General features: G+C 70.7%; 45 protein-coding genes, 1 tRNA gene and 1 pseudogene (1 of these 47 running past the window's edge). 22 read left to right on the top strand and 25 right to left on the bottom strand.

Translation table 11 applies throughout. The annotated features are described in order from the left end of the window. The 3 genes from ACFTZC_RS14075 to ACFTZC_RS14065 form a co-directional block, all read right to left on the bottom strand. Window positions 1-2,040, bottom strand: the 5' portion of a protein-coding gene (locus ACFTZC_RS14075; RefSeq protein WP_382889261.1) for a DEAD/DEAH box helicase. Its footprint begins 903 nt before the window's first position; the window shows 2,040 of its 2,943 coding nt (coding positions 1-2,040); the start codon lies at window positions 2,038-2,040; its stop codon lies off the left edge, out of view. Window positions 2,041-2,139: 99 nt separating this feature from the next. Then, window positions 2,140-3,642: a carboxylesterase/lipase family protein gene (locus ACFTZC_RS14070; RefSeq protein ID WP_382889259.1), complete on the bottom strand. Its 1,503-nt coding sequence runs from the start codon at window positions 3,640-3,642 to the stop codon at window positions 2,140-2,142. A gap of 10 nt (window positions 3,643-3,652) precedes the next feature. Beyond that, window positions 3,653-4,690 (bottom strand): slipin family protein, encoded by a 1,038-nt coding sequence (locus tag ACFTZC_RS14065; protein ID WP_382889257.1) that lies wholly within the window; start codon window positions 4,688-4,690, stop codon window positions 3,653-3,655. 283 nt (window positions 4,691-4,973) lie between these two features. Here ACFTZC_RS14065 and ACFTZC_RS14060 point away from each other — a divergent pair, with 283 nt between their 5' ends. After that, the gene (locus tag ACFTZC_RS14060) at window positions 4,974-5,315 is read left to right on the top strand and encodes a hypothetical protein (protein WP_382889255.1); all 342 of its coding nucleotides are present in this window, start codon (window positions 4,974-4,976) and stop codon (window positions 5,313-5,315) included. Window positions 5,316-5,379: 64 nt separating this feature from the next. Next, window positions 5,380-5,733 (top strand): DUF6343 family protein, encoded by a 354-nt coding sequence (locus ACFTZC_RS14055; protein WP_382889254.1) that lies wholly within the window; start codon window positions 5,380-5,382, stop codon window positions 5,731-5,733. Window positions 5,734-5,863: 130 nt separating this feature from the next. Here the strand turns inward: ACFTZC_RS14055 and ACFTZC_RS14050 are convergent, their stop codons facing one another. The 4 genes from ACFTZC_RS14050 to rpsA form a co-directional block, all read right to left on the bottom strand. Then, on the bottom strand, window positions 5,864-6,238 hold the full coding sequence (locus ACFTZC_RS14050; RefSeq protein ID WP_382889253.1) for a tetratricopeptide repeat protein: 375 nt from the start codon (window positions 6,236-6,238) through the stop codon (window positions 5,864-5,866). A gap of 49 nt (window positions 6,239-6,287) precedes the next feature. Beyond that, window positions 6,288-6,893, bottom strand: coding sequence for a dephospho-CoA kinase (coaE, locus tag ACFTZC_RS14045; protein WP_382889251.1), 606 nt, complete (start codon window positions 6,891-6,893; stop codon window positions 6,288-6,290). 126 nt (window positions 6,894-7,019) lie between these two features. Further along, window positions 7,020-7,964: a PAC2 family protein gene (locus ACFTZC_RS14040; protein ID WP_365808549.1), complete on the bottom strand. Its 945-nt coding sequence runs from the start codon at window positions 7,962-7,964 to the stop codon at window positions 7,020-7,022. Window positions 7,965-8,223: 259 nt separating this feature from the next. Beyond that, the gene (rpsA, locus tag ACFTZC_RS14035) at window positions 8,224-9,735 is read right to left on the bottom strand and encodes a 30S ribosomal protein S1 (RefSeq protein WP_365808547.1); all 1,512 of its coding nucleotides are present in this window, start codon (window positions 9,733-9,735) and stop codon (window positions 8,224-8,226) included. 337 nt (window positions 9,736-10,072) lie between these two features. Here rpsA and ACFTZC_RS14030 point away from each other — a divergent pair, with 337 nt between their 5' ends. Both ACFTZC_RS14030 and hrpB read left to right on the top strand, forming a co-directional pair. Next, the gene (locus tag ACFTZC_RS14030; protein WP_382889248.1) at window positions 10,073-10,906 is read left to right on the top strand and encodes a class I SAM-dependent methyltransferase; all 834 of its coding nucleotides are present in this window, start codon (window positions 10,073-10,075) and stop codon (window positions 10,904-10,906) included. 59 nt (window positions 10,907-10,965) lie between these two features. After that, on the top strand, window positions 10,966-13,539 hold the full coding sequence (gene hrpB, locus ACFTZC_RS14025; RefSeq protein WP_382889244.1) for an ATP-dependent helicase HrpB: 2,574 nt from the start codon (window positions 10,966-10,968) through the stop codon (window positions 13,537-13,539). Between the two features lie 108 nt (window positions 13,540-13,647). On the opposite strand, the gene ACFTZC_RS14020 is transcribed toward hrpB, so the two are convergent. Both ACFTZC_RS14020 and polA read right to left on the bottom strand, forming a co-directional pair. Next, window positions 13,648-15,408 carry a lytic transglycosylase domain-containing protein gene (locus ACFTZC_RS14020; protein ID WP_382889242.1) on the bottom strand — a complete coding sequence of 587 codons (1,761 nt, stop codon included), beginning with the start codon at window positions 15,406-15,408 and terminating at the stop codon, window positions 13,648-13,650. Window positions 15,409-15,747: 339 nt separating this feature from the next. Next, the gene (polA, locus tag ACFTZC_RS14015) at window positions 15,748-18,459 is read right to left on the bottom strand and encodes a DNA polymerase I (RefSeq protein ID WP_382889240.1); all 2,712 of its coding nucleotides are present in this window, start codon (window positions 18,457-18,459) and stop codon (window positions 15,748-15,750) included. A 235-nt stretch (window positions 18,460-18,694) separates the two neighbouring features. Here polA and ACFTZC_RS14010 point away from each other — a divergent pair, with 235 nt between their 5' ends. Together ACFTZC_RS14010 and ACFTZC_RS14005 are read left to right on the top strand one after the other, a co-directional pair. Then, window positions 18,695-20,974 carry an FdhF/YdeP family oxidoreductase gene (locus ACFTZC_RS14010; RefSeq protein ID WP_382889238.1) on the top strand — a complete coding sequence of 760 codons (2,280 nt, stop codon included), beginning with the start codon at window positions 18,695-18,697 and terminating at the stop codon, window positions 20,972-20,974. A 560-nt stretch (window positions 20,975-21,534) separates the two neighbouring features. Further along, window positions 21,535-21,681, top strand: a pseudogene (locus ACFTZC_RS14005) (IS5/IS1182 family transposase); the annotation flags it as partial. Here ACFTZC_RS14005 and ACFTZC_RS14000 read toward each other — a convergent pair. Further along, complete coding sequence (locus tag ACFTZC_RS14000) at window positions 21,671-22,027, bottom strand: hypothetical protein (RefSeq protein ID WP_382889236.1); 357 nt, start codon at window positions 22,025-22,027, stop codon at window positions 21,671-21,673. The pseudogene ACFTZC_RS14005 and the gene ACFTZC_RS14000 overlap by 11 nt on opposite strands. A 112-nt stretch (window positions 22,028-22,139) precedes the next feature. Here ACFTZC_RS14000 and ACFTZC_RS13995 point away from each other — a divergent pair. After that, window positions 22,140-22,954 (top strand): IS5 family transposase gene (locus ACFTZC_RS13995; RefSeq protein ID WP_382889234.1). Its coding sequence is split into 2 segments (ribosomal slippage): window positions 22,140-22,490 and window positions 22,493-22,954, totalling 813 coding nucleotides; the frame shifts between segments, so codons are not numbered across the junction. A 186-nt stretch (window positions 22,955-23,140) separates the two neighbouring features. Then, window positions 23,141-23,560 (top strand): hypothetical protein, encoded by a 420-nt coding sequence (locus ACFTZC_RS13990; RefSeq protein ID WP_382889232.1) that lies wholly within the window; start codon window positions 23,141-23,143, stop codon window positions 23,558-23,560. A gap of 265 nt (window positions 23,561-23,825) precedes the next feature. Here the strand turns inward: ACFTZC_RS13990 and ACFTZC_RS13985 are convergent, their stop codons facing one another. The 3 genes from ACFTZC_RS13985 to ACFTZC_RS13975 are packed head-to-tail and all read right to left on the bottom strand — an operon-like array spanning window position 23,826 to window position 27,266. Continuing rightward, on the bottom strand, window positions 23,826-24,569 hold the full coding sequence (locus ACFTZC_RS13985) for a hypothetical protein (RefSeq protein ID WP_382889230.1): 744 nt from the start codon (window positions 24,567-24,569) through the stop codon (window positions 23,826-23,828). Next, window positions 24,566-25,033 carry a hypothetical protein gene (locus ACFTZC_RS13980; protein WP_382889228.1) on the bottom strand — a complete coding sequence of 156 codons (468 nt, stop codon included), beginning with the start codon at window positions 25,031-25,033 and terminating at the stop codon, window positions 24,566-24,568. Before ACFTZC_RS13980 ends, ACFTZC_RS13985 begins: the two co-directional genes overlap by 4 nt. Before the next feature lie 13 nt (window positions 25,034-25,046). Further along, entirely contained in the window at window positions 25,047-27,266 is a 2,220-nt protein-coding gene (locus ACFTZC_RS13975) for a glycoside hydrolase domain-containing protein (RefSeq protein WP_382889226.1), read from the bottom strand. Window positions 27,267-28,143: 877 nt separating this feature from the next. Here ACFTZC_RS13975 and ACFTZC_RS13970 point away from each other — a divergent pair. The 6 genes from ACFTZC_RS13970 to ACFTZC_RS13945 all read left to right on the top strand — a co-directional run bounded on the left by ACFTZC_RS13970 (window position 28,144) and on the right by ACFTZC_RS13945 (window position 34,870). Further along, window positions 28,144-28,626 carry a PaaI family thioesterase gene (locus ACFTZC_RS13970; protein WP_382889225.1) on the top strand — a complete coding sequence of 161 codons (483 nt, stop codon included), beginning with the start codon at window positions 28,144-28,146 and terminating at the stop codon, window positions 28,624-28,626. Between the two features lie 570 nt (window positions 28,627-29,196). Continuing rightward, window positions 29,197-30,429 (top strand): branched-chain amino acid ABC transporter substrate-binding protein, encoded by a 1,233-nt coding sequence (locus tag ACFTZC_RS13965; protein WP_382889223.1) that lies wholly within the window; start codon window positions 29,197-29,199, stop codon window positions 30,427-30,429. A gap of 96 nt (window positions 30,430-30,525) precedes the next feature. Beyond that, window positions 30,526-31,458: a branched-chain amino acid ABC transporter permease gene (locus ACFTZC_RS13960; RefSeq protein ID WP_382889221.1), complete on the top strand. Its 933-nt coding sequence runs from the start codon at window positions 30,526-30,528 to the stop codon at window positions 31,456-31,458. Between the two features lie 6 nt (window positions 31,459-31,464). Then, on the top strand, window positions 31,465-33,228 hold the full coding sequence (locus ACFTZC_RS13955) for a branched-chain amino acid ABC transporter permease (RefSeq protein WP_382889219.1): 1,764 nt from the start codon (window positions 31,465-31,467) through the stop codon (window positions 33,226-33,228). 5 nt (window positions 33,229-33,233) lie between these two features. Beyond that, window positions 33,234-34,157, top strand: coding sequence for an ABC transporter ATP-binding protein (locus ACFTZC_RS13950; protein WP_382889567.1), 924 nt, complete (start codon window positions 33,234-33,236; stop codon window positions 34,155-34,157). Further along, window positions 34,154-34,870, top strand: coding sequence for an ABC transporter ATP-binding protein (locus tag ACFTZC_RS13945; protein ID WP_365808515.1), 717 nt, complete (start codon window positions 34,154-34,156; stop codon window positions 34,868-34,870). Before ACFTZC_RS13950 ends, ACFTZC_RS13945 begins: the two co-directional genes overlap by 4 nt. A gap of 81 nt (window positions 34,871-34,951) precedes the next feature. On the opposite strand, the gene ACFTZC_RS13940 is transcribed toward ACFTZC_RS13945, so the two are convergent. Further along, window positions 34,952-35,602 carry an ANTAR domain-containing response regulator gene (locus ACFTZC_RS13940; protein WP_382889217.1) on the bottom strand — a complete coding sequence of 217 codons (651 nt, stop codon included), beginning with the start codon at window positions 35,600-35,602 and terminating at the stop codon, window positions 34,952-34,954. Window positions 35,603-35,703: 101 nt separating this feature from the next. Here ACFTZC_RS13940 and ACFTZC_RS13935 point away from each other — a divergent pair. From ACFTZC_RS13935 to ACFTZC_RS13920, 4 genes are all read left to right on the top strand, one after another. Then, window positions 35,704-35,777 (top strand) — tRNA-Leu (locus ACFTZC_RS13935). A 110-nt stretch (window positions 35,778-35,887) separates the two neighbouring features. Beyond that, entirely contained in the window at window positions 35,888-36,556 is a 669-nt protein-coding gene (locus ACFTZC_RS13930; protein ID WP_382889215.1) for a helix-turn-helix domain-containing protein, read from the top strand. Between the two features lie 131 nt (window positions 36,557-36,687). Beyond that, window positions 36,688-37,572 (top strand): LodA/GoxA family CTQ-dependent oxidase, encoded by an 885-nt coding sequence (locus ACFTZC_RS13925; protein WP_382889213.1) that lies wholly within the window; start codon window positions 36,688-36,690, stop codon window positions 37,570-37,572. Continuing rightward, complete coding sequence (locus ACFTZC_RS13920) at window positions 37,569-38,723, top strand: NAD(P)/FAD-dependent oxidoreductase (RefSeq protein WP_382889212.1); 1,155 nt, start codon at window positions 37,569-37,571, stop codon at window positions 38,721-38,723. The genes ACFTZC_RS13925 and ACFTZC_RS13920 overlap by 4 nt, the downstream gene beginning before the upstream one ends. A 68-nt stretch (window positions 38,724-38,791) precedes the next feature. On the opposite strand, the gene pyk is transcribed toward ACFTZC_RS13920, so the two are convergent. Beyond that, a complete protein-coding gene (pyk, locus tag ACFTZC_RS13915) occupies window positions 38,792-40,225 on the bottom strand; it encodes a pyruvate kinase (protein ID WP_382889210.1) in 1,434 nt (477 codons plus the stop codon). A gap of 132 nt (window positions 40,226-40,357) precedes the next feature. After that, window positions 40,358-41,077 carry an SIMPL domain-containing protein gene (locus tag ACFTZC_RS13910; RefSeq protein WP_382889208.1) on the bottom strand — a complete coding sequence of 240 codons (720 nt, stop codon included), beginning with the start codon at window positions 41,075-41,077 and terminating at the stop codon, window positions 40,358-40,360. A gap of 210 nt (window positions 41,078-41,287) precedes the next feature. Between ACFTZC_RS13910 and ACFTZC_RS13905 the strand changes: the two genes are divergently transcribed. Next, window positions 41,288-43,099: a bifunctional metallophosphatase/5'-nucleotidase gene (locus ACFTZC_RS13905; protein ID WP_382889207.1), complete on the top strand. Its 1,812-nt coding sequence runs from the start codon at window positions 41,288-41,290 to the stop codon at window positions 43,097-43,099. Window positions 43,100-43,133: 34 nt separating this feature from the next. Here the strand turns inward: ACFTZC_RS13905 and ACFTZC_RS13900 are convergent, their stop codons facing one another. The 4 genes from ACFTZC_RS13900 to ACFTZC_RS13885 all read right to left on the bottom strand — a co-directional run bounded on the left by ACFTZC_RS13900 (window position 43,134) and on the right by ACFTZC_RS13885 (window position 48,654). Then, entirely contained in the window at window positions 43,134-44,627 is a 1,494-nt protein-coding gene (locus ACFTZC_RS13900) for a lysine N(6)-hydroxylase/L-ornithine N(5)-oxygenase family protein (RefSeq protein ID WP_382889205.1), read from the bottom strand. 154 nt (window positions 44,628-44,781) lie between these two features. After that, complete coding sequence (pepN, locus tag ACFTZC_RS13895) at window positions 44,782-47,301, bottom strand: aminopeptidase N (RefSeq protein WP_382889203.1); 2,520 nt, start codon at window positions 47,299-47,301, stop codon at window positions 44,782-44,784. An 88-nt stretch (window positions 47,302-47,389) separates the two neighbouring features. Next, complete coding sequence (locus ACFTZC_RS13890; RefSeq protein ID WP_382889201.1) at window positions 47,390-47,755, bottom strand: chorismate mutase; 366 nt, start codon at window positions 47,753-47,755, stop codon at window positions 47,390-47,392. Between the two features lie 11 nt (window positions 47,756-47,766). Further along, a complete protein-coding gene (locus tag ACFTZC_RS13885; protein ID WP_382889199.1) occupies window positions 47,767-48,654 on the bottom strand; it encodes a helix-turn-helix domain-containing protein in 888 nt (295 codons plus the stop codon). Between the two features lie 151 nt (window positions 48,655-48,805). Between ACFTZC_RS13885 and ACFTZC_RS13880 the strand changes: the two genes are divergently transcribed. Further along, the gene (locus ACFTZC_RS13880; RefSeq protein ID WP_382889197.1) at window positions 48,806-50,566 is read left to right on the top strand and encodes a beta-galactosidase family protein; all 1,761 of its coding nucleotides are present in this window, start codon (window positions 48,806-48,808) and stop codon (window positions 50,564-50,566) included. Window positions 50,567-50,801: 235 nt separating this feature from the next. Here the strand turns inward: ACFTZC_RS13880 and ACFTZC_RS13875 are convergent, their stop codons facing one another. Further along, on the bottom strand, window positions 50,802-51,617 hold the full coding sequence (locus ACFTZC_RS13875; RefSeq protein ID WP_365808492.1) for a serine protease: 816 nt from the start codon (window positions 51,615-51,617) through the stop codon (window positions 50,802-50,804). 452 nt (window positions 51,618-52,069) lie between these two features. Between ACFTZC_RS13875 and ACFTZC_RS13870 the strand changes: the two genes are divergently transcribed. Then, window positions 52,070-52,963, top strand: a complete 894-nt coding sequence (locus ACFTZC_RS13870) for a hypothetical protein (protein WP_382889195.1) — start codon at window positions 52,070-52,072, stop codon at window positions 52,961-52,963. Window positions 52,964-53,033: 70 nt separating this feature from the next. After that, a complete protein-coding gene (locus ACFTZC_RS13865; protein ID WP_382889193.1) occupies window positions 53,034-54,674 on the top strand; it encodes an ankyrin repeat domain-containing protein in 1,641 nt (546 codons plus the stop codon). 33 nt (window positions 54,675-54,707) lie between these two features. Here ACFTZC_RS13865 and ACFTZC_RS13860 read toward each other — a convergent pair whose 3' ends face one another. The 4 genes from ACFTZC_RS13860 to ACFTZC_RS13845 form a co-directional block, all read right to left on the bottom strand. Beyond that, on the bottom strand, window positions 54,708-55,094 hold the full coding sequence (locus ACFTZC_RS13860) for a barstar family protein (RefSeq protein ID WP_382889191.1): 387 nt from the start codon (window positions 55,092-55,094) through the stop codon (window positions 54,708-54,710). Between the two features lie 29 nt (window positions 55,095-55,123). Continuing rightward, window positions 55,124-55,513 carry a ribonuclease domain-containing protein gene (locus ACFTZC_RS13855; protein ID WP_382889189.1) on the bottom strand — a complete coding sequence of 130 codons (390 nt, stop codon included), beginning with the start codon at window positions 55,511-55,513 and terminating at the stop codon, window positions 55,124-55,126. Between the two features lie 149 nt (window positions 55,514-55,662). Next, window positions 55,663-56,799 carry a glycosyltransferase gene (locus ACFTZC_RS13850; RefSeq protein ID WP_382889187.1) on the bottom strand — a complete coding sequence of 379 codons (1,137 nt, stop codon included), beginning with the start codon at window positions 56,797-56,799 and terminating at the stop codon, window positions 55,663-55,665. 103 nt (window positions 56,800-56,902) lie between these two features. Next, on the bottom strand, window positions 56,903-57,514 hold the full coding sequence (locus ACFTZC_RS13845) for a TetR/AcrR family transcriptional regulator (protein WP_382889185.1): 612 nt from the start codon (window positions 57,512-57,514) through the stop codon (window positions 56,903-56,905). Between the last annotated feature and the right edge of the window lie 157 nt (window positions 57,515-57,671).

Here is a 57,671-nt window from a genome sequence, read left to right as displayed (position 1 = left end):
CTTCAGGGAGCCGAGCAGCCCGGGGGTGGTCCAGTCGAGGAGGGCCCACAGCTCGGAGAGGTTGTTCTCCACGGGGGTGCCGGTCAGCGCGACCCTGGCGGGCGCCGGGATCGTACGGAGCGCCTTCGCGGTGGACGAGAAGGGGTTCTTGACGTGCTGCGCCTCGTCGGCGACGACCATCCCCCAGGGGTGCGCGGCCAGGGTCTCGGCGCTGCCGCGCATCGTGCCGTACGTGGTGAGGACGAAGCCGTCCGTCACCTCGTCCAGGGTGCGTCCCGCGCCGTGGAAGCGGTGCACGGGGACGCCGGGGGCGAAGCGGGTGATCTCGCGCTGCCAGTTGCCCAGGAGGGAGGCGGGGCAGACGACCAGTGTCGGGGCGGGGCGGGCGCGGTGCAGATGGAGGGCGATGACCGTGACGGTCTTGCCGAGGCCCATGTCGTCCGCGAGGCAGCCGCCGAGACCGAGCGAGGTCATCAGGTCGAGCCAGGCCAGGCCGCGCAGCTGGTAGTCGCGCAGGGTGGCGGCGAGCGCCGGGGGCTGCGGGACCGCCCCCGGGCCCGCGACCAGCCGGTCGCGCAGCGCCGCCAGCGCGCCCGTCGGCACGGCCTCCACCGTCTCGCCGTCCACCTCCGCCGTGCCGGTGAGGGCGACGGCCAGCGCGTCGACGGGCTCCAGCAGCCCCAGCTCCCGCTTGCGCGCCTTCCGTACGAGCGCGGGGTCGACGACCACCCACTGATCGCGCAGGCGGACGATCGGGCGGTGCGACTCGGCGAGGGCGTCCATCTCCTGCTCGGAGAGCGGCTCGCCGTCGAGCGCCAACTGCCAGTTGAACTTGAGCAGTTCAGCACTGTCGAAGAACGGGGTGCCGTCGGTGGCCGAGCCGGGCGCGGGACGGACGACAGCGGCGGCCGTGAGGCTGCGTGCCAGCTCCCGGGGCCAGTGCACGGCGACGCCCGCTTCCGCGAGTCGGGCCGCCCCGGGCCCGAGCAGCTCGTACAGCTCGTCCTCGGAGAGCGGCAGCGCGTCGGGGACGTCCCGCTCCAGGAGCCGGGCGAGCGGTGTCCAGACCCGGGCCGCGCGGCGCAGCGCGAGCATGGCGTCGATCCGGGCGCGCGGGCCGAAGCTCTCGCCGTCGCCGGCCCAGAGTCCGGCCGCGTCGATGACGAGGGTCGGGTCGGCCAGGCTGTGGATCTGGACGAGAGCCGCCCCGGCCCGGCGCACGTCGTCCGGGGACTCGCCGTCGGCCCGGCGCTCCCTCCCGAGGCCGTCGGGGGCCGTCTCCGCGTGGTCGAAGAGTTCGTACGCCGACAGGTCGAGGCGCAGCGAGACCCGTACGCCCGCGTCCATGCCGGCCGCCGCCTCGGCCGCCCAGGGCCTGGCGCCCGGGAGATGCTGCGGGGCCCGCGCGGCGAACGGCTTCCCCGCCGCGTACGCCGCCGCGGGGGTGCGGGGCAGGGAGTCGGCCACCGCGTCGAGAAACGCCCGGACCAGCGCTTCCGGTTCGGGGAGCAGGAGTGGGCCGTCGCCCGGCAGCGGCACGGGATGGGCCTCGGGCGGCATGGCCGCGGCGACGGCGCGCAACTGCGCGATGTCGTCGGCGTCGAGCGGGCCGGCCCGCCAGGCGTCGTGGTCGGAGGCGGTGAGCCCGGGGAGCAGCCGGCCCCGCGCGGCCAACTGGAGTGCGTGCAGCGCGGCGGCGCCCCAGCAGGCGGACGCCGGGTGGGCCGTCCTGTCGCGCCGGGCACGGACCAGCAGCGGGACCGCGTCGGCGACGGACATCAGCACGGCGGGGACCGTGACAGCGCGGACACCGCCGGCCGCGCCGGCACTGTCCCCGTCGCCGTTGCCGTCGCTATCGCCGTTGCTGTTGCTGTCGTCGGTGCCGAATCCGTCCCGCCGTACGACCGTCAGCTCGTCCCCCGGCGCCTCGGGCAGCTCCCCCTCCGGCGCCCAGAAGGCGACCCGGCCCTCGCGCGGCAGCCCCGCGGGCAGGAAAACGGCTGCGTGGCGCACCAGCCCCACGGTCCCGTGCGACGTCATGGTGCCACCCCCTCCTGCCTCGAACGGCCAAGATCCGATTACCTCTGCGAGTCTAGGCGGGGGGTCTGACACTGCCCCTCGGCCGAGCGTCTCCGCAGCTCAGCGCAGTCCGTCCCAGAGTTCACGCTCCCGTGGCCGAAGATCACGCACGGTGGCGGAGGCGGCGCCGGGGCCGCCGCCGAAGACCATCGTCGTCCGCGTGTCCCGGTCGTACGGCGCCCAGCCCGGATCGCCCGTCCGCGCGAACGCCACCCACGCCCGGTGCATCGCGCCGGCGAGCTCCGCCGGCGGCCGGTCGCCGAGCATCGGGGTGTACGCCGGGTGGTCCGGGCGGTCGAAGACGAACCCCAGCTCCGCGCCGTGGCAGGCGCCGAGGACCCGGCCGGGCCCGTCGCCGTGGCGGAAGAGGCGAGGGGAGCGCCAGGCGAACTCGTACAGGTACGCGCCGGGCACGGACTCCGCGAGGCGGACCGCCGGGATCCGGTAGAACCAGTCGGTGGCCAGGGCGTCGAACACCTCGCCGGGGCTCGCGCCGGGCCGCGCCTCGCGGTAGACGGCCGACGCCCTGTCGGGGTCCGGGCCGTACGCGGCGGCGGTCGCGCGCAGCTTGGACTCCGGCAGCGCGTCCAGCCGCCCGGTGGGCACGAGGAAGAGCCGGTACTCCTCCCGGTTGCTGCCGGCCAGCAGCCGGACGCCGTGGTCCGGGCCTGGCAGGGGCAGCTCCGGGAGGACCGGTTCGAACGGCATCATGTTGAGCGCCGCCTCACCCCACAGCTCCGGGTCGGGCCGGGCGCCGATCTCCACGCGCAACTCGCTCTGCGCCGCCAGCAGCCGGTCGCCGGGCACGGCGGCGAAGGCGTCCGCGGTGGGCGGTACCGACAGCTTCGCGGCCAGCCGGGCGGTGATCAGCCGCGCGGACGCGGGGCGCAGGAAGTGATGGGCCGCGCCGCTCTGGAGGATCGCCGCGCGGAACAGACCCCGGGCGCGCTCCGTCGCGAGGAGGACGCCGATGCTCATCGCCCCGGCCGACTCCCCGAAGAGGGTGACACGGTCCGGGTCACCTCCGAAGGAGGCTATGTTGTCGCGCACCCACTCCAATGCGGCGATCTGGTCGAGCAGCCCCCTGTTGTCCGGTACGCCGTCGAGATGGAGGAAGCCCTCGGCTCCGAGCCGGTAGTTGAACGTCACGCACACCACGCCGTCGCGGGCGAACGTACCGCCGTCGTACGCGGGCAGTGATCCCGAGCCGTTCGTGAACGCCCCGCCGTGCACGAACACCAGCACCGGCAGGCGGGCCTCCGGACCGGCCGCGGGGGTCCAGACGTTCAGGTTGAGGCAGCTCTCCCCGGGCGCGCCCCGGACGGTGTGCTGCGGCAGGAGGGCGTCGAGGGGCGGCGCGTACGGGGCCTGCGGCGCCGTCGGGCCGTAACTGACCGCGGGCCGGACGCCCTCCCACGGCTCGGCTTCGTACGGTCGGCCGAAGCGCGGGGCGGTCGCGTACGGGATCCCCAGGAACTCCGTCACCGACGGGAACGGGGCCGCCCGGCCCGCGACCCGGCCCTGCCGGGTCGCGCACCACGGCACCGCCCCTCGGCGCGCCACGCCCCACCGGTCAGATGTGCGGCTGGACGTGGGGGCGGGCCGGTGGCGACGCCTCGTGGGAGACGAGCCGCTCGCTCAGCATGTCCGGCCCTGCCTCCGGCGCCGATTCCGATTCCGGTTCCGCCTCCGGCTCCGGCGCCGCTACCGGCTCCGGTTTCTCGACGGACCGGTACGGCTCGGCCGAAGGGGTCTCCGGGGTCCCGGTGCCCGCCGCCGGGGTCTCCGGGGCCGGTGGTGCAGCGGCCTGGGCAACTCCCGAGACCGCCTCGACCGCCTGCGCGGCCTCGGCGGGCGTGGCCCGCTCCAGGAAGCGCAGCAGTTCCACGGGGAACGGCAGGACGAGGGTGGAGTTCTTCTCGGCGGCGACCGCCACGACCGTCTGGAGCAGCCTCAGCTGCAGGGCCGCGGGCTGTCCGGACATCTGCTTGGCGGCCTCGGCGAGCTTCTTCGACGCCTGGAGCTCCGCGTCCGCGTTGATCACGCGGGCCCGCCGTTCCCGGTCCGCCTCCGCCTGGCGGGCCATCGACCGCTTCATGGTCTCCGGCAGCGACACGTCCTTGATCTCGACCCGGTCGATCTGGACGCCCCAGCCGATCGACGGGCTGTCGATCATCAGCTCCAGGCCCTGGTTGAGCTTCTCCCGGTTCGACAGCAGGTCGTCCAGGTCGCTCTTGCCGATGATCGAGCGCAGCGAGGTCTGCGCCATCTGCGAGACCGCGAACCGGTAGTCCTCGACCCGGATCACCGCGTCGGCGGCGTCGACGACCTTGAAATAGATCACGGCGTCCACGCGCACCGTGACGTTGTCGCGCGTGATGCCGTCCTGTGCGGGCACCGGCATCGTCACGATCTGCATGTTGACCTTGTGCAGCCGGTCCACGAACGGGATGACCGTGGTGAATCCGGGACCCCTGATGCCTTCTCGCAGCCGTCCGAGGCGCAGGACCACGCCGCGCTCGTACTGCTTGACGACCCGGGCCGCCGCCATGGCGTACAGCCCGCACGCGCAGACGGCGGCTATGACCGCTATGACCAGTTCCTCGACCATGATGGGCCCCCTGACGCCTGACGCCGGACCGAGGTGCTATTAACCACGGTATGCCTTGTATGACCCGGTGGTCGAGACGCGCGGAGCGGGAAGATACCGGCGCGTAGCCCGACCGGCCGCGCTCGCGGTGCCGCGGTGGACCGGATCCGGCAGGGTGACCAGCACATGCCCGCTTTCCGCCTCCTCCTCGCCCGTTTCCCGCTCTCCTCCCGCCCGATTCCGCCGCTCCCGCCGCTCCCGCCGACTCCGCCGACTCCGCCGCTTCCGAGACGAGGGCCCGCACATGTCCGTGACCGATCACCGGCGCCTCGGCATCGCCGCCGGGACCGCGCTCCTGACCCTCGCCGTCGCGGGCTGCTCCGGTCTCGGCCGGGCCGCGGTGGGCACCATCACGTACGACACCGGGCAGAAGCTCCGGATCCAGGTGACCACTCCCTCGGTCACGGGCTGTCACCGGCTGAAACCCGTCGGCGCGGTCTCGATCGCCAATCGCACCGTGCTCGACCTCATCGCGTACCCGACGGCCGACTGCACCGGCAAGAACACGACATACATCGCCACGACGCTGTCCGACGTGATCGCCCCCGGCGCCGGGCCCTGGCGCAGCTACTCGATCGTGCACTGACGCGTTCACCGGCGCGCCGCGCGGGTACACCTGGGGTGAGGGTGGAACGGGAGGTGCGAGAGCCATGCGGCGCACCGGAAGTGAACCTGTCACCGCGCGCAGCGCACTGCGGATGCGGTTCTGGCTGAGTCTGTGGGGGCTGGTATGGACCGGCCTCGGCACCGCCGCGTTCGCCGTGGCCGGCCGGCCCGGGTGGGCGGCGGCCTGCGGCGTGCTGGTGCTGATCGTCGCGATCGATCTGACCGTGGTCCTGCGGCGGATCCGGCAGGGTCCGCGCTTCCAGCCGGGCCGGGATGTCCCGCCGTACCCACCGGGTCACGGCCCGAACCCGGTCCTGCCGGAGGACCGCGAGCGCATCCGTGACCTGGAGCGTCACCGGATGCGACGGCGCCACCGCACCGGGCACCACACCGTCTGAGGTAGTTGCCCGACGCGGGGGACGCGCGCCTCGTCGAGGCGCGCGTCCCCCGCGTGTCCTATGTGACCTACGTAGACCTACGTGGCCTACGTGGCCTGCGTTTCCCGACTCGCCCTGCGTCTTACGTGTCCTACGTGTCCGACGCCTTCGAGTCGAAGCGTGCCGCCTCCAGATACTCCGGCTTCGGGTCCAGCGCCGCCGCGAGTCTGAAGTGCCGCATCGCCTGCTCCGGCCGCCCCGACCGCTCGAACGTGCGGGCCAGCGCGAAGTGCGCGAACGCGTTGTCCGGCTCCCTCTCCAGGACGAGCTCGAACTCCAGCTCGGCGGGGCGCAGTTGCGCGGCGGCGAAGAACGCGCGGGCGCGCAGCAGCCGGGCCGCGGTGTTCTCCGGGTGGGACGCGATCACCGAGTCCAGCAGTTTGACCGCCCCGCGCGGGTCGCGCGCGGCGAGGAGCTGCTCCGCCGCGCGATAGTCGATGATGTGGGTCTCCGGGCTCTCTGGCACGTTCGCATCCTTCCCTTACTTCGCGCTCTCAACGCCGCACACAGCGGCGCTATTCCTCACGGCGGGCGTGTTCGGTCACTGTCCGCCACACCTCGCGTACCTGCGGTTCCAGCAGTTCCAGCGGACCGTCGTTGTCGATCACCACATCGGCGACGGCGCGCCGCTGCGCGCGCGTGGCCTGCGCCGCCATCCGCTCGCGTGCCTCGCGCTCCGTCATCCCGCGCAGCCGTACGAGCCGGTCCAGCTGGGTCTCGGGGGTGGCGTCGACGATCACGACGAGGTCGTACAGCCCCGTCATGCCGTTCTCGACGAGCAGCGGTACGTCGTGGACCACGACCGCGTCCGGGCCCGCCGCCGCCTCCAGCTCCGCGGATCGCGCCCGCACCAGGGGGTGCACGATCGCGTTGAGCGCCCGTAGCCGCTCCGGATCACCGAAGACGATCCGGCCGAGCCCCGGCCGGTCGAGGGCGCCGTCGGGGGTCAGGACGCCCGGGCCGAACTCGGCCACCACGGCCGCCAGCCCCGGCGTTCCCGGCTCCACCACATCCCGGGCGATCCGGTCGGAGTCGATCAGCACCGCTCCGTATCCGGTCAGCAGGCGAGAGACCTCGCTCTTTCCCGAACCGATTCCGCCGGTAAGTCCCAACCTCAGCATGGCGCAAGCGTAGGCCCTGGACGGACCGGGGCCCGTACGCGGCCACAGCACACGCACGGGCCACCGAGGCCGGCGACGGAGCCGGATGATGTGGCAGAGCGGCGAAGGCAGGCCCGCGCCCGGGCGTCACGCGCCGCCGTCGCCCTCCCGCTCCGCGAGGAACTTCTCGAACTCGCGGCCGATCTCGTCGGCCGACGGCAGCTCCGCCGGCTCGGCGACCAGGCTGCCCCGCGTCTCCGCGCCGGCCATCGCGTCGTACTGGTGCTCAAGCCCCTGCACCATCGTGACCAGCTCGTCGTCGCCCTCGCCGAGCTGCCGCTCGATCTCCGTCTGGGTGCGCTGCGCCTCCGTACGCAGGGAGTGCGCGACGCTCGGCAGCACCAGCCCCGTCGCGGCCGTGATCGCCTCCAGGGCGGTCAGCGCCGCGTCCGGGTACGAGGACCTGGCGACGTAGTGCGGGACATGCGCGGCGACGCCGAGCACGTCGTGCTCCGACTCCATCAGCCGGTACTCCACCAGCGATTCCGCGCTGCCGGGCACCTGTGCCTCGTCGAACGGGGAGCGATGACCCGGCATCAGGTCGGTGCGGTTTCCGTGCGGTGTGATGCCGACGGGGCGCGTGTGCGGCACGCCCATCGGGATCCCGTGGAAGTTGACGGACAGTCGTACGCCGAGGCGATCGACGATCTGCCGTACGGCCAGGGCGAAGCGCTCCCATTCCACGTCCGGCTCGGGGCCCGACAGCAGCAGGAACGGGGCGCCCGTGGCGTCCTGGACCAGCCGTACGTCGAGCGTGGGCGTCTCGTAAGCCGTCCAGCGGTCGCGCCGGAACGTCAGGAGCGGGCGTCGCGCGCGGTAGTCGACCAGCCTGTCGTGGTCGAAACGGGCCACCACCTGGTGGGGCAGCGACTCCAGCAGGTTCTCGACGATCTGGTCGCCGGTCTCCCCCGCGTCGATGTAGCCGTCGAAGTGGTACAGCATGACCAAGCCCGCCGACTCCTGCGCCAGCGCCATGTCGACGACGGCGAGGCCCTTGGGCTCCCACTCGTACAAACCCTGCGGATCAAGCACGGTTACCGCTCCTCCTCGTATTCATAACGAAGAACGCGTCATGGGGCGCAGGCATTCCCCACGTCCCACCCGCCTAACCTCCCGGCCCGCGCGCCTTCTTGAGCGGATCGGGACACGCGCACACGCGGGCACGCGGACACCCGCGCACGGAGACAGGCGGACACGGGGATACGTGGACACGCGTAAGGCCCGCTCCCCGAGGGGAACGGGCCTTACGTTCAAGCGGTACTGCTCCTACCTACGACACACTGCCGGAGCGTCAGCTCTGGCCGCCGGCCAGCTTCTCGCGCAGCGCGGCGAGCGCCTCGTCCGACGCCAGGGCGCCGGAGTTGTCCGCCGACTCCGAGGAGTACGAGCCACCGCCACCGGAGGCGGCCGGAGCGCTGCCCCCGCCGGCGGGCGCGGCAGCACCCTCGGCAGCGGCGGCCTCGTCGGCCTCGCGGGACTTGATGACCTGGGCCTGGTGCTGCTCGAAGCGCGACTGCGCCTCGGCGTACTGGCCCTCCCACGCCTCACGCTGGGTCTCGAAGCCTTCGAGCCAGTCGTTGGTCTCGGGGTCGAAGCCCTCGGGGTAGATGTAGTTGCCCTGGTCGTCGTAGGACGCGGCCATGCCGTAGAGCGTCGGGTCGAACTCGACCGAGGCCGGGTCGCTGCCGAAGGACTCGTTGGCCTGCTTCAGCGAGAGGCTGATGCGGCGGCGCTCCAGGTCGATGTCGATGACCTTGACGAAGATCTCGTCGTTGACCTGGACGACCTGCTCCGGGATCTCCACGTGGCGCTCGGCCAGCTCGGAGATGTGGACCAGACCCTCGATGCCCTCGTCGACGCGGACGAACGCGCCGAAGGGAACGAGCTTGGTGACCTTGCCGGGGACGACCTGGCCGATCTGGTGCGTCCGGGCGAACTGCTGCCACGGGTCTTCCTGCGTCGCCTTGAGCGACAGGGAGACACGCTCGCGGTCCATGTCCACGTCGAGAACCTCGACGGTGACCTCCTGGCCGACCTCAACCACCTCGGAGGGGTGGTCGATGTGCTTCCAGGACAGCTCGGAGACGTGCACGAGACCGTCGACGCCGCCGAGGTCCACGAACGCGCCGAAGTTGACGATCGAGGAGACGACGCCGGAGCGGACCTGGCCCTTCTGCAGGGTCGTGAGGAAGGTCTGGCGGACCTCGCTCTGGGTCTGCTCCAGCCAGGCACGGCGGGACAGGACCACGTTGTTGCGGTTCTTGTCCAGCTCGATGATCTTGGCTTCGAGCTCCTTGCCCACGTAGGGCTGGAGGTCGCGGACGCGGCGCATCTCGACGAGGGAGGCCGGCAGGAAGCCACGGAGGCCGATGTCGAGGATGAGACCACCCTTGACGACCTCGATGACGGTACCGGTGACGATGCCGTCCTCTTCCTTGATCTTCTCGATCGTGCCCCAGGCGCGCTCGTACTGCGCACGCTTCTTGGACAGGATGAGACGGCCTTCCTTGTCCTCCTTCTGGAGAACCAGGGCCTCGATCTCATCGCCCACGGCGACGACCTCGTTGGGGTCGACGTCGTGCTTGATCGAAAGCTCGCGGGAGGGGATGACGCCTTCGGTCTTGTAACCGATGTCGAGCAGGACCTCGTCCCGGTCGACCTTCACGATGACGCCGTCGACGATGTCGCCGTCGTTGAAGTACTTGATCGTCTCGTCGATCGCGGCGAGGAAGGCTTCCTCGTTACCGATGTCGTTGACCGCAACCTGCGGGGTGGTGGCGGTGGTCTCGGTGCTGCTCGTCATGTGGGAAAGGGCTCCGGTGCGGACAGTGAGTCGTAGGTACTGCTACGCCGGGAGCCCGTATCGCCACCTGCAAGAACCCGGACAGCCAAGGGAGCGCCGTCCCCGAAGAGCCAGGGAAAGCGCCTCGCCGACCGAGGAAAACGTACTTACAGAGTGCGAGCGCGGCTGCTACGTCTGAGGCGCGCAAGCCCGCAGCGCAACCTTTAGCATACGGGGGCAGCCGGGCACGGTCAATGCGCGAAGGCGCACACCCGGGGCGGAACGTCCCATACCCGGCACAAACTGCGTTTGATGAGGCCACAAGGGCCTCCGCCCGCACCCTACGACGACGGACATCATGATCCAAGAGCAGCAGGAACAGGCCGGAAGCGAGCCCGAGGCGACCCGCCGTGACTCCGGCGAGACGGAGAGCAGCCGCGCCAACCGGGGCTGGTGGGACAGGAACGCCGACGACTACCAGATCGAGCACGGCAGCTTCCTCGGCGACGACCGCTTCGTCTGGTGCCCCGAGGGGCTCGACGAGGTGGAGGCCGAGCTGCTGGGCCCGGCGGAGGAACTGCGCGGCAAGGACGTCCTGGAGATCGGGGCGGGCGCCGCGCAGTGCTCGCGCTGGCTGTCGGCGCAGGGCGCGCACCCCGTGGCGCTGGACCTCTCCCACCGCCAGCTCCAGCACGCGCTGCGCATCGCGGAGGGACGGAGCCGCGCCTTCCCGCTGGTGCAGGCGGACGCGGGGGCGCTGCCCTTCCGGGACGGCTCCTTCGACCTGGCCTGCTCGGCGTACGGCGCGATCCCGTTCGTCGCGGACCCGGTGAAGGTGTTCCGCGAGATACGGCGCGTCCTGCGGCCCGGCGGGCGCTGGGTCTTCTCGGTGACGCACCCGGTGCGCTGGGCGTTCCCCGACGAACCGGGGCCCGAGGGTCTGACGGCCGGGGCTTCGTACTTCGACCGCACCCCGTACGTGGAGCAGGACGAGGCGGGGCGCGCGGTCTACGTGGAGCACCACAGGACGGTCGGCGACCGGGTGCGGGACGTGGTGGCCGGCGGCTTCCGGCTGGTCGACCTGGTGGAGCCGGAGTGGCCGGCGTGGAACACGCAGGAGTGGGGCGGCTGGTCCCCGCTGCGCGGCGCGCTGATCCCGGGGACGGCGATCTTCGTCTGCGAGCGCGACTGAAGTACGCGGTCCTCGCAGCCGACGGCCCCGGCGGTAACGCGGCGGGCGACACTGGGCGGGTGATCCGCGACGACATCCTCGGCAGCCTGCCCGTACGCACCGCCGTCCCCGCGCTGGAACGCGCCCTCGACACGCACGGCTGCGCGGTGCTCTGCGCGCCGCCGGGCACCGGCAAGACGACGCTGGTGCCGCTGGTGCTGGCCGGGCTGCTCGGGGAGGGTGCGGAGGGCCCGGTACGGCGGGTGATCGTGGCGGAGCCCCGGCGGATCGCGGCGCGCGCGGCGGCCCGCCGGATGGCGTGGCTGCTGGGCGAGCGGGTCGGGGAGCGCGTGGGCTTCACGGTGCGCGGGGAGCGCGCGGTGGGGCGCTCCACGGTGGTGGAGGTGGTGACCACCGGGGTGCTGCTCCAGCGGCTCCAGCGGGACCAGGAGCTGGCCGGGGTCGATGTGGTGATCCTCGACGAGTGCCATGAGCGCCACCTCGACGCGGACACGGTGGCGGCGTTCCTGCTGGACGTACGGGCGGCGCTCCGGCCCGAGCTGCGGCTGGTGGCGGCGTCCGCGACCACCGACGCGGCGGGGTGGGCGCGGCTGCTCGGGGACGCGCCGGTGGTGACGGCGAGCGGCGTGTCGTATCCGGTGGAGGTGGTGTGGGCGCCGCCCTCGACGGCCGTACGCCCGCCGCACGGGATGCGGGTCGATCCGGCGCTGCTGACGCATGTGGCGTCGGTGGTGCGCCGGGCGCTCGCCGAGCGCGCCGGCGATGTGCTGTGCTTCCTGCCGGGGGTGGGCGAGATCGGCCGGGTGGCCGGGCTGCTCGGGGAGTGCGGCGCCGAGGTGCTCCAGGTGCACGGCCGGGCGCCCGCCGCCGTGCAGGACGCGGTGCTGGCGGGGGCGGCGTCGGGCCGCCGCGTGGTGCTGGCCACGGCGGTGGCCGAATCCAGCCTGACCGTGCCGGGCGTACGGGTCGTCGTGGACGCCGGGCTGGCGCGCGAGCCCCGTACGGATCATGCCCGGGGGCTCAGCGCGCTGACGACGGTACGGGTGTCCCGGGCGGGCGCCGGACAGCGCGCCGGGCGGGCCGGGCGCGAGGCCCCCGGGACGGTGTACCGCTGCTGGTCGGAGGCGGAGGACGGCCGGCTGGCACGTTTCCCCTCCCCCGAGATCAAGGTCGCGGATCTGGCGGCGTTCGCGCTCCAGGCCGCGTGCTGGGGTGACCCGTCGGCCGAGGGGCTCGCCCTGCTGGACGCGCCGCCCGCGGGCGCGCTGGCGGCGGCGCGCTCCGTGCTGGCCGCGATCGGCGCGGTGGACGGGGACGGCCGGGCGACGGCGCGGGGCGTCCGGATGGCCGGGCTCGGTCTGCACCCCCGGCTCGCGCGGGCGCTCTTGGACGGCGCGGCCGAGGTGGGCGCGGGCCGGGCTGCGGAGGTGGTGGCGCTGCTGAGCGAGGAACCGCCGAGGGCGTACGGGGACGATCTGGCGGCGGCGTGGCGTACGGCGCGCAGGGGCGCGAGCGGAAACGGGAGCGGGAGCGCGAGTGGCGGCAGGGCCGGAGGCGGGAGCGGGGACGCGTACGCGGCGCGCTGGCGCCAGGAGGTACGACGGCTCACTTCCTCGGTGACCGGCGCGCGCCCCGGTGGCGGTGCCGGGCCCGCGTCCGACGACGCCGCCGCGGGGCTGGTCACCGCGCTCGCCTTCCCCGAGCGGGTCGCCCGGGCCCGGGGCGAGGGGGCGTTCCTGATGGTCTCGGGGACGGGGGCCGAGCTGGGCCAGGGCTCCGCGCTGCGGGGCGCGGGCTGGCTGGCGGTGGCGGTCGCGGACCGGCCCGCCACCGCCGCGTCGGCGCGGGTACGGCTGGCCGCCGTCATCGACGAGGACACCGCGCGGGCGGTGGGCGGCTCCGCGTACTCCGAGGGCGAGGAGGTGCGCTGGGAGGGTGGCGAGGTGGTGGCCACCCGGGTGGCACGGCTGGGCGCGGTGGAACTGTCCGCACGCCCGCTGAAGCAGCCGGATCCGGGGCTGGTGCGCGGGGCGCTGCTGGCCGGTCTGGAACGGGAGGGGCTGGGGCTGCTGCGCTGGACGCGCGACGCGGAGGGGCTGCGCGAGCGGCTCGGGTTTCTCCACCGGGAGCTGGGCGGCGGCTGGCCGGACGTCTCGGACGGGGCGCTGCTGGCGCGGGCCGAAGCGTGGCTGGAGCCGGAGCTGTCCCGGGCGCGGCGGCGCGCGGATCTGGGCCGGCTGGACGCGGGGCAGGCGCTGCGGCGGCTGCTGCCCTGGTCGACCGGGGAGGCGGCGCGCCTGGACGAGCTGGCGCCGGAGCGGATCGAGGTGCCGAGCGGTTCGCGCGTACGGGTGGAGTACGGCGGGCCGCAGCCGGTGCTCGCGGTGAAGCTCCAGGAACTGTTCGGGCTGCGGGACACGCCGCGGGTGGCCGGGGAGGCGGGCGTTCCGGTACTGGTCCACCTGCTCTCGCCGGCGGGGCGGCCCGCGGCGGTGACGGCGGACCTGGCGTCGTTCTGGCGGGACGGCTACCGGGCCGTGCGGGCGGAGCTGCGGGGCCGCTATCCGCGCCACCCGTGGCCGGAGGACCCGTCGACGGCGGTGGCGACGCGCCGCCTGAACAGCCGGCGCTGACAGCACCGGCCGTACGGGGCCGAGGCCGGGGGCGGTGACCGGGGGCGGTAGCTGACGACGGAGGCCGGGGGCGGGTCTTCCCGCTCCCGGCCTCCGTCGTCGGCCGGGTCAGGCGACCGTCAGCTCGACGGTCAGGGTGGCGCCGCCCTCGGTGGTGATACGGAGCAGGAACGTGCCCGCGGTGTCGCCCGCGAAGATCTTCGGGAGCTGGAGGACACCGTCGGCGTCGGTCCTGAGCTCCGTCAGCGTCCGCAGCGGGTTGCCGTCGGCGTCCTTGAAGTGGGGGCTGTCGGCGGGCGCGGTGTCGTCGGTCGCGGAGGTGACGAAGGCGGTGCTCGCGGCCACCTTCGGAGCGGCGGCTCCCTGGTAGGTGGCCTTGACCTCGACCAGGTCGGCGAACTCGGCGCCGGGCGCGGCCGTCAGCGCCGTGTCGGAGGTCCTGGCGAGCCCGTCGGCCTGACGGGCCGTCACCTTCGCCGTGTGGTCGACCGCACCGATGTCCGGTTCGTCGACGACGGTGGCGCGGATCGTGAAGGTGCCGGTCCGCTCGCCCGCCTGGACGACCGGGGCGGTGGCCGCGCCGTCCTCGCCGGTGACGACGGTCAGCCCGGTCTTGCCGGGGACGAAGCGCGCGTCGGTGTCGCCGACGATCTCGAACCGTACGGGTACGTCGGCGACCGGCTTACCGGCCGCGTCCGTGGCGCGTACCGAGGCGCCTTCGGTGAAGCGGCTGCCCGCCACGGCGGTGGCCGTGCCGGAGCCGGTCTTCACCAGCCTCGCGACGACGGGCTCCGGGTCCGGGGTGCCGGGCGTCTCGCCACCGCCGGGAGCCGGCGGCTTGGGGGTGCCGGGCGTCGGCGGCTTGGGGGTGCCGGGCGTCGGCGGCTTCGGGGTGCCGGGCTCGGACGCCGGCGGCTTGGACGGGGATGTGTCGGGCGTGCTCGGAGTGCTCGGGGTGTTCGGCCGGGGAGACACGACCGGCTTGTTCGGCGTCGACGCGGACGGCGGGGTGGTGGGGCCGGGCGTCGTGGGCGGGGTGGTGGAGGGGCTGCCGGGGCCGGGGCCGACCGGCAGCACGCCCTGGCCGTCCGGGACCTCGTGCGTGCCGTTCTTGTAGTACCGGAACCAGGTCAGGACCGTGTTCAGGTACTCCGTGGAGCGGTTGTAGCCGAGGATCGCCTGGTGGAGGTCGGCCTCGACGGAGAGATCGCGGTCCCCGGCGCAGAGGTAGTAGGCCGCCGCGAGCGCCGCGTCGTAGATGTTGTTGGGGTCCTTGCTGCCGTCGCCGTTGCCGTCCTGGCCCCAGGTCGCCCACGTGGACGGGATGAACTGCATGGGGCCGACGGCGCGGTCGTGCGTGGTGTCCCCGTCGTAGCGGCCGTTGTCGGTGTCGGAGATGTTGGCGAAGCCGACGCCGTTGAGGACGGGGCCGAGGATCGGCGCGAGCGTGGTGCCGTCGGCGTCGACCTGGCCGCCGCGTGCCTGGCCGGACTCCACCTTCCCGATCGCGGCGAGGAGTTGCCACGGCAGGTTGCAGCCGGGCTTGTCCTCCGTGACGGTCTGTTCCGCCCTCTTGTACGCGGCCAGGACGGTGGCCGGTATACCCGCTTCCGCCGGACCCGTGGCCGGCAGGTCTATCGAGGCGCCGGGCTTGTCCGGGGTGGTGAGCGGCGGAAGCTCGGTGTAGTACGGGGAGTTGCCGGTCACCGCGGTGTCGGGGGACGGCGTCGCGTCGGCGGCCTGGGACCCGCCCGTGCCGGTGGGGATGGCGCCGGGTGCCTGGGAAGCGGAGAGTGCCGCGATCGCGGCGGCGGCCACGGCGGTGGTGGTCGCTCCTCTGCGCAGTCGGCTGCCGAATAGCGCTGGCATAGGTCGGGCCCCTCCCCGTGGACGGCTGTTCGCGCTCCCCGCGCGAGGACTCAGGCGACCCTATGTCAACTCCTGGCCCCAGCACACCGGTCGGTCGGCCGTTTTCACCAGTTCGCCACCTCCGCGTCGCCCAGTTGTCCGTACGGGCGCGTGACCGGTCGTGGCCGGCCCGTTCCCGCCTGCCCGGACCGCTCCGTACCGCCGCCCGTTTCGCGCCGCCGCCCGTCGCCGGGACGCCCGTCCGGGCATGCGGCGGCGGCACCCACCGGGAGACCGGCGAGTGCCGCCAGGACACGGTGCGCGGCGCCGGGGGCGCCGACGGGCGAGGCCCCGCCCGGGTCAGTGCGCCGCGGACTCCCAGTCGGTGCCCACGCCGATGGACACGTCCAGCGGCGCGCGCAGCTCGACCGCGCCCGACATCTCGCGGCGCAGCAGCTCCTCCACCCGCTCGCGCTCGCCCGGGGCGATCTCCAGGACGATTTCGTCGTGGACCTGGAGGAGCATCCGGGAGGTGAGCCCGGCCTGTTCCATCGCCCGGTCGACCCGGAGCATGGCGACCTTCACGATGTCCGCGGCGGTGCCCTGGATGGGCGCGTTGAGCGCCATCCGCTCGGCCATCTCGCGGCGCTGGCGGTTGTCGCTGTTCAGGTCGGGCAGATAGCGGCGGCGGCCCAGCATCGTCTCCGTGTAGCCCGTGGCCCTGGCCTCGACGACCGCGCGGTGCAGATAGTCCCGTACACCGCCGAAGCGCTCGAAGAACGTGTCCATCAGGCCACGTGCCTCGGCGGCCTCGATGTTGAGCTGCTGGGAGAGACCGAACGCCGAGAGGCCGTAGGCCAGTCCGTACGACATCGCCTTGATCTTGCGGCGCATCTCGGGGTCGACCGCGGACTTCTCCACGCCGAACACCTGGGAGGCGACGGTGGTGTGGAGGTCCTCACCGGAGGTGAAGGCCTCGATCAGGCCGGCGTCCTCGGAGAGGTGGGCCATCACCCGCAGCTCGATCTGGCTGTAGTCCGCCGTCATCAGCGACTCGTAGCCCTCGCCGACGACGAAGCCGCGGCGGATCGCCCGGCCCTCGTCGGTGCGGACCGGGATGTTCTGGAGGTTGGGATCGGTGGAGGAGAGCCGGCCGGTGGCCGCGACGGTCTGGTTGAACGTGGTGTGGATCCGGCCGTCGGCGGCGATCGTCTTGATCAGCCCCTCGACCGTGACCCGCAGCTTCGCCTGCTCCCGGTGGCGCAGCATGATCACCGGCAGCTCGTGCTCCGTCTGGGCGGCGAGCCAGGCCAGCGCGTCGGCGTCCGTGGTGTAACCGGTCTTGGTCTTCTTGGTCTTGGGCAGTCCCAGCTCGCCGAAGAGGACTTCCTGGAGCTGCTTGGGCGAGCCGAGGTTGAACTCGCGGCCGACGGCGGCGTACGCCTCCTTGACGGCCTGCTGGACCGCGCCCGCGAACTGCTGCTCCATGGACTCCAGATGGGCCCGGTCCGCGGCGATGCCGTGCCGCTCCAGGCGGGCCAGCAGGACGGAGGTGGGCAGCTCGACGTCGTCGAGCAGCTCGGTGGCGCCGACCTCGCCCAGCCGTTCGGTGAACGCGCCGCCCAGGTCGAGGACCGCGCGGGCCTGCGCCATCAGCGCGTCGGCCTCCGCCTGCTCGTCGCCGCCGAAGGCGAGCTGTCCGTCGGAGGCCGCCGCGGGGGCCAGCTCACGGCCCAGGTACTCGATGGCGAGGGCGTCCAGCGCGAAGGAGCGGCGGCCCGGCTTGACCAGATAGGCGGCGAGGGCGGTGTCCATCGTGACGCCGCCGACCCGCCAGCCGTGCTCGGGGGCGACGCGCATCACGCCCTTCGCGTTGTGCATCACCTTGGGGTGGTCGGCCGCGGCGAGCCAGGCGGCGAAGGCCCGCTCGTCGGCCTCGTCGAGCCGCGCCGGGTCGAACCAGGCCGCGGGTCCGTCCGCCGCGGCGAGCGCGATCTCGCTGACGCTGCCGGCGCCCAGCGCCCAGGTGTCGGTGGTGGCGACACCGAGCGGCTGTCCGCCGTGGGCCGCCAGCCAGGGCGCCAGCTCGCCGGAGCCCAGCACGGCGCCGTCCAGCTCGACGCCCGCGGCGGGCGCCGGGGCCTCGTCCTCGGCCGCCCCCGGGTCCACGGCGAGCAGCCGCTCGCGCAGGCTCGGGTTGCGGATCTCCAGCACGTCGAGGACGCCCTTGAGCGCCGCCCGGTCGTAGGGGGCGCGCTCCAGGTCCGCCGGGGTCTTGGACAGCTCGACGTCACGGACCATCTCCGTGAGCCGGCGGTTGAGCTTGACGGACTCCAGATGGTCGCGGAAGTTCTGGCCGGCCTTGCCCTTGACCTCGTCGGCGCGCTCCACCAGCGCGTCGAACGAACCGAACTGGTTGATCCACTTCGCGGCGGTCTTCTCACCGACCCCCGGGATGCCGGGCAGATTGTCGGAGGGGTCGCCGCGCAGGGCCGCGAAGTCCGGGTACTGGGCGGGGGTCAGCCCGTACTTCTCCTGGACCTTCTCCGGGGTGAACCGCGTCAGCTCCGAGACGCCCTTCGTCGGATACAGCACCGTCGTGTGCTCGCTGATGAGCTGGAAGGAGTCCCGGTCGCCGGTGACGATCAGCACCTCGAAGCCCGCCGCCTCCGCCTGCGTGGCCAGCGTCGCGATGACGTCATCCGCCTCGAAGCCGTCGATCGCGAACCGGTCCGCGTGCATCGCGTCCAGCAGCTCGCCGATCAGCTCGACCTGCCCCTTGAACTCGTCGGGCGTCTTCGAGCGGTTCGCCTTGTACTCCGGGAACTCCTCGGAGCGCCAGGTCTTGCGGGACACGTCGAACGCCACCGCGAAGTGCGTGGGCGCCTCGTCACGCAACGTGTTCGCCAGCATCGACGCGAAGCCGTAGATGGCGTTGGTCGGCTGGCCCGTCGCGGTCGTGAAATTCTCCGCGGGCAGCGCGAAGAACGCCCGGTACGCCAGGGAGTGCCCGTCCATGAGGAGCAGGCGGGGACGGATGTCTTCGGTCTTCTTCGATGCTGTCTCAGCCACGCACCCGATCCTGCCACGCCCCACTGACAATCCCGACCGGCCGCACCCGCCACCCCCGTCCCGGGGCCGCCGCCGAGCCGCCGCCGGGGCCCCGCGGAGAACGCCGCCGGACCACCGGGCAGCAGCCCACCGGACCGCGTGGAAGCCGTACGCCGGGACCTCGTCCGATGGTTGTCGGTGGCCCGTGACAGGATCGGACCCGTACACGAAAGCCCCACGCCCGAGGGAGAGCGCGATGGCCAGCAAGCCGCCCACAGGTGATCCGGTGCAGGACGCCCCCCAGGTCGCTGCCCCCAAACACGCGGCGGCGGGGCTCCCCGCCATCGGACACACCCTCCGTATCGCCCAGCAGCAGATGGGTGTGCGGCGCACCGCGCAGACCCTTCTCAAGGTCAACCAGAAGAACGGCTTCGACTGCCCCGGCTGCGCCTGGCCCGAGGGCGACCACCGGCACACGGCCGAATTCTGCGAGAACGGCGCGAAGGCCGTCGCGGAAGAGGCCACCCTGCGCCGGGTCACCCCCGAGTTCTTCGCCGCCCACTCCGTCGCCGACCTCGCCACCCGCAGCGGCTACTGGCTGGGGCAGCAGGGCCGGATCACCCGGCCGATGCTCCTCGACCGGGACGCCGAAGGCCGCTCCGCGGACCACTACACACCGGTGACCTGGGAGCGGGCCTTCGCGATCATCGCCGAGGAGCTGACCGCGCTCGGCTCGCCCGACGAGGCCCTCTTCTACACCTCGGGCCGCACCAGCAACGAAGCGGCGTTCCTGCTCCAGCTCTTCGCCCGCGAGTTCGGCACGAACAACCTGCCGGACTGCTCCAACATGTGCCACGAGTCCTCCGGCTCCGCGCTCTCGGAGACCATCGGCATCGGCAAGGGCAGCGTCTCGCTCGAAGACATGCACCAGGCCGATCTGATCATCGTCGCCGGGCAGAACCCGGGCACGAACCACCCCCGGATGCTCTCCGCGCTGGAGAAGGCCAAGGCCGCCGGCGCGAAGATCATCTCGGTGAACCCGCTGCCCGAGGCGGGCACGGAGCGGTTCAAGAACCCGCAGACCCCCCAGGGCATGCTCAAGGGTGCCGCGCTGAACGACCTCTTCCTCCAGATCCGTATCGGCGGCGACCAGGCCCTCTTCCGGCTGCTCAACAAGCTGATCGTCGAGACCCCGGGCGCCGTCGACGAGGAGTTCGTCCGCGAACACACGCACGGGTACGAGGAGTTCACCGCCGCGGCGCGCACCGCGGACTGGGACCAGACCCTGGCCGCCACCGGCCTGGAGCGCGCCGAGATCGAGGAGGCCCTCGCCCTCGTCCTCGCCTCGAAGCGCACCATCGTCTGCTGGGCCATGGGGCTCACGCAGCACAAGCACTCCGTGCCGACCATCCGCGAGGTCGTCAACTTCCTGCTGCTGCGCGGCAACATCGGCCGCCCCGGCGCCGGCGTCTGCCCCGTACGCGGCCACTCGAACGTGCAGGGCGACCGCACCATGGGCATCTTCGAGCGGCCCGCCCCTGCCTTCCTCGACGCCCTCGACCGGGAGTTCGGCATCACCTCGCCGCGCCACCACGGCTACGACGTCGTACGGTCCATCGAGGCGCTCCGCGACGGCAAGGCCAAGGTCTTCTTCGCGATGGGCGGGAACTTCGTCGCCGCCACCCCCGACACCAACGTCACCGAGGCCGCGATGCGCCGCGCGAGCCTCACCGTCCACGTCTCGACCAAGCTCAACCGCTCCCACGCGGTCACCGGCGCCCGCGCGCTGATCCTGCCCACCCTCGGCCGCACCGACAAGGACATACAGGCGGGCGTCCGGCAGATCGTCACCGTCGAGGACTCCATGGGCATGGTGCACGCTTCACGGGGGAACCTGCCGCCCGCGAGCCCCCATCTGCTCTCCGAACCGGTAATCGTCGCCCGGATGGCCCGCGCCACCCTCGGCCCGCGGTCCCTCACCCCGTGGGAGGAGTTCGAGAAGGACTACGCGACCATCCGGGACCGGATCGCCCGCGTCATCCCCGGGTTCGAGGACTTCAACACCCGCGTCGCCCACCCCGGCGGCTTCGCCCTCCCGCACGCCCCGCGCGACGAGCGCCGCTTCCCGACCGCCACCGGCAAGGCCAACTTCACCGCCGCGCCCGTGGAGTACCCGAAGCTGCCCGAAGGCCGGCTGCTGCTCCAGACTCTGCGTTCCCACGACCAGTACAACACCACGATCTACGGCCTGGACGACCGCTACCGCGGCATCAAGGGCGGGCGCCGGATCGTCCTGGTCAACCCCGAGGACGCCGCCGAACTCGGCCTGGCCGACGGCTCGTACACCGACCTGGTCAGCGAATGGACCGACGGTGTGGAGCGCCGCGCCCCCGGCTTCCGCGTCGTCCACTACCCCACCGCCCGCGGCTGCGCGGCCGCGTACTACCCGGAGACCAATGTGCTGGTCCCCCTGGGCGCCACCGCGGACACGAGCAACACCCCGACGAGCAAGTCCGTCATCGTCCGCTTCGAGTGACGCGAGCTTCTTTTGCAACGATAAGGAACTTCATATACCGGCGATATCCACCATCGGCACTTACACCCCATTTCACCGGATATGCAGCCCATAGACTGTGCCTCCGGAGTTGGCATGACTCTTTCCCTGCCCGAACACATAGTTTGGGACGATGCCACAGGTACAGACTCCGGAAGCATCAACTGACCGCTCATTAGTGATCACCGGCTGCCTCGCAGCCGGGAAGGCTCCTCTTGGTGTACGTGGCGATCGATACAGACGGACGACCGATTGAGGCCTACCGAAGGAGCATATGAACAACGTCGGCGAGGTCGGTGCTCCCCTCAGCCAACACGTCGGCAAAGGCGAACATGACACTAGCTCCGTCACCTCGGCCGACAGGAGTGACCTCGACAAGAAGGTGTTCAGGGAACAAGGGAACAGCAGGCAAGCATGGAACCGTGTCCGTCGTAGCCGACCGACCAGTCTCGTTCGGTGCCTTGCCTGTGAGGGTAGCCCGAAACGTGGCCACCCCAGTCACCTGCCTGCACAGACCAACGATGCGGCGGATCGCCGATCTCTGGGTGGTCGGAAGAACCGTGTCCTGGCTCGCGGGCTGCCGAAGGCTCCACCGCCGCTACGAACGCAGGGCCGAAAATTATCTCGCCTTCGTCGGCATAGCCGCAGCTCTCATCGGCTATCGGTTGCTGCCCCTGCTCATGGCCTGAGCCGGTCCTGCTGCACGTCGAAGCAGACCAGCCCCATGGACTCCGCGACGGCCGCCGCGTAGGCCGACGCCTCCTCCGCCATGCTCCACCGCATGGCGAAGTAGACCAGCCGACCACCAGCGCAGTCCATCAACGGGCCGGCCGACCAGGGCGAGGTGTCCTCGTCGTCCTCGGTGAGATCACACCACCGCTCAAGCAACGCGGCCACGTAAACCGCAATGCGTCCAGTCGGAGGCTCTTCCACCTCGCCGTCGATGTAGCAGTCGTACAGGTCGCTGAAGACCTGGCCGGCGGTCTTGTCATCCGCCGGCCTCTCGCCTTCCCAGACAGCCAGGTCGTAACTCATGCCCCGGAGACTCCCACATCGCACTGACACCACCTGGTTGGTCGACCGCGCGACGTCAGCCATAAGAAACGACGTCGTCTTTAGACGTCATCTCATTTGGCCCAGTAGGCTGTTGGTCGTGGCGGGAGTTGTTGAGCGGCTGGTGCCGGACGAGTTGTGGGAGCTGTTCCAGCGAGTGGTGCCGGAGGCGCCATCGCGGCCGCAGGGCGGCGGCCGACGCCGGCACGGTGACCGTGAAGTACTGGCCGCGATCGTGTTCGTGGCGACGTCGGGCTGCACGTGGCAGCAGCTGCCCGCAGCGTCGTTCGGGCCGTCCGGAGCGACGGCTCACCGCAGGTTCACCGAGTGGTCGAAGGCCCGGGTCTGGGCCAAGCTGCACCGCCTGGTCCTCGACGAACTCGGAGCCCGCGGCGATCTGGACTGGTCCCGGTGCGCGATCGACTCAGTGAACATGCGGGCCCTGAAAAGGGGGACCTAACAGGTCCGAATCCTGTCGACCGGGGCAAGTACGGCTCGAAGATCCACCTGATCACCGAGCGGTCGGGTCTGCCCCTGTCCGTCGGAATCTCGGGCGCCAACGTCCACGACAGCCAAGCCCTGATCCCGCTCGTGAAGGGCATACCGCCCATCCGTTCCCGCCGGGGTCCCCGTCGGCGCAGGCCCGGCAAGTTCCACGCCGACAAGGGCTACGACTACGCACACCTGCGGAAATGGCTATCCCGGCGGGGCACCCGGCACCGCATCGCCCGCAAAGGCATCGAGACCGCGCACCGGCTCGGCCGGCACCGGTGGACCATCGAACGCACCATGTCCTGGCTCGCCGGCTGCCGACGGCTCCACCGCCGCTACGAACGCAAGGCCGACCACTTCCTCGCCTTCACCAGCATCGCCTGCACCCTCATCTGCTACCGCCGACTCACCAAATGAGATGACTTCTAAATCCCCCCAAACTCTTCAAGCCAAGAAAATCACTCCTCATTTGGGCACAGAAATGATCACGAGAGGAAAACTCAACTCCCCTTCACTCCTTTCCATCAGGTATCCAATAATTCATTGACAGTGCACACCAACCCCCATACGATCCCGGTAAGCGAGAAACCCAAGGAGGAACACATGGAAAATCGCGTCAAGGCATTAACGCTCGGCGCAATCTCTTCAATTTTTATCGTTGCGGCAACAACCGGTCCGGCACACGCAGCAGTTCAAACCGCTGCCTGCGTAACAACCGGCGCCAGCGGATCACTCACAACCCCGTCATGGACTTCGGGCGACAAGAGAGTAAACCTCACCTTGGCTCTTGCCGATTCACTGGCCGACGGCCACCACGTGAGAATCAGGGTTGTAGGCAAGACGATCGGCGGAACCCCTCTCACCTTCCCCTGGAGGTCAGTCACAGAGGGAAATGGCACAGTCAAGAGCTGGAGCACTTACGCTGAATACGGTAGCGGCTTCATTAATGTAGGCGTGCAAGTTGCCAGGTTCGAGGGTGACACACTCTTGAATTCGTGTACCGACTGGCTCGCGGACACATAGAAAGACTCGCTCTAAGCGCCACTCGCTCATGACCCCTCCATCAGTTCACCAATGGAGGGGTCATATTAAATTGCCAGGATCCTTGTTTTCGAGGCAGGAATAATGGCCGAATTTTCGCAGCCAAATAAGACAGAGCGCAGGCAGGCTCAATGTGATTCTCGACTGAACAAAAATCACACCATCAAGACGCCTGACGGCATGCTACTGCGTTTCGGCTTCTTGAAGCAGAATGCCCCCTTGACCTCCCATCACGCAGAAAATTTCCTCAGGTCTGCCGCGCGGCGAGCCGCTCGGCGGCCTTGCGGCGTTCGGGGCTCCGAGTGTCGACGATGACACCGGAGCCTTGGCCCGGGGTGTGGGTCCAGCCGCGGATCTTCGCCGCGACCTCGGTGAGCCGCTTGTCGCCCGGGGGCACGTCGATGGAGAACAACGACTCGTCCGGGACGCGGTCGTCGCCGCCCCAGCGGACCACGCCTTCGCAATCGGCGAGTATGTCCCGGAGGGTCAGTTCCTCCAGGGGGTAGAAGCCGCCGCGGACCCCGGAGGGGTAGAAGCCGGGCCGGATCCGCACTGCCGTGCCGGAGGCGAGGTTGGACTCCGCCAGCCCCTTCCGTACGGAGCCGGGGCTGCGCCAGCCGACGACCTCGCCTGTGCGCAGGGCGTTGATCTCGTAGTGGAAACGGCTGACCACGTGGATCAGGACCGTCTCGACCTCGCCCATGCGCATTCGGACGCCGTCGAGCGGGAGTCCGGGAAGGGGTCTGGTGTAGATATGGCCATGGTCGTCCGCAGTCTTCTCCATCTCCCACCCGTTCTTCGACGGAATGCCGGTCAGAACACGTTTGTTGCGCTCCTGCGCCTTCCGTATCTCTTGGCGGACCCTATCGGGGTTCGGGTCCTCGCCCGCAGCCTGGGCTGGAAGGGACAGGACGTGTGAGCCAACAGTGATGCCGACCGCTATTGAGGCGACACGGCTCAGGGCTGCGCGACGAGAAATATGCGAAGTCACTTTTTCTTTTCCTCCTCGTACCAATACTTGGGGCGCGCGAAAAAGGTCAACCCGGCGGCACCGATGCCGAGTATCCCTGCCGCGGGATTCACATATCCGGGTACGACAGCGCTGTAGTTCGGTCCGTCGGTGACGCGACACCTGAAACTCAGGGGGAGGAACGAGTACTCGTAGCCGCTGACGGACCTGGCCTGTTCCGGTCCCAGCCGCTTCTGGCACGCTAGGGCCTGATTGCCCTCGTCGAGAATCAGTAGATGGAGTACACCCCAGGTGTACGCGCCGATGGCGCAGGCCCATGCCAGCGCGGCGGCGCCCCGGACGACCGTGTGCACGCCCTGGCTGTTTCCACGGGCCAGCAGCCGTACCCCGCGGATCGCGAGCCAGGGTGTGGCTCCGAGGCCGATCAGAGTCAACAGGAGCACGAGACCGATGGCGAGATCGCCAGAAGCGTCTGTTACCAACATGCGCTGAAGCCTGTCAGACGTTCCGGGAGATGGAGTTGTACTTCTCCATGATCTGGTACAGCGCCGAACGCTGCCTGGCGTGTGCCACCGCCTCGTCGTTCGTTCCCTGGTACCGGCGCAGCACCTGGAATATCTCGTTCTCCGTGTAGTCCAGGCGCATCGGGCGCAGGGGCTTCTCCTCGGGGGTATTGCCCGAGGCGCCATCCGCGTTCCACAGGTGGATCAGGGGCACCGTGGACATCGAGAACTCATCCTGGTACCGGCAATCGTCCCAGATGTTGTACTTGTCCTCGTCGCTGTTGACATCGCGAATCGGCCCTTCGGCGTAGCCGCTCCGAATCGCGTGATTCCACGCCAGGACCGCTGTTCTTCCGAAGATCTGGGCAATTCCGGTGGAGCTGTCCTTGAAGTACCCGGTCGTGTTGAACGTCGTGGAGACCGCCTGATCCACGGTCAGGTCGATCGGGTCGATGTGCCGCATCTCCCAGTAGGCAGACGTCTGGATGAGGGCTTTCCGCATCTTGTAGCGGTGGGCGAGCAAGGTGCTGACTGTGTCGTATTCGAGGACGACCCTGCGGAAGCACTCCTCGTGCGTGTGTGACCTGAGTCCGCCATCGTTGGGGAATCCGATCGACTCCATGTACTTCCCGACGTCCGTCCGCATGGCGTTGATGACGTCGGAGTGGAGCAGGGTGTCCGGGAGGGGGCTGCGGGGAGCATTGAACGACCCCTGCCCGATGTCGCGTCCTGAGGCAATGTTGATGTCGATGTTGATCGATCCAGCGCCCGAGCCGACGGTGCGAGTGACGATCTGGTCGTAGGCCCAGTTCTCGGGCAGCGGGTAGCCGAAATTCCCGGAGAATCCGGAGGACATGTCGGAGACAAACGACGCGGTGGCGTGACCGGCCTCTGAGACACGGGTGCACACGTTGCGCGGTCCGTAGACACCGATGCCGTACCGGTTGCCGTCGTCGGCCACCGCGTCCTGGATGCCTTTGAAGTGCGGCAGGACGCTACTGGTGACGTCTTCGTTGAGGGCGTCGAAGTCCACGGCGAAAAAGATCCGGGTCCCGGACTTGAAACCATGGTCCAGCGCCGCGTTGATCGCGGCCTGGCCAGCCGCGCGCCCCTGCGGATAGCTGAAGTTGGAGGCGTCGCGCCCGAAGGTCTGATAGATCGGGAAGCAGCGCAGCCCGTTGTCAGCGATGGTCTTGAGCTCGCCGGGCTGGATCGCCTTCTCCGGCAGGTCCGGGTCGTCCGGGATCGGGTTGGTGAGGTAGCGGCCGATGTACGTGATGCCCTGGGCCTTCAGTGTCGCCGCACGCGCCGGAGTGATGAGGGTGACGCCGTCACAGGCTTCGCCGTTGCGGGACTGATCGCCGTAGGAGACCAGGAGGGATGCCCAGGTCGAGAAGTCCCCTGTGCCGGTGACAGGGAGCTTCACGAACGACTGGAAGGACGAGACCGCCGAGGCGAGGGCGCTGGTAAAGGTGGAAGTGAAAGCCACCGGCCGCTGGTTGAGGACCATGCCGGCCGAGAAGAGCTGCACCCACGGACCGCTGCTGCCGGTGGAGACGGTGTGAGAGCGCAGCCCGCTCTGGGTGCCTGGCCCGAAGACGCCGTTGGCCGTACCGTCAGCCATTCCCAGTTCGTACTGCACGGCGAACAGCATGGACTTGGCGACGTCACGCGAGTGGTGGCCGTCGGCCGGGATGACGAAGAAGTCTCTTCGGTTGATGTATGCCCCGTTCAGCCATCTCTGCACGGCGCGGATGGTGTCCGAGCCACCATTGACCGTGACGTACGCGTCCATGTTGAGCAGGCCCTTGAAGACCTTGGGGACCAGACTGCCGCCGGGGTGGACGAAGTCCACGCCCATGTCCTGCTTCAGCTTCGTGACCGATGCCGCCACACGGGAGTTGTACGTCCCGTCGATGTCACCGCCGTCGTACCCCTTGCAGTAGAGGCCGGACTGGATGATCTTGGTGAAGTTCTCCGACGGAACCGTGGCGCTGTTGAGGGTCGGGTACTTGGACTGGAGAGTGGAGAGAGTGGTGGGGCCGAACGTGTCCGACAAACCTGTGATGCCAAGTTCATACTGGAGGGCCCGAGTGAGGGCGAACATCGTCGTCCATCCAGTCGCCCCGGTCTCGGGGATACGGTCAATACCCAGCTTTCCCCCATAGACACCATTGATGAACTGCTGGGCTTTACGCACCATCTCGTCAGCCATGTGGATCCCCTGTCAGTCGAAGTCAGGCAGATGTGGCAGCATTCGACGCAACAGAGAAGGCATGCAAGGCCGACGGCCGACATCGTGACGCACCGACCGATCCCCCGTGAATGACATCCCCCGCGCCGTTCGCCGGCATGCACTCGGGCAGCAAGAGCACCCCGAACCGGTGACCACCTTAGACATGCTGCGGGGGCATTGCCGAGGAATATTTTGCGATCCGTAGAACGATGGCGTGAACATTTCGGTGACGAGCTCCGTGACACGGAGCTCAATCGCCAGATTCGCATACTATCGACGCAATCAACACAGAACAAGGACGGAACCAACTAAACGGAATGGCTGATTCTCACCTATGAGCAGATACCACTTTCGCCCAGCAGCCAGAGATGCACCGAATTGTCCCATCGCAGATATCGCGGGAGTACGGACCTTGAAAGCAGTAGAGTCGACAACGCTGGCTAGCGTTGCCGACAGCAGAGACCTCACAGGCTCCAGGTCCAGGTTCTAGCGGGTCGCTGTGGAACCAACTCGCAGCACATTGTGGGGGTAGCCACACCCGCAGGTGGCCAACGGGTGACCATCGTCAGACCGTCTCGCTGTCCTTCCTGATCCGACCGTAGCGGCAATAACACTAAGTGAGCACAGCTTGATGTTTCTCGCGCCGCAACGGATCCGGCTCAACAATAAGTTCAGCGATAACAAAGCCAGTGCTCCACCGACTTCCAAAATTGCCACACGTCTGGGCAATCCATCACGCAGAGGGTGAACAACGACCGCAATTCCAATACCGTCAGCGTCCGCTCAGCCATCTGGTACACAGGACGGTGCAGACCGCACTCACAAGCGAACACCGCAGCCGATCGGAGCCGGGCCCATGGGTGAGCAGACCACCGTGAAGTTCCCGCAGGACGTCATCGACGAGTACGCCGAGCTGGGCGTCGATCTGAACGCCATCTTCTCCGCCGGGCAGCTCCGCGACCGGATGGGGGTGGAGATCGTCGAGGCGTCCGCCGAGCGGGTCGTCGGCACCATGCCGGTCGAGGGCAACACCCAGCCCTACGGCCTGCTGCACGGCGGCGCGTCCGCGGTGCTCGCCGAGACCCTCGGCTCGATCGGCGCGATGCTGCACGGGGGCCCCAGCAAGATCGCCGTCGGGGTGGACCTCAACTGCACCCACCACCGCGGCGTGCGCAACGGCCTGGTCACGGGCGTCGCCACCCCCGTCCACCGCGGCCGCACCACCGCGACGTACGAGATCGTCATCACCGACGAGCGCGACAAGCGGGTCTGCACCGCCCGACTGACCTGTCTGCTGCGCACCTCCCCCGGGGCCCCCACCGGCACCGCCGCGTCGTAGCAGGGCTCCAAGGACCCCTTGTACGGGCCGGGAGCACCGCTTACCGTGCCCCCATGGTCGCGGTCGGACGGCGTGGATCCGGTGCGGGCGGGCGAAATCGCCCCCGCGCGGATCCCGCCGGTTCCGGCCCCGCACGTCTCGCGCGCCCCGCGCGGTGACCTCTCCAGTCATCACCCTGTGTTACAACCAGGTGAACGAAGATCCGTCCGCTGCCCGCACGGAACGCCCCGCTGCCCGTTTCGCTCCCGGCGCCTGCCCGATCGGCCGTCAGCACCAAAAACCGCTCAAGTCCCTTAGCGGAACTGCGGGTTCTCACGATGTGGTCGAAATTCGGAAAACGTGGAACGTCACGGTTCGCCCGGACTGTGCCCACCAAGTGTTGGCCTCGGCATAACAAGACAGTCACATCCTTAGCTCACCGCTCCCCACCTCGCTCACCTGCGCTTAGAGTCACGCCCAGTCACCGCGCCGCCGGTGTGAGCATCAGCTCATATGTACGCACCAGTACAGTCCGGCGAACGCAAACGGCACCTCAGCAGAGGAGGCCGCGCCAGGGGAGAGGACTCAACCGTGCGACACCGTTCATTGATCATGCTCACCACCGCGATAACGACGGGTGCGCTCACCCTCACCGCCTGTGGCTCCCGCGACGACAGCGGTAGCAAGAACAGCGGTAGCGACAAGATCACCGTCGTCATCGGTGTCGACGCGCCGCTCACCGGATCACTCTCCGCGCTCGGCCAGGGCATCAAGAACTCCGTCGACCTCGCCGCGAAGACCGCGAACAAGAACAACGAGGTCCCCGGCGTCGAGTTCAAGATCGAGGCCCTCGACGACCAGGCCGTGCCCGCCTCCGGCCAGTCCAACGCCGCCAAGCTCGTCGGCGACAAGAACGTCCTCGGCGTCGTCGGCCCCCTGAACTCCGGTGTCGCCCAGTCGATGCAGGGCGTCTTCAACACCGCCAAGCTCGTCCAGGTCTCCCCCGCCAACACCAACCCCGCCCTCTCCCAGGGCGACAACTGGGCCAAGGGCGACCTGAAGCGCCCCTTCGCCTCCTACTTCCGCACCGCCGCCACGGATGTCGTCCAGGGCAAGTTCGCCGCGCAGTACTACTACAACGACGCCAAGAAGCGGAAGGTCTTCGTCGTCGACGACAAGCAGACCTACGGCGCCGGCCTCGCCGCGATCTTCTCCGAGGAGTTCAAGCGCCTCGGCGGCAAGGTCGTCGGCACCGACCACGTCACCGTCAAGGAGACCGACTTCTCCTCCACCGCCGACAAGGTCAAGACCAACGGCGCCGACTCCGTCTACTTCGGCGGCCAGTACCCCGAGGGCGGCCTGCTCTCCGACCAGATCAAGAAGACGGGCGCCCAGGTCCCGACCATGGGCGGCGACGGCATCTACGACCCGAACTTCATCTCCGCCTCCGGCGAGTCCAACGACGGCGACTTCGCCACCTCCATCGGCTACCCCGTGGAGAAGCTGGACACCGCCAAGCAGTTCATCACGGACTACAAGGCCGGCAACTACAAGGACCCGTACGGCGCCTACGGCGGCTACTCCTACGACGCCGGCTGGACCATCATCCAGGCCGTCAAGGCCGTCCTCGCCGACAACGACGGCAAGCTCCCGGACGACGCCCGCGAGCAGATCCTCGAAGCCACCGCCAAGGTCTCCTTCGACGGCGTGACCGGCAAGGTCGCCTTCGACGAGTACGGCGACACCACCAACAAGCAGCTCACCGTCTACAAGGTCGAAGGCGGTGTCTGGAAGGACGTCAAGAGCGCCACGTTCGAGGACTGACCCGGACCGCCACGCCCCCACACACCGACCGAACCGCGCGAGGTCGCAACAGCGCCCTCGCGCGGTGTCATATCCGACACCATCGGAGGCCCTGCGGTGAACGAACTGCCGCAACAGCTCGCCAACGGCCTTGCCCTCGGTGCCCTCTACGGCTTGATCGCCATCGGGTACACCATGGTCTACGGCATCGTGCAGCTCATCAACTTCGCCCACGGCGAGATCTTCATGATCGGGGGCTTCGGCGCCCTCACCACCTACACCTGGCTCCCCAGCGGAACCTCCCTGGTGGTGGCGATCCCCCTCATGATCGCAGGCGGCGCCCTCGCCTCGGTGGCCGTCGCCACCGCGGCCGAACGATTCGCCTACCGCCCCCTGCGAGGCGCCCCACGGCTGGCACCGCTCATCACCGCGATCGGCCTCTCCATCGCCCTCCAGCAGCTCATCTGGGCGTTCTACCCCGACGCCAAGAAGGCCATCAGCTTCCCGGAATTCAAGGGCGAGTCCTTCCACATCACGGACAGCCTCTACATCCAGCGCGCCGACGCCTTCCTCTTCGTCCTCGCCCCCCTGTGCATGCTCGCCCTCGGCCTCTTCGTCTCGAAGAGCCGCAGCGGACGCGCCATGCAGGCCACCTCCCAGGACCGCGACACCGCGGAGCTCATGGGCATCAACACCGACCGCATCATCGTCATGGCCTTCGCGATCGGCGCCGCCTTCGCCGCCGTCGCCGCCGTCGCGTACGGACTCGACAAGGGCCAGATCAACTTCGAGATGGGCTTCCTCCTCGGACTCAAGGCGTTCACCGCCGCGGTCCTCGGCGGCATCGGCAACATCTACGGAGCCATGGTCGGCGGCGTCGTCCTCGGCCTCGCCGAAGCCATGTCCATCGCGTACATCGAAGAAATCCCCGGGATGCAGCAGCTCGGCGGCGGCGCATGGGCCAACGTCTGGGCCTTCGTCCTCCTCATCCTCGTACTCCTCGTCAGGCCACAGGGCCTGCTCGGCGAGCGCGTCGCGGATCGGGCGTGACCCCTCATGACTGACAACACGACTGACACGACTGACAACACCACTGGCACCACCAAGGCCACCCCCACCACGGCACCGGCCGACGCCAAGCGCACCACCCAGCTGCGCGTGCTCACCCTCGTCGGCGGCATCGCCACCGTGGCCAGCACCTTCCTCTCCTGGACCTACACCACCGAGTTCCCCGGCGACCTCACCGTCTACGGCTACCCCGGCGGCCTCCAGCTCCTCACCCTCACCGCCGGCCTGCTCATCGCGCTCTTCGCGCTCTCGGCACTCGGCGTCAAGGGCCTCACCTGGCTCACCCCCACCGGCGCCACCAAAGCGCTCCAACTGCTCGCCCTCGGCGCCTTCGCCACCACCTGGTTCACGGTCATCGCCATCGCCGTCGAACTCGGCGGACTCGTCAACCTCGACCCCGGCGGCTTCGTCGCCGCCGTCGTCACCGTCATCCCCGTCGCCGCCGCCTTCCTACTGCCCGACGACACCCGCCAGGCCAAGCGGCCCAAGGAACTCCCCTCCTGGGCGGAGATCCTGATCATCGTCGCCGTCTTCGCCGTCGGCCTCTTCGTCTTCACCTACGGCATCGACACCGAGTACGCCGAACTCTTCACCGGCTACCTGCTCACCGTCGGATTCACCGCCACCGCCCTCTTCAAGGCCGGCCTCATCGCGCGGATCAACGGCCTCACCGCCAAATACCGCCTGATCGCCGTCTCGGCCGCGTTCGTCGCCGCCGCCGCGTTCCCCTTCACCCAGAGCACCGACCAGTTCACCCTCATCGCGGTCAACATCCTCATCTTCGCGACCGTCGCCCTCGGACTGAACATCGTCGTCGGCCTCGCCGGACTCCTCGACCTCGGATACGTGGCCTTCCTCGGCGTCGGCGCCTACACCGCCGCCCTCGTCTCCGGAACGACCGCCTCCGTCTTCGACATCCACTTCCCCTTCTGGGCGGCCGTCCTCACCGGCGCCGCCGTCTCCCTGATCTTCGGCGTCGTCATCGGCGCGCCGACCCTGCGGCTGCGCGGCGACTACCTCGCCATCGTCACCCTCGGCTTCGGAGAGATCTTCCGCATCGCGGTCGGCAACCTCGACGGCGTCTCGGGCCCCCGCATCACCAACGGCCCCAACGGTGTGCCGAACATCCCCGACCTCAGCTTCTTCGGGTACAACTTCGGCGAGTCCCACACCATCCTCGGCTTCGAACTCGGCGCCTACGCCAACTACTACCTGCTGATGCTGCTCGCCATGATCCTCGTGGTGGTCGTCTTCAGCCGGGCCGGCGACTCCCGTATCGGACGCGCCTGGGTCGCCATCCGCGAGGACGAGACCGCCGCCACCGCCATGGGCATCAACGGCTTCCGCGTCAAGCTCATCGCCTTCGCCCTCGGCGCCACCCTGGCCGGCCTCGCCGGCACCGTACAGGCACACGTCCAGCACACCGTCGTCCCCGAGATGTACGTGTTCGCCGGCCCCGTGCCGCCCAACTCCGCGTTCCTCCTCGCGGCCGTCATCCTCGGCGGCATGGGCACCATCACCGGACCGCTCATCGGCGCCTCCCTGCTCTACCTGATCCCCGCGAAGCTCCAGTTCCTCCAGGACTACCAGCTCCTCGGCTTCGGTATCGCCCTCATCCTGCTGATGCGCTTCCGCCCCGAAGGGCTCATCGCCAACCGGCGCGCCCAACTCGAATTCCACGAAACGGACCAGCTCGACGTACCGGACGGCACCACCGGCAAGGGCGCCGGCGTCGCCAAGGCGGGGGCGTGAACGACATGACGACCGCGACCACAACCACCAGCGTCCTCGACGCCACCGGCGTCACCATGCGCTTCGGCGGCCTCACCGCCGTACGCAACGTCGACCTCCACGTCAACGCGGGCGAGATCGTCGGCCTCATCGGCCCCAACGGCGCCGGCAAGACGACCTTCTTCAACTGCCTCACCGGCCTGTACGTACCGACCGAGGGCACCGTCACCTACAAGGGCACCGTCCTCCCGCCCAAGCCCCACCTCGTCACCAACGCGGGCATCGCCCGCACCTTCCAGAACATCCGGCTCTTCGCCAACATGACCGTCCTGGAAAACGTCCTCGTCGGACGCCACACCCGCACCAAGGAAGGGCTCTGGTCCGCGCTCCTGCGAGGCCCCGGCTTCAGGAAGGCCGAAGCCGCCTCCCACGAACGCGCCATGGAACTCCTGGAGTTCATCGGCCTACAGCACAAGGCCGACCACCTCGCCCGCAACCTCCCCTACGGCGAGCAGCGCAAGCTCGAAATCGCCCGCGCCCTCGCCGCGGAACCCGGCCTGCTCCTCCTCGACGAGCCCACCGCCGGCATGAACCCGCAGGAGACCCGGGTCACCGAAGAACTCATCTTCGCCATCCGGGACCAGGGCATCGCCGTCCTCGTCATCGAGCACGACATGCGGTTCATCTTCAACCTCTGCGACCGCGTCGCCTGCCTCGTCCAGGGCGAGAAGCTCGTCGAGGGCACCCCCTCGACCGTCCAGGGCGACGAACGCGTCATCGCCGCCTACCTCGGCACTCCCTTCGAGGGCGCCCCCGGCGGCGAAGAGGTCGCCGCGGTCGAAGCGGCGGAAGCGGCGGCCGAGGCCGCGGGAACGGTCTCCGACACACCCCGCGACGCCGGCACCACGGGCACCACCAGCACCACGGGTACGGAAGGGGACGCGAAGTGACCGCGCTTCTGGAGGTCGAAGACCTCAAAGTCGCCTACGGCAAGATCGAAGCCGTCAAGGGCATCTCCTTCAGCGTCGAAGCCGGCCAGATCGTCACCCTCATCGGTACCAACGGCGCCGGCAAGACCACCACCCTGCGCACCCTCTCCGGGCTCCTCAAGCCCTCCGGCGGCCGCATCGTCTTCGACGGAAAACCCCTCAACACCGTCCCCGCCCACAAGATCGTCGCCCTCGGACTCGCCCACTCCCCCGAAGGCCGGCACATCTTCCCCCGGCTCACTATCACGGAGAACCTCCAGCTCGGAGCCTTCCTCCGGACGGACAAGGCCGGCATCGAGAAGGACATCCAGCGCGCCTACGACCTCTTCCCCATCCTGGGCGAACGGCGGAAGCAGGCGGCGGGCACCCTCTCCGGCGGCGAACAGCAGATGCTCGCCATGGGACGCGCCCTCATGTCCCAGCCCAAACTGCTCATGCTGGACGAGCCCTCCATGGGCCTCTCCCCCATCATGATGCAGAAGATCATGGAAACCATCGTGGAGCTCAAGTCACAGGGCACCACCATCCTGCTCGTCGAACAGAACGCCCAAGCCGCGCTCTCCCTCGCCGACCAGGGCCACGTCATGGAGATCGGCAAGATCGTCCTGTCCGGCACCGGTGAATCCCTGCTCCACGACGAATCCGTACGCAAGGCCTACCTCGGCGAGGACTGACCCGGCCGACCGCACACGCAAGAGGGCCCGCCCCCTGGGAAACCGGGGGCGGGCCCTCTCACGTACGAGACCACCAGAGGCCTACTGCCCCTTCGCCGCCTTCTTCTCCGCCGCGTCCTCGATGACCGCCTCGGCCACCTGCTGCATCGACATCCGGCGGTCCATCGACGTCTTCTGGATCCACCGGAACGCCGCCGGCTCCGTCAGCCCGTACTGCGTCTGCAGCACCGACTTCGCCCGGTCCACCAGCTTCCGCGTCTCCAGCCGCACCGTCAGATCCGCGACCTCACGCTCCAGCGTCCGCAGCTCCGTGAACCGCGACACCGCCATCTCGATGGCCGGCACCACATCACTCTTGCTGAACGGCTTCACCAGATACGCCATCGCCCCGGCGTCCCGCGCCCGCTCCACCAGATCACGCTGCGAGAACGCGGTCAGCATCAGCACCGGCGCGATCGACTCCTCCGCGATCTTCTCCGCCGCCGAGATCCCGTCCAGCACCGGCATCTTCACATCGAGGATCACCAGATCGGGCCGGTGCTCCCGCGCCAACGCGACAGCCTGCTCCCCGTCACCGGCCTCACCGACGACCGAGTACCCCTCCTCCTCCAGCATCTCTTTGAGATCCAGACGGATCAGGGCCTCGTCCTCGGCGATGACGACACGCGTCGTCAGCGGCGGAACGTGCGACTTGTCGTCGTCGACGGGCTGGGGCGACTCGGGGGCGGTCACGGGGGGCTCCTCGTTCCAGACACGGTGCTGCTCCCCATGAGCCTACCGAGCTGCGGTATTGTGGTCACGCGGCGGGTCTGGCAATACCTTTGATTCCGTGAGCCCCGGTAGCCCAATGGCAGCAGGCAGTGCTCTCAAACAGCATACAGTGTGGGTTCGAATCCCACCCGGGGCACTTTTCCTTCGATTCCAAGGTTGATCACCTAGCCAACGATCTTCACCCTTCCTGGTGAACGCTTCTCCGATTTGGCCCGCCCCTGCGAGGGCCCGGCGAAGCTGCCCTCCATGGAGCAGCATCATCCGTCGATACGCCAGGAAGCCGTCGCCCTGCTGGACCGAGGCATGGCCAACCGCGCCGTCGCCGAACGTCTGAACGTACCTCGCGGCACGGTCAGCTGGTGGCGCCACGAAGCACGCAGGGAACAGGGCGGGCAGGGGGAGGCACGCCGTTCGCGACTCTGTCCCGTTTGCGATGAGCGCCCACTCGACCGAGCCTCCTATGCCTACCTTCTAGGGCTCTACCTCGGCGACGGCTACATCAGCCACTATGCGAAGCACCGATCCCCAAGCCTGCTCGTCACCATGGATGACGCGTGGCCGGGTTTGCAGGACGCAGCGGAGGCCGCGTTCAGGGCCGTGTTCCCGGACAACGCGATCTGCCGCCAGAGGCGCAAGGGCTGCCAGAACATCAAGGTCTACTTCAAGCACCTCACCTGCCTGTTCCCTCAGACCGGCCCTGGCAGGAAGCACGAGCGGAAGATCGAACTCAACGGCTGGCAGCAGAAGATCGTGGACGAACACCCCTGGGAGTTCCTCCGCGGCCTCATCCAGCTCTTCACCAACACCCTCGACACCGTGGGCGTCGAGTGGCGGCGCGCCAATGCCAAGAACATCTCCGTCGCCAAGCGCGCCTCCGTCGCGCTCATGGATGCTCACATCGGGCCTAAGTACTGAGCGAGCCGTCGGCCCAAGGCCCCGGCCTTGGCCTGATCGCGTGAAGCTCCGCTTCCGGGCGGAGCGGCGATGTCAAAAATAATATTTCCGCATTAATTGTGGCCTTCGGAGCAGGAGACCGGAGGCCCTCCATGGATCAGAACATCACGCAGGTGAAGATCCGCCCTGCCATCGGCATCGCCCGCGTCGGCAACAGTGCCACGGAGTTCTTCGCCGGCCCGGAGTCGCCCGACCGGATGCCCGAGCAGCCCGGGTTCTACAAGGACGCGGCCGGGGAGGTCGTGCGGGAGCTCAAGCTGAACGAGGGGGGCGTGTCCGAGATCGTGTGGACCGTGCGTCTCGCCAACAAGAAGGCCGCGTGGTACCAGTTCCATCTCCCGCTCGACATCCCCGAGGGGAAGAGTCTGGCGCCCGCGTTGTACGGGCGGCGGAACGCCGCCGTGGTGGGGGCGGACCGGGCGAAGTTGTTCACGCCCGGCACGGGGCGGACGGTCTGTCCGTTCGTCGACGACGCGCCCGTGGCCGCGCAGCCGGGGCTGCTGGACCGCGCGGCGCTGGAGCACTGCGCGGCGGACGCGTTCCATCCGGGGAGTGAGGTGACCTGGCCGATCCGGCGCGGCACCCTGTACACGGAGCCGTTCCGGGTCCGGCATCGCGCCGTGAACGATCCGGAGCCCGATTACGGGGCGTCGCTCACGGCGGAGAAGGCGCTCGCGCCGAACGGTCCGACGTACGCCCAGGGGCCCGGGGATCTGACGCGCTGGATGGCGGCCCCGTGGCAGACGGACGCGGCGCGCTGTCGCTCCGGTTACGAGGTGCTGAGCAATCAGGCCGCTCTCCCTCATCTGTCCGCCGCCGCGGGCACCTGGGCGGCGGCGGGAGGTGACGCGGCGGCCGTCGAGGACGCGCTCGTCGGCCAGGCGGTCCGCCGGGCCGTGGCGGAGACCCGGTACAGCGAGGAGGAGATCTCCGCCGGGTACGACGAGCGGCTCGACCCGTTCCACGAGGGGCTGTGAGCCGCGCGCCCGCCCCGGGCCGGTCTCCGGGCGCCCGTCCCCGTACCGGGTACGACGTGGTGGTGGCGGGCGGCGGGCCGGCCGGCTGCGCGGCCGCGCTCGCGCTCGCCCGGGCGGGCCGGCGGGTCCTGCTGGCGGACGCCGGCACCGGGCCGCCGAAGGCCGGTGAGGCGCTCGTGGCCGCCGGTGGGGTGCTGCTCGACGACCTCGGGGCCGGCGACCGGGTGCTGGGCTCGGGGCACCTGCCCTGTTACGCCAACCTGTCGGCGTGGGGTTCGAGCGAGCTGCGCGCGGTCGACTTCATCAACGATCCGCACGGCCCCGGGTGGCACCTCGACCGGAAGGTGTTCGACGGGCGGCTGCGGGAGGCCGTGCGCGCGGCGGGGGCCGAGGTCGCCGAGCGCACCGCGGTGCGCCGGCCGCTCCGCCGGCCCGACGGCGGCTGGATCTCGGTGCTGCGTGGCCCGGGCGGTGACCGTGCCGTGCGCTGCCGCTGGCTGGTCGACGCCACCGGGCGGGGCGCGGCGATCGCCGTGCGCTGCGGTGCCGTGCGGCGGGTCCGTGACCGGCTGACCGCGGTGTGTCTGACGCTCGACGCGGCTCCGGGCGCGGCCGACGGCTGTTCGCTGGTGGAGTCGGCCGAGGACGGGTGGTGGTACACGGCGCCGCTGCCGAGGGGGCGCCGGCTGATCACCTACTTCACCGACACGGATCTGCCCTCGGCCGCTCTGCGTACCGCGGAGCAGGTGCGGTTGCGTGTACGGGCGACCCGCCATGTGCGGCGGCGGGCGGGGCCTCATGGGTTCGCCGTGTCGGCGGTGCCCCGCAGGGCGCCCGCGTACAGCGCGTATCTGGACCGGGTGTACGGGGACGGCTGGGTCGCGGCGGGGGACGCGGCTGTCGCCTTCGATCCGCTCTCCTCGCAGGGTGTCCTCACGGCTCTGTACACGGGGATGAGCGCGGGGCGGGCCGTCGACGCGCGGCTGGGCGGTGAGGCGGCGGCGCTGGAAGGTTATGCGGAGGGGGTACGGCGGGCGCGTGCCGCGTATGTCCGGGGTCATCGGGCCGTCCACGCGCAGGAGACCCGCTGGGCGCACCGTGCTTTCTGGGCCCGTCGGCTGGCGGCGGTGGGGGACGGCGCCCGCCCGTGAGCCCGCGCCCCGGAGCGGGGTGCGGGTGGGAGCGTGCGGGTGGAGGGGGTGCGGGCAGGAGCGTGCGGCTACTTCGGGGTGTCGTCCTCGCCGATGTGGTGGACGCGGACGAGGTTGGTGGAGCCCGCGACGCCGGGCGGGGAGCCCGCGGTGATGACGACGGTGTCGCCCTTCCGGCAGCGGCCGATCCTCAGGAGTTCCTCGTCGACCTGCGCGACCATCGCGTCGGTGGAGTCCACGTGCGGGCCGAGGAAGGTCTCGACGCCCCAGGTGAGGTTGAGCTGGGAGCGGGTGGCCGGGTCGGGGGTGAAGGCGAGGAGGGGGATCGGGGAGCGGTAGCGGGAGAGGCGTTTGACGGTGTCGCCGGACTGGGTGAAGGCGACGAGGAACTTGGCGCCGAGGAAGTCGCCCATCTCGGCGGCGGCGCGGGCGACGGCGCCGCCCTGGGTGCGGGGTTTGTTGCGGTCGGTGAGGGGCGGGAGGCCCTGGGCGAGGATGTCCTCCTCGGCCGCTTCCACGATGCGGCTCATGGTTCTGACGGTCTCGACGGGGTATTTGCCGACGCTGGTCTCGCCGGAGAGCATCACGGCGTCCGTGCCGTCGATGACGGCGTTCGCGACGTCGGAGGCCTCGGCGCGGGTGGGGCGGGAGTTGTCGATCATCGAGTCGAGCATCTGGGTGGCGACGATGACCGGCTTGGCGTTGCGCCGGGCCAGTTTGATGGCGCGTTTCTGGACGATCGGCACCTGTTCGAGGGGCATTTCCACGCCGAGGTCGCCCCGGGCGACCATGATGCCGTCGAAGGCGGCAACGATGTCATCGATGTTCTCGACGGCCTGGGGCTTCTCGACCTTGGCGATGACGGGGAGCCGGCAGTGCTCCTCGTCCATGATCCGGTGGACGTCCTCGATGTCGGCGCCGCTGCGTACGAAGGAGAGGGCGATGAGGTCGGCGCCGTGGCGGAGGGCCCAGCGGAGGTCGTCGATGTCCTTCTCGGAGAGCGCGGGGACGGAGACGGCGACGCCGGGGAGGTTGAGTCCCTTGTGGTCGGAGACCATGCCGCCTTCGACGACGAGGGTGTGGACGCGGGGGCCGTCGACGGAGGTGACTTCGAGGGTGACCTTGCCGTCGTCGACGAGGATGCGTTCGCCGGTGGTGACGTCGTCGGCGAGCCCTTCGTAGGTGGTGCCGCAGCCGTGGCGGTCGCCTTCGCGGGGTTCGACGGTGATGGTGAATTCGTCGCCGCGTTCAAGGAGTACGGGGCCTTCGCGGAAGTGGCCGAGGCGGATCTTCGGGCCTTGAAGGTCGGCGAGGATTCCGACGCTGCGGCCGGTTTCCTCGGCGGCTTTACGTACGCGCTGGTAACGCTCCTCGTGTTCGGCGTGGGTGCCGTGGCTGAGGTTGAGGCGGGCGATGTCCATTCCGGCTTCGACCAGTGCTTTGATCTGGTCGTACGAGTCGGTGGCGGGCCCCAGGGTGCAGACGATCTTGGCTCGGCGCATATATCGAGCGTAGGGCTTACCGACCGGTAGGGAATTGGCGGTGCATGACTGCCCAACAACCTTTGAGTTAAAGGTTGTTGACAAGCGTTTCAATGTGCGGCGGGGTGCTCCGATGAGCGTTTTCGGAGGCGTTCAAGGGGTGAGGTCCGGCGGGGTCATGGTGAAGCGCGCGTTCACCTGCGCGTAGACCGTCTGCCGCTGCGGTTCGAGGTCGAGCGCGGGCGCGGCCTCGGCGGAGTCGGCCCCTTTGTACGCGACGCTGCGCAGGGCGCCGGGGGCGGCGGGCCCGCCGTATCCCCCGCTGTTCTCCGCGCCGATGTCGGCGAGCTCGACCAGGGCGGCGAGGCGGGCGTCGAGCGCTTCCGCGTACTCCCTGGCACGCTTGACGGCTTCCCGTACGGCCTGGCGGCGGGCGTTCCCCCGGGCCGGGGAGTCGGGGCGCAGGGACCACCAGGGGCCGGCGACGCTGGTGAGTTCGAGGTCGGCGACGCGGGTGGTGAGTTCGCCGAGGGCGGTGAAGTCGGAGAGCTCGACGGTGAGGTGGACGCGGCCGTGGTAGGCGCGGACGCGCTCGCCCCGGCCGTGCTTGGTGAGTTCGGGGGTGATGGAGAAGGCGCCGGTCTCCAGCTTCTCGATGGCGTCGCCGTACCCCTTGACGAGGTCGAGGACCCACGCGTTGCGCCGGGTGAGGTCTTCGAGGGCGGTGCGCCGGTCGGTGCCGCGGGCGCCGACGGTGATGGAGATGCGGGCGATCTCGGGGTCGACTTCGAGCCGCGCCTCGCCGCGGACGGCGACCCGCGGTGTCTCGGGGGTGCCGTAGGGCGGGGTGGAGGTCGGGGTGTCGGCGGTCATGGGGCGGCTCCCTCGCGGCGCGGGTACGGCGGTGGCTGTCTCTGCGGCTGTGCCTACTCTCGCATCCGGGTCGGACACTCACGGGTGCGCGACCTCTGTCAGTCATCTGATCGAAACCCTCAGGGGGTGTTGCGCGGGGTGGTTCTGAGCCAGAATCTACGCGCGTTGTGCAATGGATCGGTTGTGCAATGAACCGAGGGAGAAGAAGAAATGCCGCTGAACCGTAGGACGCTCCTGGGCAGTGCGGCCGCCGCCGGTGCCGGTGCGGCGCTGGCCGCCGGGGGGACGGCCCCGGCGCAGGCCGCCGGACCTGGTCAGGGTTCCGCTCCTGGACGTCCGCAGAAGCGGTACGCGTTCACGGTGATGGGGACGACCGACCTGCACGGGAACGTCTTCAACTGGGACTACTTCACGGACAAGGAGTTCGACGACGCCGCGCACAACGATGTCGGCCTGGCGAAGATCTCGACGCTGGTCGAGCAGGTCCGCAAGGAGAAGGGCCGGCAGAACACGCTGCTGATCGACGCGGGTGACACCATTCAGGGCACCCAGCTCGCGTACTACTACGCGAAGGTCGACCCGATCACCGCGAAGCGCGGTCCGGTGCATCCGGTGGCGCAGGCGATGAACGCGATCGGCTACGACGCGGCGGCGCTCGGCAACCACGAGTTCAACTACGGCATTCCGGTGCTGCGGAAGTTCGAGGAGCAGGTGCGTTTTCCGCTGCTCGGCGCGAACGCGCTGGACGCGAAGACCCTGAAGCCGGCATTCGCGCCGTATGTCATCAAGAAGCTGCGGACGCCGCAGGGCCGGGACGTACGGGTGGCGATTCTCGGGCTGACCAACCCCGGCATCGCGATCTGGGACAAGGCGAACGTCCAGGGGAAGATGACGTTCCCGGGGCTGGAGGAGCAGGCGGCGAAGTGGGTGCCGAAGCTGCGGTCGATGGGCGCGGACGTGGTGATCGTGTCGGCGCACTCGGGGTCGGACGGTTCGTCGTCGTGGGGTGACCAGCTTCCGTACGTGGAGAACGCGGCGGGCCTGGTGGCCGAGCGGGTGCCGGGCATCGACGCGATCCTGGTCGGCCACGCGCATGTGGAGATCCCGGAGCGCCGGGTGGTCAACGAGAAGACCGGCAAGGACGTGGTGCTGTCCGAGCCGCTCAAGTGGGGTCAGCGGCTGACGCTCTTCGACATCGAGGTGGTGTGGGACCGGGGCGGCTGGACGGTCGAGAAGGTCTCCTCGAAGGTCCTCAACTCGAACACGGTCGCGGAGGACAAGAAGATCACGGGGCTGCTGGCGGACGAGCACCGCAAGGTCGTCGCGTACGTCAACCAGGTGATCGGTACGTCGACGGCGGCGATGTCCACGGCGGACGCGCCGTGGCGGGACGAGCCGATCATCGACCTGATCAACCACGTCCAGACGGAGACGGTGAAGGCGGCGCTGGCGGGCGGCGAGTGGGCGGCGCTGCCGGTGCTGTCGCAGGCCTCGTGCTTCTCGCGTACGGCGGGGATCCCGGCCGGCGAGGTGACGATCCGGGACGCGGCGGGGCTCTACCCGTTCGAGAACACGCTGGAGGCGCGCCTGGTGACGGGGGCGCAGATTCTGGCGTACCTGGAGTACTCGGCGAAGTACTACGTGCAGACGGCGGCGGGCGCGCCGGTGGACACGGCGAAGCTGACGAACGCGGGCGGTACGCCGGACTACAACTACGACGTGGTGTCGGGGCTGACGTACGAGATCGACATCGCGAAGCCCGCGGGTTCGCGCATCGTGGATCCGCGGTTCGGGGGGCAGCCGCTGGACCCGGCGGCGAAGTTCGTGCTGGCGGTGAACAACTACCGGGCGAGCGGGGGCGGCAACTTCCCGCATGTGCCGGGGGCGCAGCAGCTCTGGTCGAATTCGGACGAGATCCGTAACACGATCATCGGCTGGGTGAAGGAGACGGGCACGGTCGATCCGGCGGTGTTCGCGTCGGTGGACTGGAAGCTGACGCGGGACGGTACGCCGGTCTTCTGAGCCGCCTTCTGAGCCACGGGCCGCTCCTACGGGTTCAGCGGACTTCGGTGAGCGGGACCAGGCCCCTCGGGGCGGGCACCGTGTGGGTCCGGTCCCGGCCGTCGAGTCCGAAGGTGGTGAAGGCGGTGCGCCGGGGCAGGGTGTAGGGCTCGGTCCCGGTGCGGCCGCCGACGAGGTGGTTGAGGATGGTCGCGCTGCGCCAGGCGGCGAGGCCGAGGTCGGGTGCGCCGACGCCGTGGGTGTGCCGTTCGGCGTTCTGTACGTAGGCGGAGCCGCTGACGCCCGGGTCGAGAACGAGCCGGTGGTGGGCGTCGACGCGGGGGCGTCCCGAGGCGTCCCGGCACATGTACGGGTCGAGCCCGGCGAGGATCCGGTCGAGCGAGCGCTCCCGGTAGCCGGTGGCGAGGACGACGGCGTCGGTGGTGAGCCGGGAGCGGGTGGCCTGCCTGCGGTGTTCGAGGTGGAGTTCGATCCTGGTGGTGCTGACACGGCCTGCCGTACGGACATGGACGCCGGGGGTGAGGACGGCGTCGGGCCAGCCCCCGTGGAGGGTGCGGCGGTACAGCTCGTCGTGGATGGCGGCGATGGTCTCGGGGCCGATGCCCTTGTGGAGCTGCCACTGGCTGGGGAGCAGGTCGTCGCGGGCGCGTTCGGGCAGCGCGTGGAAGTAGCGGGTGTAGTCGGGGGTGAACTGTTCGAGGCCGAGCTTCGAGTACTCCATGGGCGCGAAGGCCTCGGTACGGGCCAGCCAGTGGATCCGCTCGGCCCCGGCGGGGCGGGCGCGCAGCAGGTCGAGGAAGACCTCGGCACCGGACTGTCCCGAGCCGATGACGGTGATGTGTCCCGCGGCGAGGAGCCGGTCCCGGTGGTCGAGGTAGTCGGCGGAGTGGATGACGGGGACGGTGGGCGCCTCGGCGAGCGGCCTGAGCGGGTCGGGGACGTACGGCTCGGTGCCGATGCCGAGGGCGATGTGGCGGGTGTGGACGCGGCCGAGGGCCTCGGCCTCGCCGTCGGCGTCGAGCTGGGTGAAGTCGACCTCGAACACGTCGCGTTCGCCGTTCCAGCGGACGGCGTCGACCTGGTGGCCGAAGTGGAGTCCGGGAAGCCGTTCGCTGACCCAGCGGCAGTAGGCGTCGTACTCGGCGCGCTGGATGTGGAAGCGCTCGGCGAAATAGAAGGGGAAGAGGCGGTCGCGGTCCTTGAGGTAGTTGAGGAAGGACCAGGGACTGGCCGGGTCGGCGAGGGTCACCAGGTCGGCGAGGAAGGGGACTTGGAGGGTGGCGCCGTCGAGGAGCAGGCCGGGGTGCCAGTGGAAGGCGGGGCTCTGGTCGAAGAAGGCGGTGCTGAGCGGGGCCGGGGCGCCTCCCGCCCCCGGAACGCCGCCTGGTCCCGGTGCGCTCCCCGCCCCCGGGGCGCCGTCCCGTGGCGGAATGCGGTCGGCGAGCGCGGCGAGGGAGAGGTTGAACGGGCCGATGCCGATGCCCACCAGGTCGTGGGGGTGGGCGAGGTCGGTGAAATGGGCGGTCATCGGCGTGTGCTGCCTTCCACGAGTAGTGGTCTCTGGTAGGCACAACGAGGCGACGCTGTCAGGGGTATCGGGGATCCGGCGCCTGTTGCCGAAAAGGCTGAAAAACACTCCGGGATCCGCCCCCTCTGCCGGAGGGAACGGATCCCACCGGTCCTCAGGCCGTACGGACCCGCAGCGTGCGGCCCAGGTCGTCGAGCTGGTCGGTCAGCCTGCGCCGCAGGGAGGGGATCATCTCCGTACCGTCCAGGCAGTCCTGACCGAGGCGGAGCGCCTCCTCGTCGACGGCGTACGCGGGGAAGGCGTAGCGGCCGGCGGCGTCGGCGATGGCCGGGCCCCTGCGGTCGGCGAGGGCGATGGCCCGCGGGTAGAACAGGGGCACGTACTCCCGTACGAGGTCGCTCTGTTCGGGTTGCCAGAAGCCCTTCGCGGTGGCGGTGAAGAGGTAGTTGGAGAGCTCGTCGGTGTCGAAGAGCAGCGCCCAGGCGCGGGCCTTGGCCGCCGGGTCGGGCAGGGCGGCGCGGCACCGGGCGGCGCCCTCCTGGCCGGTGGCGCTGGGGTCGCGGTCGAGTTCGGCGTCGATGGTGGCGGTGTCGAGCGCGCCGAGGACGGCGAGGCGGGTGAGGACGCGCCAGCGCAGTTCGGGGTCGAGTTCGGGGCCGCCGGGGACGCTGCCGGAGTCGAGCCAGTCCTGGAGGGGGTCGGGCTGGGTGGCGGCGTCGATGAAGTGGCGTACGGCGGTGAGGCGCAGCCCCGGGTGGTTGCCGTCCTCGGTGCGGCGGATGAGGTCGCGGCAGAGGGCGGTGAGGGTGGCGAGCGCGGCGGGCCGGTCCTCGGGGGCGAGATAGCGGTCGGCGATCTGCGTGGCGGCGAAGGCGAGGACGCCTTCGGCGAGGGCGACGTCGGTCTCGTGCGGCAGGTGGGTGCGGGCGGCGTCGAGGTAGGCGGCGGGGGCGAGTTCCCCGTCGCGGACCATGTCGCGGGCGGCGTTCCACAGGACCGTGCGGGTGAGGGGTTCGGGGACGCCGGAGAGGGTGCGCAGGGCGGTGTCCCAGGAGGGCGCGTCGAGGCGGATCTTGGCGTAGGTGTAGTCGCCGTCGTTGAGGAGGACGAGGGCGGGCCTGCGGCCGGGGAGGGTGACGGGGCCGGTGAGGGGCACGTCGAGTTCGAAGCGTTCGCGGGCGACGAGGCGGGCGGGTCCGGCGTCGGCGCCGTTGTCGGGCGCGGTGTCGTACGTGCCGACGGTGACGCGGTGGGGCCGGCTGCCGTCCCGGACGACGTCGAGGCTCCACCGGGTGGTGTGGTCGGTGATCCGGGGGGTGAGGGTGTCGACGCCGGTGGTACGGAGCCACTGCTCGGCCCAGGCGTGGACGTCGCGGTCGGTGGCGTGGGCGAGGGAGTCGATGAAGTCGGCGAGGGTGGCGTTGCCGAACTTGTGGCGGGCGAAGTGGGTGTTGATGCCGGCGAGGAAGTCCTTCTCGCCGAGCCAGGCGACGAGCTGGCGGAGCGCGGAGGCGCCCTTGGCGTAGGAGATGCCGTCGAAGTTGAGGAGCGCGGAGGCGGTGTCGGGGACGGCGTCGGGGTCCGGGGCGACGGGGTGGGTGGAGGGGCGCTGGTCGGCGTCGTACCCCCAGCCCTTGCGCCAGATCCCGAAGTCGACCCAGGTCTCCCGGAAGCGGGTGGCTTCGGTGAGGGTCTGGTAGCCCATGTACTCGGCGAAGGACTCGTTGAGCCAGATGTCGTCCCACCAGGTGAGGGTGACGAGGTCGCCGAACCACATGTGGGCCATCTCGTGGGCGATGACCATGGCGCGGGTCTGCCGCTCGTTGTCGGTGACGGCGGAGCGGTAGACGAATTCGTCGCGGAAGGTGACGAGGCCGGGGTTCTCCATGGCGCCCGCGTTGAACTCGGGGACGAACGCCTGGTCGTAGGAGTCGAAGGGGTACGGCTCCTCGAACTTCTCGTGGTAGCGGTCGTAGCAGGCGCGGGTGATCTCGAAGATCTCGTCGGCGTCGGTGTCGAGGTGGGGGGCGAGGGAGCGGCGGCAGTGGATGCCGAAGGGGAGGCCGGCGTGTTCGGTGCGGACGGTGTGCCAGGGGCCCGCGGCGACGGCGACGAGGTAGGTGGAGATCCGGGGCGTGGGGGCGAGGCTCCAGCGGCCCGCGCCGTCCGCTCCGGCGGCGGTCCGCTCGGCGATCCCGTTGCCGAGGACGGTCCACCGGTCGGGCGCGGTGACGGTCAGCTCGAAGACGGCCTTCAGGTCGGGCTGGTCGAAGGCGGCGAAGACGCGCTGGACGTCCTCCATGAAGAGCTGGGTGTAGACGTACGTCTCGCCGTCGGTGGGGTCGGTGAAGCGGTGCATGCCCTCGCCGGTACGGGAGTACCGCATCGCGGCGTCGACGCGCAGCTCGTGCGCGCCGGGGGTGAGCCCGGCGAGCGCGAGCCGGTTCCCGTCGAGCGCGGCGGGATCCAGGCCCACGCCGTCGAGGGTGACGGTGCGCAGGGTGGCCGGCTTCAGCTCGACGAAGGTGTCTCCGGCCGCCCGGGCCGTGAACTGTATGACGGTGCTGGAGTCGAAGGTTTCCTCGCCGGTGGTCAGATCGAGGGTGATCGTGTACCGCTGGACATCGAGGAGCCGGGCTCGGGTCTGCGCTTCGTCGCGCGTCAGTACGGGCATGGAGCCATGCTGCCCGATGGGCCGGGGGCCGCGCAGCATGGTTCTTTGCGCTCTGAGCGCACGGCTCCCCCACTGGATCGGCCCTGTCTCAGGGGTGGTCGGCGCGGTTCTCGCCGGCGATCGTCTCGTGGTGGCGGATCACCTCGGCGATGATGAAGTTGAGGAGTTTCTCGGCGAAGGCGGGGTCGAGACGGGCGTTCTCGGCGAGCTGGCGGAGCCGGGTGATCTGGCGGGCCTCGCGGGCCGGGTCGGCCGGGGGGAGCTGGTGTCCGGCTTTGAGGTGGCCTACCTGCTGGGTGCATTTGAAGCGCTCGGCGAGCATGTGGACGACGGCGGCGTCGATGTTGTCGATGCTCTCGCGGAGCCGGGTCAGTTCGGCCTGCACCGCCGGGTCGACGGCGCTACCGCCGCCGCTGCCGTTGCCGGTGGTGGTGCCGGGGTCGCTCGTGGTCATGGTCCGGCAGCTTAGACGGAGCGGGGCGCGGGGCCTCCGGGGTGGTCAGCATGCGGGATCCCGTCCGCCGCGCCCGGCACCGTACGGCTCTGCTGCGCCCGGAAGCGTACGGGCGCCAGGCCGACGCGGCGGGTGAACAGCCGGGAGAAGTAGGCGGGGTCGTCGTACCCGACCCGGCGGGCGACGGCGGCGACGGGCAGTTCGGTGGCGACCAGGAGTTCCTTGGCGTGGCCGAGGCGGATCCCCAGCAGGTAGTCCTTGGGGCTGCGTCCGGAGGCCCGGCGTACGGCCGCGCGCAGGGCCGCCGGGGTCATGCCGTGGCGGGCGGCGTGCTCGGCGACGGTGAGCGGCCGGCAGGCGTCGCGGGCGAGCGCCTGGAGTACGGGGTCGCCCTCGGCGTCGGTGTCGGCGCGGGCGCGGCGCAGGGCGACGAGCAGTTCGTGGACGGCGGCGCCGGTCTCGACTTCGAGCAGGGGGTTGCCGTGGCGGGCGGCGCGGGCGATCCGGGCGACGGCGGCGCGCGCGCCGGACGCGTCGGAGAGGGGGACGACGGGCCGGTCCGGTTCGATGTAGCCGAGTTCGGTGTACGTGGCGGTGGCGGGCCCGGCGAAGTCGACGAAGCTCTCGTCCCAGCCGCCCGGCCGGTCGGGCCCGTAGTGGTGCGCGACGCCGGGCGTGAGCCAGAGCAGCGCGGGCGCGGTGACCGGGGTGCGGCGTCCGTCGGCGCCGCGGAACCAGCCGCTGCCGGTGCTGATGACGACGGCGACGTGGTGGTCGAGGGTGCGGGGGCCGACGACGGGGAGGCTGCCCCGCTGGAGTCCGACGCCGAGGCAGACGAGCCCGAGCCCGTGGTGGACCGGGCCGGGGCTGAAGAAGCGCATCCACGTGTGGTACGTCATCCCGGCTCCCCTCCCCTCTCCCCCGCGCCGTTCCGTCCAACCAGTGGCGATCTTTGTCCATGGACCGTCCGTCCGCCACCGGGACAAGGTGGTTGCGGCACGGAAAGGCCGAGGACGGCGACGGACGACCAGAGGGACGGTGGCTGAGCCGATGACGACCGGATTCACGGTGGGGAAAGAGCACTTCGAGGTGGACGGCCGTCCGGTGCGGCTGCTCTCCGGCGCGCTGCACTACTTCCGGGTCCATGAGGAGCACTGGGCGCACCGGCTGGGGATGCTGCGCGCGATGGGCCTCAACTGTGTGGAGACGTACGTCCCGTGGAATCTCCATGAGCCGGAACCCGGCCGGTTCCACGACGCCGACGCGCTCGGCCGGTTCCTGGACGCGGCGCACGCCGCCGGGCTGTGGGCGATCGTCCGGCCGGGCCCGTACATCTGCGCGGAGTGGGAGAACGGCGGGCTGCCGCACTGGCTGACGGGGCCGCTGGGCGCGCGGGTGCGGACCAGGGACGCGGAGTTCCTGGGCGCGGTGGAGCGCTGGTACGGGGAGCTGCTGCCGCGGGTCGCGGCGCGGGAGTTCGGCCGGGGCGGTCCGGTGATCATGGTGCAGGTGGAGAACGAGTACGGGAGTTACGGCACCGACCAGGTCTATCTGGCGCGGCTGACGGAGCTGACGCGGGCGTGCGGGATCACGGTGCCGCTGTTCACCTCGGACGGGCCGGAGGAACACATGTTGACGGGTGGCCTGGTCCCGGGGGTGCTCGCGACCGTCAACTTCGACAAGGACGCGGCCGGAGCCTTCGGGGCGCTGCGCCGCTACCGTCCCGAAGGCCCGCTGATGTGCATGGAGTTCTGGTGCGGCTGGTTCGAGTACTGGGGCGGGAAGCCGGCCGTACGGGAGCCGGCCGAGGCGGCGGGCGCGCTGCGGGAGATCCTGGAGGCCGGCGCCTCCGTCAATGTGTACATGGCGCACGGCGGGACGAGCTTCGCGGGGTGGGCGGGGGCCAACCGGGCCGGGGAGCTGAACGACGGGGCGCTGGAGCCCGATGTGACGTCGTACGACTACGACGCGCCGATCGACGAGGCGGGGCGGCCGACGGAGAAGTTCCGGCTGTTCCGTGAGGTGTTCGCGGAGTACCAGGAGGGCCCGCTGCCGGAGATCCCGCAGGCGCCGCCGGTGCTGGGCGCGCCCGTGACGGCGGAGTTCACGGGGTGGGCGCCGCTGGACGCGGTCATGGAGGCGCTCGGCGGTCCCGAGGCCGAGTCGGCGCTGCCGCCCACCTTCGAGGAGCTGGACGTGGACCGGGGCCTGGTCCGCTACCGCGTGGACGTCCCGGGCCCGCGGGCGCCGCAGCGGCTCACGCTGGCCGGGCTGCGGGATCTGGCCGTGGTGTACGTGGACGGCGTACGGGCCCAGGCGGACCCCCTGAGCGACGGGGCGCCGGCCCTGCTGGAGCCGGTGGCCGGGCCGGCCTCGGTCGAGATCTGGGTGGAGTCGCTGGCCCGGGTCAACTACGGGCCGCGGCTGGGTGAGCCGAAGGGCATCACGGGCGGGGTGCTGCACGAGCGGCAGCAGCTGCACGGGGTGCGGGCGCGGGGGCTGCGGCTCGACGCGTTCGACGACGCGGAGGCGGTGGCGCGGATCCCGTACGGGACGGTGCCGCCGGAGCCGTCGGAACGCGGGCTGTACCGGGCCGCGTTCACGGTGACCGGGGCGGGTGACGCGAGGCTGACGCTGCCGTCGTGGACCCGGGGCTTCGTCTGGGTGAACGGTTTCTGCCTGGGCCGCTACTGGTCCGCCGGGCCGCAGGAGTCGCTGTACGTCCCGGGCCCCGTGCTGCGCGAGGGCGCCAACGAGGTGTGGGTGCTGGAGCTGGACGGCGCGGGCGAGCCCCGCGTCCACCTCGCCTGAGACGCACGGACGAGGGGGTGTGTGCCGGACCCGCCCGGGCGGCCAACACCCCCACCCGTGCCGGGGGGGGGCGCGCCGCGACAGGGTAGCGGGGGGCGCGGGGGTAGGGGGGGCGGAGTGGGGGGGGGGGGGCGCCCCCGCCCCCCCCCGCGGCTGCGCGCCGTGGGGGGGGGGGGGTGCGCGGCCCCCGCGGGTCCGGCACACACCCCCTCAGGTCACTGCGTGCGCGGCGCCGCTACAGGGTCGCGGCGGCCGAGGCGATCTGGGAGGCGAAGGTCGAGACCTCGGTGTAGACGCCGGGGTAGCCGGGCCGGGCGCAGCCGTTGCCCCAGCTCACGATGCCGACCTGGACGTAGGCGCCGGAGTTGTCCGTACGGAACATCGGGCCGCCCGAGTCACCCTGGCAGGTGTCGGTGCCGCCGCTCGCGTAACCGGCGCAGATCTCCTCGTTGGCTATGATGTCGCCGCCGTAGGAGGCGTTGCAGCTCGCGTCGGAGACGAACGGCACGGTGGCCTTGAGCAGGTAGCGCTGCTGGGCGCCGCCCTCGGTGGCCGCGCCCCAGCCGGCGACGGTGAAGTTGCCGGTGTTGTACTGCGTGGTGGTGGCGATCTTCAGCGTCGCCAGGTTGATCGGCGAGGCGAGCTTGATCAGCGCCCAGTCCTTGCCCGCGCCGTTGTAGCCGGGGGCCTGGAGGACCTTGGTGGACTTGACCTTGATGGCGCTGGTGCTCTGGAGGTCCACGACACCCGCGGTGGCGGTGATGCTCGTATTGTTGCCGGAACCGCTCACACAGTGCGCGGCGGTCAGCACGACGGTCGGGGAGTACAGCGAGCCGCCACAGCCCATGGAGAGGCGGACCATGAAGGGGAATTCACCCTGGGCGGCGCGGGTACCGCCGACGACCGGCGGGGCGAGGGGCGCGGCGGCCTGGGCGACGGGCGCCGGGGCCGGCAGCGGCGAGGCCATGGCGGAGGACGGCTGAAGGCTGATGGCGGCGAGAGCGACGGCGCCGACGGCGGCGCATCTCTTCAGGGCACCAAGAATGCTCAACGGTCTGCCTTTCGTGGGGGATGCGGTGGGGGCAGTGCACCGGGCCCGGGTCGACGCGCGTTGCGTCACGGTGTGTCACGGGCACGGTGCGGTACGGCGCGGTGGCATGCACCGTGCCGGCCTGCGCCGTGCCGCACCGCGACGCGTTGCACTGACATGAGCCCGACAAGAAAGCGTGATCCGGATTATGCGGAGCGAATACGCCGTGCCACAAGAACCCCGTTTCGGCCATAGGGGGAGATCATTTGTCGGCCAACGCCCGCTGACCGGACAACAGCTGCCGCACTCCGGAGCACACTCCGGGCCGCGCCCCAGGCACACTCCGCGCCGCACTCCGGGCACACTCCGGCGGCGCGCTCCCACGCCCCGTCCGTACACCGCCGTACAGTTGACGGGTGCGGGCCGGACCGCCCCGCGAGCCGGTCACGGGGGCAGGCGGAGGGGGCAGGGACGTGAGAGACGGCGGCGAGGTCGTCCACGGATATCCGCATCTCGACACGGCGCGGGCCGCGATCACCGCGCTCTACCACCGGCTCTCGGCCGACGGGGTCCGGGCGTACGCCACCAGCGTGGCGCCCGCCGATGTCGCCTTCTCCGATCTCGACGACCTCCACCTGGGCACCCAGCGGGTCGCGCACGCCCTCGTGCAGCAGCTCCGGCTGCCCGACGCGCGCGTGATCGTGAGTTTCCGGGAGATGACACACGCGGCGAACGTGGAGCTGACCGCGGGCCCCGAGTACTTCGTCGAACTGAACGACCGCTTCCGTACGCACCGCAGGGACATCGGCGCCGCGCTCGCCCACGAGATCACCCATGTCCTGCTGCACCGGCTCGGGCTGAGCTTCCCCGGCACCCGGGACAACGAGATCCTGACCGACACGGCCACCACCTACCTGGGCGCGGGCTGGCTGCTGCTCGACGCGTACCGCGAGGACCGCGACTCCAGCCAGAAGCTCGGCTACCTCACCCCCGAGGAGTTCGGCTACGTCCTCGCCAAGCGCGCGGAGGTCTTCGACGAGGATCCGCGGATCTGGTTCACCAGCCCGCAGGCCTACACGTCGTATACGAAAGGCAGGGCGCAGGCGCAGCGCGACGAGCAGCAGCCGCCGCTGACCACGGCCGGCTGGGCGGGCCGGCACCGCTACGCCAAGGACCGCCGCTACGCGCTCGACCACCCGGGCGCGGCCCCGGACCCGGCGTCGCCGTACGCGTTCGAGAGCCGCCCGGACGGGCTGCGCGTCTCGTTCCCCTGCCCGACGTGCCTCCAGCGGATCCGGGTACCCGTACGCGGACGGGTGCGGGCGCGGTGCGGACTGTGCGGGACCGTCCAGCACTGCGACACCTGAACCGGCTCCGCGGAGCGCCTCCGAGCACCACGGCGCAACGCGGCCGCCCCGGGAAACGTAGGGTCGAAGCATGACGAAAGAGGCGGCAGCGGGTGTCACCGACCTGTTCGAGGCGGTGATCGGCGGCAAGGACGACGCCGTCGTACGGCTGCTCAGGGCGGGCGTGTCCGCCGAGGCGACCGGCACGGACGGGGAAACGGTTCTGTACCGCGCGGCGGTCAGCGACGAGCCGGGGATGGTACGGCTGCTGCTCGCGGCCGGCGCCGATCCGCAGCGGGCGAGCGGCCCCGAGGGCTGGGACCTGCCGCTGTGCGCGGCGGCCTGCGGCGGCCACACCGAGGTCGTCCGGGCGCTGCTCGCGGCCGGGGCGGCGCCGGACGGCCGGGAGGCGTTCGACTACACGGCGATCGTCTGGGCGGTGGTGCAGGGCTTCGCGGACACGGCGGAGACCCTCCTGGAGTACGGCGCGGACCCGGATCTGCCGGGCCCCGGCGGAGAGGCGCCGCTGGTGCTGGCGGCCCGGCGCGGCTCGACGGCGGCCGTTCGCGTCCTGCTGCGGTACGGCGCGGGCGCGCGCGACAGCGGCTCCGTGTACAACACGTCGCGCGCGGGCGCGTATCCCGGCGCGGACTCCGGCACGCGCGGGGCGGCGCTCGCCGAGGCCCGGCGCTGGATGGCGCTCGACGTCGAACAGGAACTGCTGAAGGGCCTTTTGAGCGCCTTCGGCGACGGGGACGAGGCGGAGGGGTACGAGACGGTGGTGCGCCGGATCCGGGCGGACGGTTCCGAGACGGTCATCGTCGAACTGCTCAGGGACGGGGGCGGGGCCGGCCGTGAGCAGCAGACGGGCCACGCGGCCGTCGCCACGCTGCTGGAGGCGGAGCTGGGGATCGCGACACCGTACGAGGAGCTGGCCGGCCGCGCGCTGGGCTGCGGGGACCCGGAGCGGGACGACTGGACCGAGGCGGTGGCCGCGCTGTGGCGGCGCGGCGACGAGGAGACGTTCGCGACCTGCGCCGCGTGGTGCGCGAGCGACGAACCGCTGCGGCAGGCGTTCGCCGCCGATGTGCTGGCCCGCCTGGGCGCGACCGGCGGCGCGGGGCCGCAGGGCACCGGTGCGGGCGCGGAAGCGGCCGACGGCGGCAGCCCGTACACGGCGCGCGCGGTGCCCCTGCTGCGCGGGCTGTCCCGGCAGGCGGTGGAGCCGGAGCTGATCAGCTCGGTCGTCGTGGCGCTCGGCCAGCACGGCGATCCCTCTGCGCTGCCGGAGATCCTGCGCCATACGGCGCACCCGGACGCGGGGGTACGGCGCCGGGTCGCCGTCGCGCTGACCGGGCTCGTACCGGCGGCCGGGCCCGTACCGGCGGACCACCACGACGGCGTACAGGCGATGGTGCGGCTGAGCCAGGACGAGGACGCGGCGGTCAGGGACCGCGCGGTGATGGCTCTGGCGGCGCTGGAGGCGGACACGTACGAGATCCGGGAGGCGCTGGCGGCCCGGCTGAACGAGCCGGACGCGGGGACGGCGGCGCGCGCGGCGTGGGGGCTGGCCGTGCGCCGCGATCCGCGGGCGGTGGCCGCGCTGGAGCGGATCCTGCTGGACGAGGATCCGGAGGGGCGGCCGCGCAGAACGGCGGTGGAGGCCGTGGCGTACCTGCCGAAGGGCCCGGAGCGGCGGCGCCTGGAGTGCACCCTCCCGCGCCGCCGCTGACGGCCCGTACGCCACTCGTCCGGCGCGGCCGGGTCAGCGGAGCCGCAGCGTTCCGGGGGCCTCTTCCTCGATGAGCTGGACCAGTTCGTCGAAGACGGTCGGCCCCCGGCCCGCGAGCGCGTCCTCCAGACGGGCCCGCGCGGCGGGCCGGTTGTCGGGGTGCGTGCGCTCCAGCCGCCGCTGGAGCGTCCGCACCGTCTCCTCCTGGCCGAGCGCCCGGCGCGAGAGCTCGTGCCGGCGCCATTCGATGACGAAGTCGCCGTCGTCCGGCGTTCCGTAGCCGCCGTGCAGACAGTCCGCGAGCGAGTCGAGGTTGCCCCCGAAGTAGCCGTCGGGCCCGTTCACGGCGGCGCCGATCACCTGCCAGAAGCGGTCGAGGCCGGTGACCTCCGCCCCGTCGATCACATATGTCACCGTCATGGGACGGAGGTTACCTTCCGGGGTGGGGATCAGCAGGAGTACTTGACGAGCGAGAACGACGCGTAGTGGTCGGCCGTGTAGTAGTCCTCACTGGCCTTGCTGCCGGTGACGATGCGGCGCGCGCCGCGGTTCGAGGAGCCCGGCGTGATGACGGTGTACTCGTGGTAGTAGCCGTTGGACTGGCTCGGCAGGATGCCTTCCCGGTTCTGGAAGACACCGCCGTCCTGGGAGTACGGGTACGGTCCGCCGGCGTCGATCAGGTCGAGCGTGTCGTGGGCCTGGGACGACAGCTTGGAGTAGCAGATGCTGCCGACCGCTGTGGGGGCGGCGTTGGCGGTAGCGGTGACTCCACCGACGAGCAGAGTCGAGACCAGTGCGGCGAGGCCACCAAGGGTGGCGATACGTGGGGGAATTCGCATGCTCCATGATGACGCGCGTAGACGTGGACACGTCAAGAACAACCGCCGGGAATTTCCCCGAAGTTAACGGTCGACCCCGCCCGTTCCAGGGCGCGTGGCGCCGTATTGGCCATACAGGCCGTACGGCGCCGCGCGCCGGCGGGGACGGATCAGCCGAGGGCCGCGGCGAGCCGCTCCGCGACCTCGGACGGCGAAGCCATCGCGGCGATCTGCCCGGCGGCGCGGCCGGCGTTGTCCCGGTACTCGGAACGGCCGAGCACCTCGGTCATCGCCTCCGCCACGGCCTCGGGTCCGGCCGGCGGCAGCACGGCGACTCCGGCGCGCGCGCCCGCGACGGCGGCGGCGTTGAGGAACTGGTCGGCTCCCTGCGGTACGACGACCATGGGCAGGCCGTGGGAGAGGGTACCGAGCACCGTACCGGCCCCGCCGTGGGTGACGACCAGATCGACGCCGTCGAGCAGTTCGTCGAAGGGGGTGAAGCCGACGAAGTCGACCCGGTCGAGGCCGTCACCGTAGTCGGCGGCGGTGGCGGTCAGCCCGAGGGTGACGACGACGTCGGCCGTCGGCGTGAGGGCGTCGATGACCGGCCGCAGAACGGCCGGCTCGGCGAAGTGGGTGCCGAAGGAGAGCAGCACCCTGGGGCGCGCTCCGTCGGCCGGCGGCGTCGCGGGGGCGGGCGCCGTGCCGGATGCGCCGGGGCCCTGGTGGGCCTCGGGCCGCAGCGGAAGGTGCCCCTGCGGCGGCACCCAGCCGGGCCCCTGGAGCACTTCGGGGCACGGGTCGAGATACCAGGCGGGCGGAGGCACCGTCAGGCCGCGCTCCTTGTGGCGGCTCTCGACGACCGAGTCGAAGACATCGGTGAACTCGGCGGGCAACTGGGGGCCGAACGCCACCTTGGCGAACGGCACCTCCAGCGCGGCGGCGACGAGCGGCCCCACGTAGTCCGCCGCCTCGCCGACGACCAGGTCGGGCCGGAACTCCCGCCCCGCGTCGAGTGCCGCGTCCGCGGTGAGGTCGACGCGCGTGCCGGCGAAGAACTCGGCCGTGGCCGCCGGAGTGGGTTCCGTGGCCGCGCTCGCACCGGAGCGGCGGGCCGCCTCCGCCAGTATCTCGGGCGCCTCGGGGCCGACGGCGAACAGAGGGATGTCCTCGGCGGCGAGCAGCGGCCTGAAGGACTCGGAGGTGAGTACGGCGACCGCGTCACCGCGGTCGCGGAACGCGCGGGCGAGGGGCAGCTGCGGGAGGAGGTGCCCGTAGCCCGGGGTGCTGGAGAAAAGGATACGCATGACGGCGAGTCTAAATGACTGAAGTAGAACTCCATTGAATACAGCCGCACTTGGCGCGGCGCGAATGGCTTCCCTTGGCTTCCCTTGGTTCCCCTTGGCTTCCCTACGTCAACAGCGCGGCATCGACCGCGCCGACGAGGAACACCTCCGCACGCTCCCAGTCCCAGCCGAGCTGACGCGTCCGGTGCCAGGACTGCGGTGTCACGAAGTACTCCAGGACCTGGACGGCATCGCTCACGGTGACTCCGGGCCGCAGGGCTCCGAGCGTTTCCAGACGGAGCGCCACCCGGCCGTAGCGCTCCCGCCGCAGTTCCTCCGTCCGGCGGAGCAGTTCGGCGATGTCCTGGTCCACCGCGGCGGCTTCGAACAGGACGGTCATGCTCCGGTTGTGCCGCTGTCCCAGGTCGCGGGTCTGACGCACCACGAGGCGCACCACCTCCTCGCCGGTCGTGGCCCGTTCGACCGCGGCGAGGGCCTCGCCGATGCCGGCGTCCCCGGCGGCGCGCTGGGTCAGCGCGGCGACCAGGGCGGGCTTGCTGCCGAAGGCCGCGTAGACCGTCCCCTGGGCGACCTCCGCCGCCTCGGCCACGCGCTTCACGGTGACCCGGGCGTAGCCGTGCTCCGCGAACAGCGCCTCCGCCGTGTCCAGAATCGCCGTCCGCGTCGCCGCGGCCGCCTGTTCACGCACGGTCGAGCGGTACGCACGGGGAGACATGCGCCCAGTATAGGAAGGGCCCCGGGGCCCTCGCCTGCCTCCCCGGAGCCGTCCGCCGGAGCCGTCCGCCGGGGCGGCCACCGCCCGCGACTCGCCTCCCCCAACAACGGCCGGGGGGCGCGGCCCCGCGGCCGCCCACCGCGCCGCGCGCCGGCAG

It is taken from the genome of Streptomyces sp. NPDC056987, assembly GCF_042673865.1.
Taxonomy (GTDB): Bacteria; Actinomycetota; Actinomycetes; order Streptomycetales; family Streptomycetaceae; genus Streptomyces.
The sequence above is the reverse complement of the archived record's forward strand: the minus strand, read 5'-3'. Positions and strand labels throughout refer to the sequence as shown.

Bases quoted from the DNA above. Each gene is read 5' to 3' on its own strand.
- ACFTZC_RS13865 (WP_382889193.1), top strand. From the start codon at position 53,034: ATGACGAAAGAGGCGGCAGCGGGTGTCACCGACCTGTTCGAGGCGGTG.
- ACFTZC_RS13975 (WP_382889226.1), bottom strand. From the start codon at position 27,266: ATGGCTGACGAGATGGTGCGTAAAGCCCAGCAGTTCATCAATGGTGTC.
- ACFTZC_RS13980 (WP_382889228.1), bottom strand. From the start codon at position 25,033: ATGTTGGTAACAGACGCTTCTGGCGATCTCGCCATCGGTCTCGTGCTC.
- rpsA (WP_365808547.1), bottom strand. From the start codon at position 9,735: ATGACGAGCAGCACCGAGACCACCGCCACCACCCCGCAGGTTGCGGTC.
- ACFTZC_RS13880 (WP_382889197.1), top strand. From the start codon at position 48,806: ATGACGACCGGATTCACGGTGGGGAAAGAGCACTTCGAGGTGGACGGC.
- ACFTZC_RS13850 (WP_382889187.1), bottom strand. From the start codon at position 56,799: ATGCGTATCCTTTTCTCCAGCACCCCGGGCTACGGGCACCTCCTCCCG.
- ACFTZC_RS14055 (WP_382889254.1), top strand. From the start codon at position 5,380: ATGCGGCGCACCGGAAGTGAACCTGTCACCGCGCGCAGCGCACTGCGG.
- ACFTZC_RS14060 (WP_382889255.1), top strand. From the start codon at position 4,974: ATGTCCGTGACCGATCACCGGCGCCTCGGCATCGCCGCCGGGACCGCG.
- ACFTZC_RS13990 (WP_382889232.1), top strand. From the start codon at position 23,141: ATGGAAAATCGCGTCAAGGCATTAACGCTCGGCGCAATCTCTTCAATT.
- ACFTZC_RS13845 (WP_382889185.1), bottom strand. From the start codon at position 57,514: ATGTCTCCCCGTGCGTACCGCTCGACCGTGCGTGAACAGGCGGCCGCG.
- ACFTZC_RS13970 (WP_382889225.1), top strand. From the start codon at position 28,144: ATGGGTGAGCAGACCACCGTGAAGTTCCCGCAGGACGTCATCGACGAG.
- ACFTZC_RS14065 (WP_382889257.1), bottom strand. From the start codon at position 4,690: ATGGTCGAGGAACTGGTCATAGCGGTCATAGCCGCCGTCTGCGCGTGC.
- pepN (WP_382889203.1), bottom strand. From the start codon at position 47,301: ATGCCCGTACTGACGCGCGACGAAGCGCAGACCCGAGCCCGGCTCCTC.
- ACFTZC_RS13905 (WP_382889207.1), top strand. From the start codon at position 41,288: ATGCCGCTGAACCGTAGGACGCTCCTGGGCAGTGCGGCCGCCGCCGGT.
- ACFTZC_RS14010 (WP_382889238.1), top strand. From the start codon at position 18,695: ATGGCCAGCAAGCCGCCCACAGGTGATCCGGTGCAGGACGCCCCCCAG.
- ACFTZC_RS13910 (WP_382889208.1), bottom strand. From the start codon at position 41,077: ATGACCGCCGACACCCCGACCTCCACCCCGCCCTACGGCACCCCCGAG.
- ACFTZC_RS13885 (WP_382889199.1), bottom strand. From the start codon at position 48,654: ATGACGTACCACACGTGGATGCGCTTCTTCAGCCCCGGCCCGGTCCAC.
- ACFTZC_RS13950 (WP_382889567.1), top strand. From the start codon at position 33,234: ATGACGACCGCGACCACAACCACCAGCGTCCTCGACGCCACCGGCGTC.
- ACFTZC_RS13860 (WP_382889191.1), bottom strand. From the start codon at position 55,094: ATGACGGTGACATATGTGATCGACGGGGCGGAGGTCACCGGCCTCGAC.
- coaE (WP_382889251.1), bottom strand. From the start codon at position 6,893: ATGCTGAGGTTGGGACTTACCGGCGGAATCGGTTCGGGAAAGAGCGAG.
- ACFTZC_RS13930 (WP_382889215.1), top strand. From the start codon at position 35,888: ATGGAGCAGCATCATCCGTCGATACGCCAGGAAGCCGTCGCCCTGCTG.
- ACFTZC_RS13855 (WP_382889189.1), bottom strand. From the start codon at position 55,513: ATGCGAATTCCCCCACGTATCGCCACCCTTGGTGGCCTCGCCGCACTG.
- pyk (WP_382889210.1), bottom strand. From the start codon at position 40,225: ATGCGCCGAGCCAAGATCGTCTGCACCCTGGGGCCCGCCACCGACTCG.
- ACFTZC_RS14030 (WP_382889248.1), top strand. From the start codon at position 10,073: ATGATCCAAGAGCAGCAGGAACAGGCCGGAAGCGAGCCCGAGGCGACC.
- ACFTZC_RS13890 (WP_382889201.1), bottom strand. From the start codon at position 47,755: ATGACCACGAGCGACCCCGGCACCACCACCGGCAACGGCAGCGGCGGC.
- ACFTZC_RS13925 (WP_382889213.1), top strand. From the start codon at position 36,688: ATGGATCAGAACATCACGCAGGTGAAGATCCGCCCTGCCATCGGCATC.
- ACFTZC_RS14000 (WP_382889236.1), bottom strand. From the start codon at position 22,027: ATGAGTTACGACCTGGCTGTCTGGGAAGGCGAGAGGCCGGCGGATGAC.
- ACFTZC_RS14020 (WP_382889242.1), bottom strand. From the start codon at position 15,408: ATGCCAGCGCTATTCGGCAGCCGACTGCGCAGAGGAGCGACCACCACC.
- ACFTZC_RS13955 (WP_382889219.1), top strand. From the start codon at position 31,465: ATGACTGACAACACGACTGACACGACTGACAACACCACTGGCACCACC.
- ACFTZC_RS13900 (WP_382889205.1), bottom strand. From the start codon at position 44,627: ATGACCGCCCATTTCACCGACCTCGCCCACCCCCACGACCTGGTGGGC.